Source organism: Luteibacter sp. PvP120 (genome assembly GCF_054055715.1).
In genome coordinates this window covers 460435-503973 of record NZ_JBSRXP010000003.1, presented here as the reverse complement: position 1 = coordinate 503973, position 43539 = coordinate 460435, and the positions used below count along the sequence as shown (strand labels likewise).

Sequence of the window (43539 nt, the reverse complement as noted above, 5' to 3'; positions counted from 1 at the left end):
GACGGCCGGCCGTTTCCGCTGAGCCATGGATGGCGAATCGGAAACCCCCGTTCGAAGCCCGACCCGCCCCGTAGGGGAATAGATACACGGCCGCGCACGCGGCCCTTCCTTGACGGGTCGCCGCAGGCGTGGCCCCGAGGGTGGCACCCGCCGGCTCTTGCTCCCAGACGCCAAGGCTCGAGGCCCAACGCGATGCCGCAGGCGAGCCCTCCACGGCAATCCGCGATGGCCCTTCCTACACAGCCAGCAGACCGCCATCCACGAAGAGTTCGGTACCGGCGATGTAGCTGCTCTCGTCCGACGCCAGGAACAGCACGGCGCGGGCCATTTCATCCGGCTGCCCCAGGCGGCCGAGGGGCACCACCTGGTTGAACATGTCTTCCACGCCCGGCCGCGTGTCCAGGTAGCCGCGCATCAGCTTCGTTTCGGTACCGCTGGGCGATACCACGTTGACGCGGATGCCGCGGTCTTTCAGATCGGACGTCCAACTGCGGGCGAACGAGCGCACGGCCGCCTTGCTTGCGTTATACAGCGACTGACCCGGGAAGCCCTTACTGCCGGCCACCGAACCGTTGAGCACCACGGCGCCGCCCTTGGCCATCAGCGGAAGCGCTTTTTGCACGGTGAAGATCAGGCCGCGCACGTTGAGGCCGAAGATGTGTTCGAAGGCGGCTTCATCGATCTCACCCAGGGGACGTGCGTCGGATTCAGCGATACCGGCATTGCCGAAGAGCACGTCCACCTTGCCGTGGTCGCGCTTGACGATGTCGTACAGGCGGTCCAGATCGTCCAGACGCGAGGCGTCGCCCTGGACGCCGATGGCGCCGGCGCCGATCTCGCGCACCGCTGCATCGAGCCGGTCCTGCCGGCGGCCGGTGATGTAGACCGTGGCTCCCTCGGCGACGAAGGCCTTGGCCGTCGCCAGCCCGATACCTTCGCTGCCGCCCGTGATGACGACTACCTTGTTCTCGAATCGCTGTGCCATACCAGAGTCCTTATGAAGTGGAGGGTTGCTCCACTTAGTATATGGAGGCATCATCCACTTATCAATGGAGGGAGTTCATGAACCGAAAGCTCGTCACTGACGAGACACCGCTTCGTGCGGATGCCGCGCGTAACCGCGAGCGGATTCTCGAGGCGGCGGAGGCGGTGTTCGTCGAGCGTGGGGCCGACGCCTCGCTCGAGGAGGTCGCCAAGCGCGCCGGGGTCGGCATCGGCACGCTTTATCGTCGTTTCGCTACACGGGACGAGCTGCTGGCGGCGCTGAGCGACACGCGCCTGCTCGAGCTTGCCGAGGCCAGCCGGACGCGCGATGCCCTTGGCGAGGAAGCGTCGGTGCGCAGCTTCGTCCGTGAGCTGGTCGGCCACACCACCCATTACCGCGGGCTGGCTGCGTCGCTGGGCGCCGTGCTCAAGAGCGGCGCTGCGGGGTGTCAGGCCAGCAGCCAAGAAGCGCAGCGTCTGCTCGAACGCGCACAGGCGGCGGGCGTGATCCGTGGCGACGTGACTGTGGGTGACCTGGTCTGCGTCGTGATGGCCATCTGCCTGTCGGTCGAACAGGATGTCACGACGACATCGCGCGTGGATCATCTGGTGGGCGTTTTCCTGGACGGCATCGGCACGCGCTGAGCGCGTCCATCCGTGACCGATACCCATGGCGGTGTAAACGTTTCGCTGGCAGTCTCGGCGGGTTATCGCGCCCTCGGAGCCGACCATGCCGCACCCCATCCGCCTTGGCTTTTGCATCGCGCTCGGCCTCGCCGCGGTGCCCGTCGCGGTCTGCCCCGCGCACGCCACCGACACGGCCGCCGCGCCTTCGAACGCGCAGATCGCGTCTCCCGACATCGAAAGGAAGGTCGATGCGCTGCTGGCGCGCATGACGTTGCAGGAGAAGGTTGGCCAGCTTTCGCAGTACGCCGCCCAGGGCGGATCGACGGCGACGGACACCGATGCGTTCGCGCCGAACCCGGAAACACGCACGAAGGTCGACACGATGGCGCTCGCCCGCAAGGGTGAATTGGGCTCCGTGCTCAACCTGGTCGGCGCGGCGAAGACGCGGCCCTTCCAGGAGGCCGCGCTGAAGAGTCGCCTCGGCATCCCCTTGCTGTTTGGCGCGGACATCATCCACGGCTATCGCACCATCTATCCGATTCCGCTGGCGCTTTCGGCGACGTGGGATCCGCAGCTCGTGCAGGACCTGTCACGCATGGCCGCGCTCGAAGCGACCCGCGGCGGCGTGAAATGGGTGTTCTCGCCGATGGTCGATGTCTCGCGCGACGCGCGCTGGGGTCGGTCGGCGGAGGGCGCCGGCGAGGATGCGTACCTGGGCGCGGCCATCGCCCGCGCGTATATCCGTGGCTACCAGGGCAACGACCTGGCCGACCCTGAAAGCGTGGCGGCGTCGGTCAAGCATTTCGCTGCGTACGGTGCCGCCGAAGCGGGCAGGGAATACAACACCACCGACATGTCCGACGTGCGTCTGCGTCAGGTCTACCTGCCGCCGTATCGCGCGGCGGTCGACGAGGGCGCGGCGACGATGATGAGCGCGTTCAACGCGCTCAACGGTGTACCGGCCACGGCCGATCCCTACCTCATGACCGACGTGCTGCGGAAGGAGTGGGGCTTCAACGGCTTCGTCGTCAGCGACTACACGGCGATCATGGAACTGACCCATCACGGCATCGCGCCGGATGCGGCCACCGCCACGCGCAAGGCGCTGCAGGCGGGCGTGGAAATGGACATGATGAGCCATTACTACGACACGCAGATTCCGGCGCTGCTGGACCAGGGCACGCTGTCGATGGCCACGGTGGACGAAGCCGTGCGCCGTGTCCTGCGGGTGAAATTCGCCCTCGGCCTCTTCGAGCACCCGTACGCGCGTGGCGTCGAGCCCACCGGGCCGTCGGCCGCGAACCGTGCGCTGGCCCGCCGCGCGGCGGAGGAGTCATTCGTGCTGTTGAAGAACGGCACGGTCGGGGCCAAGCCATTGCTGCCGCTCGACGCCCATGTACGACACGTTGCCTTGATCGGTCCGCTGGCGGATGCGGCGAAGGAGATGCAGGGCCCGTGGGGTGGCGCGCGCACGTTCGACGATTTCACCACGTTGCGCAAGGGACTTGGCGACCGCCTGAAAGCGAACGGCGGTGAGCTGATCTACGCGCAGGGCACGGCAATCGATGGCGCCTCGGAGGCCGGTTTCGCCGACGCGCTGAAGGCGGCCGCACGCGCGGACGTTGTCATCATGGCGCTGGGAGAGGCCGCGCACATGAGTGGCGAAGCGGGCGCCCGCGCCCACCTGGGGCTGCCGGGCAACCAGCAGACGCTGCTCGAACAGGTCGTGGCCAGCGGTAAGCCGGTGGTGCTGCTGGTGTTCTCCGGTCGTCCGCTCGTACTCGACTGGGCCGACCGGCACGTGCCGGCGATCATGTCCGTATGGTTCCCGGGTGTCGAGGCGGGCAACGCGGTGGCTGACGTGGTGTTCGGCGACGTGGCGCCCAGCGGCAAGCTGACCATGAGCTTCCCGTATACGGAAGGGCAGGAGCCGCTGTACTACAACGCGTTCCCGACGGGACGCCCTGCGGGTGACGCCGATACGCGGAAGCCTCCGTCGCACGACACGACCTTCGTGTCGCGTTATATCGACACGCCCAACGCAGCCCTCTATCCGTTCGGTCACGGCCTGTCGTACACCACGTTCGGCTATTCGGACGTACGGGTCTCGCGTGCAAGCCTGCCACTCGCGGAGGCGAACCGACCGGGTGCGAAGGATCTCGTCACGGTGTCCGCCACGGTGAAGAACACCGGCTCGCGCGCGGGCACGGAAGTGGTCCAGCTTTACGTGCGCAACCTCGGTGCCAGCCTCGAACAGCCGGTGCGTAGCCTCCAGGGCTTCCAGCGGGTAAGCCTGCAACCCGGCGAGTCGAAGCAGGTCACGTTCCCGCTCGGCTTTGCCGAGCTCTCGTTCTGGAACCGCCAAAGCGTCCAGGTGGTCGAGCCGACGCGCTACACGGTGTGGGTCGGCGGCCGTTCCACGGCCGACCGTGAAGCCGTATTCGAGGTGACGCCGTGAGTGCCGTACCATAGCGGCATGGCTGACAAACCCCACGATTTCATCGATCAGTACCAGGCCCTGGTCCGCGACGGGCTCGAGGCCTGGTCGCGCCAGTTCGACCCCAAGGCCGAGGCGGTGGGCGAGGTCGGTCCCGCCGACATCATGTCCCGCATGTTCACCGGCCTCGGTGGCTACGGCGACTGGATGCGCTCGTTTACCGCCGGCGAACCGCTGGCAGCGCCTTTCGCGATGGGTGGCACGCCGCCCTTCGGCGGGGCAGGTCCCGGCCCGATGCCGTTCGGACCAGGCGGCCCGGGCATGCCGCCGTTCATGGCGGGCGCCCCTGGCACGGGGCCGTTCGGCTATGGCGCGCCGCCCGGCGCCACGGCTCCGCCCGGCACGCAGCACTTCGACGACTGGGCCCGCGTGGCGCGCGAAGCGTTGTCGATGCCGGCGTTCGGCCTGACCCGCGAGCAGCAGGAAGAACAGCAGGCGCTGCTACGCGCGTGGATCGACTACGCCGAGCACTACCAGCGCTACCAGACGCTGCTGCAAGGGGTGCAGGATCGCGCGACGGCGGCGTTGCGCCAGCAGGCGCCGCCCACCGATACCGACTCGATGCGCTCGGTGTACGACCGTTGGGTCAACCTCGCTGAAGAGAGCTATGGCGAGGCTGCGCTGTCGGAAGAATTCAAGGACGTCTACGCGGCCCTGGTCAACGCGCAGATGCAGCTGAAGCGGCTGCAGCAGAAACAGGTCGAGCGTTTCGCCGTCCAGGCCGGCATGCCCACCCGGACCGAGGTCGACAGCCTCGGCGAGCGCCTGCAATCGATGCGCCGCGAGTTGCGCAAGTTGCAGGGTGTGGCCGCCGAGGTCGATGCGCTGAAGGCGGACATCGCCGCGCTGCGCGGTTCGGGCACGAGCCCCGGGCCTGCGGTGAAGCCGGCGTCGGCGAAGAGGGGCGGTACGACGAAGGCCCCTGTGAAGAAGGCTGCCGTGACGAAGGCCGCCGTGAAGAAGGCCGCGGTGAAGAAGACTCAACCGAAGAAGCCGGCTACCCGGGGCACTAAACGATGAGCGACCACCCGTTCGCGTTCGACCCCGCCCGTGCGCAGGCCGAAGTGGAAGCCTTCCGGCGCAAGCTCGAAGCCGGCATGGAAACGCTGAAACACGTCGGCCCGATCGAACTCGGCACGACGCCGCGCGAAGCCGTCTATACGGAAGACAAGCTCACCCTATGGCACTTCAAGGGCAGCAGGACGCCAACGGCGACGACCCCGTTGCTGATCTGCTACGCGCTGGTCAACACGCCGTGGATGGTCGACCTGCAGGAAGACCGCTCGATGGTGCGCAACCTGCTCGAGCAGGGTGAGGACGTCTACCTGATCGACTGGGGCTACCCCGACGGCGCCGACCGCTGGCTCACGCTGGAGGATTACATCGACGGCTATCTCGATCGGTGTGTCGACGCGGTGCGTGCACGCCACGACGGTGAAGCGCTCAACCTGCTCGGCATCTGCCAGGGCGGGGTGTTCTCGCTGTGCTACGCGGCGCTGCATCCGGAAAAGGTGCGCAACCTCGTCACCATGGTCACGCCGGTAGACTTCCATACGCCGGACAACATGCTGTCGCACTGGGCGCGTAACATCGACATCGACCTGTTCGTCGACACGATGGGCAACATCCCCGCCGACCTGATGAACTTCGCCTACCTCACGCTGAAACCGGTACGCCTCAACCAGCAGAAGTACGTCAGCCTGGTCGATATCCTGGACAACCCGAAGGAAGTGGAAAACTTCCTGCGCATGGAAAAGTGGATCTTCGATTCGCCGGACCAGGCGGGCGAGGCGTTCCGCGAGTTCGCGCGCGATTTCTTCCAGAAAAATCTGCTGATCAAGGGCGAGGCGATGATCGGCGCCCGCCGGGTCGACCTGAAGCGCATCACGCAGCCCGTGCTCAACGTCTACGCCGAACAGGATCACCTGGTCCCGCCCGCCGCGTCGACGCCCATGGGCGAGGCGATCGGCAGCGACGACTACACGGCCCTGGCCTTCCAGGGCGGCCACATCGGCATCTACGTCTCCGGCCGCGCGCAAAAGCAGGTTCCCCCCGCCATCCACGCGTGGCTGGCCGCCCGGTAGGAGCGCGCGATGCGCGCGAAACACCCCCGCGATACGCCACCCGACCGCGATGCGCCACCCCCATTGCCAATGCGATAATGCGCCGATGAACACCCACGCCTCCCACGATTCCATTCGTGCCGTGCAATGGCACGGCGACCGCCTGCGCCTGCTCGACCAGCGGCGGCTTCCCGCCGAGGAAGTCTGGTTCGATAGCACCACGGCCGACCAGGTCACCACCGCCATCCGTGACCTGGCCGTGCGCGGCGCGCCCGCGATCGGCATCGCCGCCGCGTGGGGCGTGGTGCTGGCGGCGCGGGCAGGGCAGGACCTGCCGGCCGCGATGGCCACGCTGCGTGCGGCGCGGCCCACGGCGGTCAACCTGATGTGGGCGCTGGATCGCATGAACCGCCGCATCGCCGAGGGCGCCGACACCGATGCGCTGACGCGCGAGGCCCAGGCCATCCAGGACGAGGACCTCGCTGCCAACCGCCACATGGGCGAACTGGGCGCGGCCCTGATCGAGCCGGGCTCGCACGTGCTCACCCATTGCAATACCGGCTCGCTGGCCACGGCCGGTTACGGCACCGCGCTCGGCGTCATCCGCGCGGGTGTCGCCTCCGGCCATATCGAGCAGGTCTACGCCGGCGAAACCCGCCCCTGGCAGCAGGGTGCGCGCCTGACCATGTGGGAACTCGTACGCGACGGTATCCCCGCGCGCCTGATCGCCGACTCCGCCGCGTCGCACCTGCTCAAGGACGGCAAGGTGACGTGGGTGATCGTGGGGGCGGACCGCATCGCCGCCAACGGCGACACCGCCAACAAGATCGGCACCTACCAGCTGGCCATCGCGGCGCGGCACCACGGGGTCAAATTCATGGTGGTGGCCCCGTCGACCACGGTGGACATGGCCACCGCCCACGGCGACGACATCGAGATCGAACTGCGCGACGCGGCGGAGCTCCTGTCGATGTCCGGAACGCGCACCGTGATCGAAGGCGCGGACGCATGGAACCCGGTGTTCGACGTAACCCCGGCCGGGTTGATCGACGCCATCGTCACCGAGCGCGGCGTGATCCTCAAGCCCGACGAGACACAGATGCGGACACTGTTCCCGTGAGCCATGTCCGCCGCGAACTGCTGTTGTTCGCGGTGGGTGGCGTGCTGGGCCTGCTGGTCGACGCCGGCATCGCCCAGTCGCTGGTCAGCTTCGCCGGCTGGAACATCTACACCGCGCGTATCGTGTCGTTCCTGTCGGCTGCCACGGCCACCTGGTGGTGGAACCGCCGGCACACCTTCGCGCACCGCCAGTCCGGGCGAAGCGCGCGCGCGGAATGGCTCCACTGGATGGGCCTGATGGCCGCCGGCGCGGTGGTCAACAACGGCGTCTACCTCGTCGTGCTCGAGGCGTTTCCCGCGCTGCGCCCCTGGCCCGCGGTGGCCGTGGCGGCGGGCTCCGCGGTCGGCGCCACGGCCAATTTCCTCTTCGCCAGGACCCTGCTTTTCCGCAGCCGGAAAACAGCCGCGTAAGTAATTGTTTTTACGCCGTTTTTAGCTGTCTTTTCGACACCCGTTGTGATACTATCGACAGGTTGGGTCGGCCGCGTCGCGATACCGCGACACATGCGGGCGACGGGGGCATTTTGATGGACATCCAGGAAGCCGTTTGATGGCAGAACTCGCCAAAGAAATCATTCGCGTCAACATCGAAGACGAGATGCGTCAGAGCTATCTCGACTACGCGATGAGCGTCATCGTCGGGCGCGCGTTGCCCGATGTGCGCGACGGCCTCAAGCCGGTACATCGACGCGTTCTGTTCGCCATGAACGAGCTGGGCAACGGCTGGAACCGTGCCTACAAGAAGTCGGCCCGCGTGGTCGGTGACGTCATCGGTAAATACCACCCGCACGGCGATTCGTCGGTCTACGACGCGATCGTCCGCATGGCCCAGCCGTTCTCGCTGCGCTACATGCTGGTCGACGGCCAGGGTAACTTCGGTTCGGTCGACGGCGACAACGCCGCCGCCATGCGATACACCGAGGTGCGCATGTCGCGCCTCACGCACGAACTGCTTGCCGACATCGACAAGGAAACCGTCGACTTCGGGCCGAACTACGACGAAAGCGAAAGCGAGCCGCTGGTCCTGCCGGCGCGCGTGCCCAACCTGCTGGTCAACGGTTCCGCAGGCATCGCCGTGGGTATGGCCACCAACATCCCGCCGCACAACATGACCGAGGTGATCAACGCCACGCTGGCGCTGATCGAGGAACCCTCGCTCGGCGTCGACGAACTGATGACGCACATCCCCGGTCCGGATTTCCCGACCGCCGGCATCATCAACGGCTCCTCCGGCATCGTCGAGGCCTATCGCACGGGCCGTGGCCGCATCCTGGTGCGCGCGCGCACCGAGATCGAAACCGAGGCCAACGGTCGCGAAACCATCCTCATCCACGAGCTTCCCTACCAGGTCAACAAGGCACGGCTGATCGAGAAGATCGCCGAGCTGGTCAAGGAAAAGAAGCTCGAGGGCATCAGCGAGCTGCGCGACGAGTCCGACAAGGACGGCATGCGCGTGGTCATCGAGATCCGCCGCGACGCCATGGGCGACGTGGTGCTGAACAACCTGTTCCAGCAGACGCAGCTGCAGGTCACCTTCGGCATCAACATGGTCGCGCTGCTCGACGGCCAGCCGAGGTTGATGAACCTCAAGGACATCCTCGAGGCGTTCATCCGCCATCGCCGCGAAGTCGTCACCCGTCGCACCATCTTCGACCTGCGCAAGGCACGCCAGCGCGCGCACATCCTCGAAGGCCTGACGGTCGCCCTGGCCAACATCGACGAGATGATCGAGCTGATCCGCACGTCGGCCTCCTCGCAGGAAGCCCGCGAGCGCATGGTCGCGCGTCGCTGGGAGCCGGGCCTGGTCAAGGCGCTGCTCGCCGCCACCGGCGCATCCTCCTCGCGTCCGGAAGACATGGACCCGCGCGACGGCCTGCGTGACGACGGCTACCAGCTGTCCGAAGCCCAGGCCACCGAGATCCTGCAGATGCGCCTGCATCGCCTCACCGGCCTGGAGCAGGAAAAACTCTCCGACGAGTACAAGGAAATCCTCGAGGCCATCCGTGGGCTCATCGATATCCTGGAAAACCCGGCGCGCCTGCTCGAAGTCATCCGCGAGGAACTGGAACAGATCCGCACGGACTACGGCGACGCCCGTCGCACCGAGATCCAGCATTCGCAGGAAGACCTCAACGTCCTCGACCTCATCGCGCCCGAGGATGTCGTGGTCACGCTGTCGCACACCGGCTACATCAAGCGGCAGCCGGCCAGCCTCTACCGTGCGCAGAAGCGCGGCGGCAAGGGCCGTTCGGCGTCGGCGCTGAAGAACGAAGACGTGGTGCAGCAGCTGTGGGTGGTGAACACGCACGACACGCTGCTCACCTTCACCAGCACCGGTCGCGTCTACTGGCTCAAGGTGTACCAGATGCCGGAAGCCGGCCCGGGTGCGCGCGGCAAGCCCATCGTCAACCTCCTGCCGCTGGGCGAGGGCGAGAAGGTGCAGGCCTTGCTGCCGGTGCGCGAGTACGATCCGACCTGCTTCGTCTTCTTCGCGACCCGACAGGGCACGGTGAAGAAAACACCGCTCACGGAATTCGCGTTCCAGCTGCAGAAGGGCAAGGCCGCCATCAACCTCGACGAGGGCGATGCGCTGGTCGATGTCGCCATGACCAACGGCGAAAGCGACGTGCTGCTATTCGCGTCCAACGGCAAGTCGGTACGCTTCGACGAAGGCACCGTCCGCTCGATGGGTCGTACGGCCACCGGTGTGCGCGGCATGCGCCTCGCCGACGGTTCCGAGGTGGTCTCGCTGATCGTGGCCAAGGGCGAGGGTGACATCCTCACCGCCACGGCGCGTGGTTACGGCAAGCGCACCGAGCTGCAGGAATTCCCGAAGAAGGGCCGCGGCACGCAGGGCGTCATCGCCATCCAGTGTTCGGATCGTAACGGCCAGCTCGTGGCCGCCACCCAGGTCACCGAGACGCAGCAGCTGATGCTTATCTCCGACCAGGGCACGCTGGTGCGCACGCGTGTGTCCGAAGTCTCGCAGCTCAGCCGCAATACGCAGGGCGTCACCCTGATCAAGCTGCCCAAGGACGAGACGCTGATCGGCATCGTGCGCCTGGAAGCGGAAGAGGAACTGGAGATCGACGGCGAACTTGCCGACGATGTCGCCATGATCGACGGCGAGGCGGCGGCGGACATGCCGCCGGTCGAAAGCGGTCCGGTGGACGACGACGGCACCGAACCGAGCGACGCATAAGCCGAACGACGCGTCACGAGAAACCCCCGCGGTATCCGCGGGGGTTTTTTTTCAGCCGTCGATCGCCTGCAACATCGTCTCCGCCGTCGACACGCGGAACTCGCCGGGCGCCTCGACGTTCAGCACCTTGACCACGCCATCTTCCGCGTAGAGGGCGAAACGCTTCGCGCGAATACCCATGCCATTCTTGGTGCCGTCCAGTTCCAGGCCCATGGCCTTGGCAAACGTGGCATTGCCGTCGCCGAGCATCAGCAGCCCGTCGGGCACCCCTTGCGATTCGCCCCAGGCGTGCATCACGAAGGCATCGTTGACGGACAGGCAGGCAACCGTGACCCCACGTGCCGTGAAATCCTCCAGGTGCTGGATGTAGCCGGGCAGGTGCCTGTTGGAGCAGGTCGGGGTGAAGGCACCGGGTACCGCGAACAGCACGACCTTGCCCTTACCGAGGACGTCGGTGCTGGAGACGGTCTGGATGCCGTCCTGGAAGACGGCGAGCGTGGCTTCGGGAATGCGGTCGCCGACGGCAATGGTCATGGCAAGGTCCTTGGGGTGATGGAAGTGCCGAGTGTACGGGAAGGCGCTTTTGCTGAAGCGACGGCAACCGTTGCCCGCGTGCTCTTGAATCGCGCCGCGGCGGTCATATGTTTCATCCCAGACGGCCAGCGGGCCGAAAAACCTCTTGGGAGTCAAACAGATGAACCAGCTTCGTCAGGTGTCGTTCCGTCGTGCGCCGGTGTTCGCCAGCGACGTCCGCAACGTGTTCGATCAGTTCTTCGGCGCCGAGATCCCGGCGAACGCAGCCACAGCCAGCGCTGAAAGCGCCTGGGCGCCGCGCGTGGATATCCGTGAAGAAGCCGGGCGATTCCTCATCCTGGCCGACGTGCCCGGGGTGGACCTGGCCGGTATCGAGATCCAGATGGAAAAGAACGTGCTGAGCATCTCGGGTGAGCGCAAGGCGTTCGCCAGCGAGGCCGAAGGCAGCTTCAGCCGCGTCGAGCGTGCGGCGGGTGCGTTCAAGCGCCGGTTCACGCTGCCGGAGAGCGCCGATGCCGAGGGCATCACGGCATCCGGCGCCAACGGCGTGCTCGAAATCGCCATTCCGAAGAAGGCCCAGAGTGCGCCACGTCGTATTGTAGTTAACGCCGCGGGCTGATTCGCTCTAAGCTTGGAAGCCTGGCCCGCGGTGGACACGTTCCGCCGCGGGCATTTCGTTTTTTGGTTGTCGACACAAGCCCGGGAGAGCCTGTGGAGTTCAAGGATTACTACGAAGCCTTAGGGGTCAAGCCCGATGCGACCGACGCCGAGATCAAGGCGGCGTACCGCAAGCTTGCCCGTAAATACCATCCCGACAAGAACAAGGAGCCGGGGGCCGAGGAAAAGTTCAAGGCGATCAACGAGGCCAACGAGGCCCTGAAAGATCCCGAGAAACGCCGCCAGTACGACCAGATCCGCGCCGGCGGTTATCGCCAGGGCGAGCAGTTCCGTCCGCCCCCGGGCTTCGGCCAGGGCGGTGGTGGCTTCGACTTCGGTGACATGGGTGGCCGCGGTGGCGGCGACTTCAGCGACTTCTTCGAAAGCCTGTTCGGCGGTGCCGGGCGGGGCAGGGGGCCGCAGCAGCAGGCCCAGGCGCGTCGCGGCCGGGATATCCAGGCCAGGATCGAGACCGACCTGCAGACCGCCTTCACCGGCGGCAAGACGCGCGTGGTGCTGAACGACTCGAACGGCGGCGAGCGAACGCTGGAAGTGAAGATCCCGGCGGGCATCGCGTCCGGGCAGACGATCCGTCTGGCCGGACAGGGCCACCCGGGCGCCGGTGGTGGCCCCTCGGGCGATCTGCTGCTGGAGATCGGCATCCGCGACGATGCGCGCTTCCGCCTCGACGGCCGTACCGTCACGCACACGCTGCCCATCACCCCGTGGGAAGCCGCGCTGGGTGCCACGGTGCCCGTGCCGACCCTTGGCGGCCACGTGGACCTGCGTATCCCCGCCGGCTCGCAGTCCGGTCGCAAGCTGCGCCTCAAGGGGCGTGGCCTGCCGGGCTCGGAGCCCGGCGACCAGATCGTGGTGCTGGAGATTCGCGTCCCCGTGCCGGAAACGCACGAAGAGCAAGCGGCCTACGCGGAGTTCAAGGACGCCTTCAGCGGCTTCGACCCCCGTCGCGCCTGATCCCCGCCCGCCCACGTGGCCCACCCGGCCCATCCGGCGGGCGGCGTAGGAGCGCACGATGTGCGCGAAAAGCCAACGAAGCGGCGATGAGGCAAGCCTGCAAAGGTGAGGCAAGCCCCATCGCGCACATCGTGCGCTCCTACAGGTATGGTCCGGACCGTCCGGACCATACAGACATCGTCCGGCCATGCGTTGTGCGGCCAGACGTTGTCCGGCCCGGCGTTCAGGCCGGCAGGTGTTCCTTCAGGGCGGCGATCAGTTCGTCTTCCTTGATGGGCTTGACCACGTAGGCCCTGGCGCCCTGGCGCAGGCCCCATACCTTGTCGGTGTCCTGGTCCTTGGTGGTGACCAGGATGATCGGGATGTGCTTGGTCGTCTCTTCCTTGCTGATGGTGCGCGTGGCCTGGAACCCGTTGAGGTTGGGCATGACGACGTCCATCAGGATGAGGTCGGGGATCTCGCGCTTGGCGACTTCGACGCCCTGGGCACCGTCCTCGGCGGTGATGGCCTCGTGGCCCAGCTTCTCGACGATGCGCTTGATTCCCAGCAGCTGCGACGGCGAATCGTCGACGATCAGGATGCGAGCCATTCACTTTCCCCCGGGCAAAGCCCGATGTGTTTCCTTGGTGACCCCCGCCATCCGGGCGGGCATCTTCGATAACCACGCGTGACGGTAATCCGTCACGCGTTGCGCCTCTGGCGATGGGCCATTCTACCGACCGATGCGCCCGTATCAATGGCCGGGCGGATTAAACCTGCCTCGACAGCGACTTAACACGGCCAATGCCGCCCTCAACCGCCCGTATCGACCGATGTGGCGGTGATCCATTTCGGCGTGTAGCTGGATTCGTAGTGCTGCATCCAGTTGAACAGGGCGTCGATGTCGTCGCCGAACCACACCTGGTCGCGCTGGGTCGACTTGACGAAGCCCTCGGCCACCATGTGGTCCATGCTCGCCGCAAGGCCCTGGTAAAACCCGCGCACGTCCAGGAAGGCGCAGGGGTAGCTGTGCAGGCCCAGCTGGGCCCAGGTCAGCATCTCGAACATCTCGTCCATGGTGCCGAAGCCGCCGGGCAGCGCGACGAAGGCGTCGGACAGCTCGTACATGCGCGTCTTGCGCTGGTGCATCGTCTCGACCACCTGAAGCTCGGACAGCCCGGTGTGGGCGACCTCCTTTTCCACCAGCTGGCGCGGAATGACCCCGATGACGCGGCCGCCCGCGGCGAGCACGGCGTCGGCCACGGTGCCCATGAGGCCGACCTTGCCCCCGCCGTAGACCAGGGCGATGCCCTCGCGGGCCATCCGCTGCCCGAAAGCCGTGGCCGCTTCGACATACGCCGGATGCGAGCCGCTGTTGGATCCGCAGTAGACGCAGAGGGATCTGATCTCACGCATGGTTGAAGTCTCCGATGTATTTGTAGGAGCGCACGCTTTGCGCGAACCGGTCTGGCGCGTAGGAGCGCACGATGTGCGCGAACCGGCCAGGCGTGTAGGAGCGCACGATGTGCGCGACATGTTTTGAGGCCGAACCGGTGAGCCTGTGCGCCGGGTTTGGGCGTGTCGCGGCGTGAATCGCGCACATCGTGCGCTCCTACGGTGTTCCGGCAACATTCCGGCAACGTGCGTACAAACAACGAAGCCCGCCCTTGCTTGGGGCAGGGGCGGGCTTCGGTGGCGCGGGCTAGGTCAGTTGCCCTTGTGGATGGCGCGCTTGTCGACCGAGAGGGCGGCTTCGTGCACGACTTCCGACAGGGCGGGGTGGGCGTGGACGATGCGGGCCAGGTCTTCCGACGAGCCCTTGAACTCCATCGCCACGACGCACTCGTGGATCAGTTCGGAGACCACCGGGCCGACCATGTGCACGCCGAGGATGCGATCGGTTTCGGCGTGGGCGATCATTTTGACCTGGCCGATGCCCTCGTTCATTGCTACGGCGCGACCGTTGGCGGCGAAGGGGAAGGCGCCCGTCTTGTAGGGGATGCCTTCTTCCTTGAGCTGCTCTTCGGTCTTGCCGACCCAGGCGATTTCCGGCTCGGTATAGATGACCCAGGGCACGGTGTCGAGGTTGATGTGGCCCGGCTTGCCGGCGATCAGCTCGGCCACCATGACGCCTTCCTCGGAACCCTTGTGCGCGAGCATCGGGCCGCGCACGGCATCGCCGATGGCCCAGACGCCATCGACGCCGGTGTGGTTGTGCTCGTCGACCACGATGCGGCCACGCTCGTCCAGCTTGACGCCGGTGTCGTCGGCCAGCAGGCCGGCGGTGTAGGCGCGACGGCCGACGGCGACCAGCAGCTTGTCGACGACCAGCGTCTGCGCGGCGCCGTCCTTGTCGGTGTAGCCCAGGTGCACTTCGTCACCCTTGACCTCGGCGGAGGTGACCTTCGCATTGACCTTGATGTCCAGGCCCTGCTTGGCGAACTCGCGGGCGGCCATCTTGGCAATGTCCTGGTCGGCCACGGCGAGGAACTTCGGCAGGGCTTCCAGCACCGTGACCTCGGCGCCGAGGCGTTTCCACACGCTGCCCAGCTCCAGGCCGATCACGCCGGCACCGATCACGCCCATGCGCTTGGGCACCTCGGTGAGGTCGAGCGCGCCGGCGTTGTCGATGATGTGCTTGCCGTCGAACTTGGCGAACGGCAGCTCGATGGGCACCGAGCCCGAGGCGAGGATGACGTTGGTGGCCGAGATGGTCGACACCGTGCCGTCGTTGCCGGTGACTTCCACTTCGTTGCCCTTCAGCAGCTTGCCCTTGCCGAAGAACGAGGTGACCTTGTTCGCCTTGAACAGCATGGTCACGCCGCCGGTGAACTGCTTGACGATCTTGTCCTTGCGGCCGATGAACGTGCCGATGTCGATCTTCGGGTTCTCGGCGGTGATGCCGTGATCCTTGAAGTTGTGCGTCAGGTTGTGGAACTGCTTGGACGAATCCAGCAGCGCCTTGGACGGGATGCAGCCCACGTTGAGGCAGGTGCCGCCCAGGGCCGCCTTGCCGTCCTTGCCGACGAACGCGTCGACCACGGCGGTCTTCAGGCCCAGCTGCGCGGCGCGGATCGCGGCCACGTAACCCGCGGGGCCCGCACCGATGACGATGACGTCGAACTTGTCGCTCATTGCTTTGCTCCGGATGAAACGGCGGAAGGGTGCTGCCGCCATATATGGGGTCGGAACGTGAAAACGGGAGTCTTTCGACTCCCGTTTTCACGTGACTGAATCAACCGACCATCAGAGGCCGAGCAGCATCCGCTGCGGGTTTTCCAGCTGGTTCTTGATGTCCACGAGGAACAGCACGGCATCGCGGCCGTCGATGATCCGGTGGTCGTACGACAGGGCGATGTACATCATCGGGGCGGCAACCACCTGGCCGTTCTCGACGATCGGGCGCTCCTTGATGGTGTGCATGCCCAGGATGGCGCTCTGCGGCGGGTTGACGATCGGGGTGGACAGCAGCGAACCGAAGGTGCCGCCGTTGGTGATCGTGAACGTGCCGCCCTGGAGGTCGTCCAGGCCCAGCTTGCCGTCACGCGCCTTCTTGGCGTAACCGATGATGCCCTTCTCGACGTCCGCGAAGGACATGTCCTGCACGTCGCGCAGCACCGGCGTGACCAGGCCCTTCTCGGTGGACACGGCGATCGAGATGTCCTGGTAGCCGTGGTAGATGATGTCCGAACCGTCCACCGAGGCGTTGATCACCGGGTAGCGCTTGAGGGCTTCCGTGGCGGCCTTGACGAAGAAGCTCATGAAGCCCAGCTTCACGCCGTTGGCCTTCTCGAACTGCTCGCCCAGGGCCTTGCGCAGCTTGACCACCTCGGCCAGGTTCACTTCGTTGAACGAGGTGAGCATGGCGATGGAGTTCTTCGACTGCATCAGGCGCTCGGCGATGCGCGTGCGGATGCGGGTCATGGCCACGCGCTCTTCCGGACGCGAACCCGGGGTGGGCTTGGCGGCGGGCGCGGCGGCAGCGGCCGGCGCGGTGGCGCCACCCTTGCCGGCGTTGACCAGGTCTTCCTTGGTCACGCGGCCGTCGCGGCCGGTGCCGGCGACCTTGGACGGATCGATGTTGTCTTCCACGGCGACGCGGCGGCCGGCGGGGGAGAGTTCGTCGACGCCCTTCGGGGCTTCCTTGGACTCGGCCTTCTCGGCCTTGGGCGCTTCAGCGGCGGCAGCGGCCGGCGCCGGGGCGGGCGCGGCAGCGGCGGCGCCTTCCTCGATCACGGCGATGACCTGGCTGCTGGTGACCGTCGAGCCTTCCTCGAACTTGATCTCCTTCAGCACGCCGTCGACGGGCGAGGGCACTTCGAGCACGACCTTGTCGGTTTCGAGATCCAGCAGGTTCTCGTCGCGCTTGACCGCGTCACCGGCCTTCTTGTGCCAGGTGGCGATGAGCGCGTCGGAGACCGATTCCGGCAGGACCGGGACTTTGACTTCGATGGACATGCTTGCCTTACTCCGCTGCGTGATCGGTGCCGACGGGCGCCACGAGCGCCTGCTCGACAAGCGCCGTCTGTTCGGCGATATGGGTATTGAGGTGGCCGGCGGCCGGCGAGGGCGAGCGCGAGCGTCCGGCGTAGGACAGGCTCTGCTTCGGCCCGATGCAGGCTTGCAGGTGGTGGCGGATCTGGAACCAGGCGCCCTGGTTCATCGGTTCTTCCTGGCACCACACCACTTCCTTCACGGAGGGGTATTTTTCCAGTTCGGCCGTGACTTCCGGGCGCGGGAACGGATAGAGCTGCTCGACGCGGACGATGGCCACGTCGGTCAGTTCACGCTTCTGGGCGTCCTCGAGCAGGTCGTAGTAGACCTTGCCCGAGCAAAGCACCATGCGCTGGACCTTCTTGGCCGGCAGTTCGCGGTGCTCGCCGATCACCAGCTGGAACTGGCCGCGGGCCAGTTCGTCCAGCGAGGACACGGCGAGCTTGTGGCGCAGCAGCGACTTGGGCGTCATCACGATCAGCGGCTTGCGCACCGGGCGCACCTGCTGGCGACGGATCATGTGGAACGCCTGCGCCGGCGTGGTCGGCACGCAGACCTGCATGTTGTCCAGGGCGCACAGCTGGAGGAAACGCTCCAGGCGCGCGGAGGAATGCTCCGGACCCTGGCCCTCGTAGCCGTGCGGCAGGAACAGCGACAGGCCGCAGAAGCGATCCCACTTGGCTTCGCCGGAGCTGATGAACTGGTCGATGACGACCTGGGCGCCGTTGGCGAAATCGCCGAACTGGCCTTCCCAGATGGTGAGCTGGTCGGGCGAGGTGGTGGCTTCGCCGTATTCGAAGGCCATGACGGCTTCTTCGGAGAGCAGCGAGTCGATGACGTCGACGCGGGCGTCGGCGCGGATCTTGGACAGCGGCAGGTAGACGTCGTCGCTCTTCTGGTCGTGCAGCACCGCGTGGCGGTGGAAGAACGTGCCGCGACCGGCGTCCTGGCCGACCACGCGCAGGTCGTTGCCTTCGGCGATCAGCGTGCCGTAGGCCAGGTTCTCGGCAAAGCCCCAGTCGCCCGGGATCTCGCCGGCGGCCATCTTGCGGCGGTCGTCGTAGATCTTGGCGACACGCGGGTGCAGCGTGACATCGGAGGGGATGTCCAGCAGCACGTCGAGCACCTTGCCCAGCTGCTCGCGCGGCACGCCGGTGTCCACGGACATCGACAGCTTGTTGTTCTGGAAACGGCTCCAGTCCACCGGGATGTCCCGGGTGGGGTTCGGATTGATCGCGATCAGCGGCTCGCCCTTTTCCAGGCGCGCGCGGTAATCGTCGAGCATCTTCTGGCCGTCGTCCGCGCCGATGGTGGAGGCGGCGACCAGCGACTGCGCGTAGAGGTCGCGCGTGGTCGGTCGCTTGCGGATGACCTGGTACATCAGCGGCTGGGTGGCCGCCGGCTCGTCGGCCTCGTTGTGGCCGTGACGGCGGTAGCAGACGAGGTCGATCACCACGTCCTTCTTGAACTGCTTGCGGAACTGGTAGGCCAGCCGGGTGACCTGGATCACGGCTTCCGGGTCGTCGCCGTTCACGTGGAACACCGGCGCGTTGACCATCTTGGCCAGGTCGGTGCAGTACAGCGTGGAGCGGGCGTCTTCGCGCTTGGACGTGGTGAAGCCCACCTGGTTGTTGACCACCATGTGCAGCGTGCCGCCGATGGCGAAGCCACGGGCCTGCGACATCTGCAGGAGTTCCATGTTGACGCCCTGGCCGGCAAAGGCGGCGTCGCCGTGGATCAGCACGGCCAGCGACTTGTCGCGCGCGGTGTCGCGACGGCGCGACTGGCGCGCGTGCACGGAGCCGGCAACCACCGGGTTGACGATTTCCAGGTGCGACGGGTTGAACGCCAGGGCGACGTGGACGCCGCCGTTGGGTGTCTTGACGTCGGTGGAGAAGCCCATGTGGTACTTCACGTCACCCGTGTGGATGGCGCTGTCGTCGTGCTCGAACTTGCCTTCGAACTCGTTGAAGAGCTGCGAGGGCGCCTTGCCGAGGATGTTGACCAGGACGTTCAGGCGGCCACGGTGGGCCATGCCGATGATGACTTCCTTGACCCCGTTGTCGCCGGCGGCACGGACCACGTCGTCGACCATCGGGATCAGGCTGTCGCCACCTTCCAGCGAGAAGCGCTTCTGGCCGACGTACTTGGTGTGCAGGTAGCGCTCCAGGCCCTCGGCGGCGGTGAGCGCCTCCAGGACACGGACCTTCTCGGCCTTTTCCAGGCCCGGAGAACCGGCGGCTTTCTCCAGCCGCGAGTAGATCCACGAGCGCTGCTCGTAATCGGAGATGTACATGAACTCGGCGCCGACGGTGCCGGTATAGATGTGCTTGAGCTTCGCCAGCAGGTCGCGCAGCTTCATGCGCTGGCCGCCACCGGCGAAGGTGCCCGCGTCGAACTCGGTATCCAGGTCGGCGTCGGACAGGCCGTGGAAGGCCAGGCCGAGGTCCGGGGTGTCGATATCCGGGACGGTGAGGCCGAGCGGGTCGAGCTGGGCGGCGATATGGCCGCGCGAACGGTAGGCCGTCAGCAGGCGCAGGACGCCGGCCTGTTTCTGGGCATACGCGTTGTCGGCCGAGCCGGCGGCGGGCGCCGCGACCGCGCCACGGCGCTGTTTCTGCGCGGCCTCGATGCGGGCGATGACGGCGGAGTGGGGGACATCGCCAGCCTCGCGGCCCTTCAACGCCTTGAAGTAGCCATCCCACTCGGACGACACGGAACCGGCATCGGCCAGCCAGGCCTCGTAGATCTGCTCTACGTAGTCGGCGTTGCCGCCGGCGAGCTGGGAGGATTCGGAAAACTCGCGGATCAGGTTTGCGCTCACGTCACCACCGGCACACACGAAAAAGACGGGTTGCCGCTGGGCGCAAGGGGGCGCGCCGCGGCATAAGAATCCGTTAAGTATAGCCCCGTGGCGCTACACGGCGCCAACCCGAATTCACGTAGGGGATGCCTTTCAGATCCCGAGTGGTCTTATCTGCCAGGCGGGCTCGGCCCGCTCCCAGACCTCGTCGAAATAGGCCATGAGACGAGAGGTCTCACCGGGTGCGTCGAGGTCGCCACGGGCTTCGAAGCGCCCGGCCACCGGCCGGAACAGGTAGCCACTTTTCGTATCGCAGATGAACGCCGATGCGTAGGCGAGGTGCACCTCGTCGAGCGGGACGCGGATCGACACCGCCGTAGGCAGGCGCTGGGCGAGGGCGACCAGCCGGTGACCGTCGCGGTGGGCCTGCTCCGCATCGTGGGTGAGGATGCGGACCTGGGCCTGTCGGCCACTGGTGGCGAGTCGGCGCAGTTCGGTGAGAATCGCCTCACTGTCCAGCTCGCCCACGGCCATCCTCGGCAGGTACAGCGCGGCACGGTAGCGCGCCTGGCTGAGCAGGCGTATCTGGGCGAGCTCGAGGCTGGTGCGATCGTCCGCGGCCAGCACCGTGTCCGCCGGCCCGTTCACCGACGGCGGCCCTTGCGGACGGCGAGGGCGCCCTCGTTGACCAGGGCCAGCAGCAGCTCGCGTTCGGCCGGCGAGGGCGCGCGGTCGAGCCGAACGTCGCGCTCGGCGGCCAGCCGCTCGGCCAGATCGGCCGGGCACGCATAGGCGTTACCACTGACGAACAGCGTGGCGGCCTTCTTGCCGCCGACCCAGGCCAGCCGGGCGTACGGATGGCGAACCAGGCCGGCGCCTGCGGCCAGTGCCTTATCCAGCGCCGCGGCGGTGGTCGCCTTGGGCGGGGCGGCAGGCGACTGGGCGTTGCGGTAGCGGGTGATGAAGCGCCCGAACCAGTCGGCCAGCAGGTCGCGGTCCAGCGCGCCGGCGAAGGGCAGCGCCTGGCGCAGCCGGTTGAGCGCGGCTGTGTCGATCTCGCCGATGCGCTTGACCGGGGCGAGGTCGGCATCGGTGTAGCGCAGCTCGTCGGGCATGCGCTCGGCGAGGAAATCGGCAAGATCGCCGGTGAGCTCCGCCTGCGAGGGCGCGCGCATGCCGACCGAGAGGGTCATGCAGTCGCCGAGGGCCACGCCGTCGTGCGGCACGCCGGGCGGCAGGTAGAGCATGTCGCCGGGCTCGAGCAGCCACTCGTGGGTGGGCAGGAAGTCCTTCAGCTGCTTCAGCTCCACATCAGTGCGGAAGTCCAATGGGGCGTCCGGGTCGTCGCTGATGGCCCAGTGACGCTGGCCGATGCCCTGGATCAGGAACACGTCGTACTGGTCCACGTGCGCACCGACGCCGCCACCGTCCTCGGCGTAGGAGACCATCACGTCGTCCACGCGCCAGTTGGGCAGGAAGGCAAAGTGCTCGAGCAGCGCGGCGACATCGGCGTCCCACTTGTCGACGTCCTGGACGAGGAGCGTCCAGTCGCGCTTGGGCGTCTTGCTGAATTCGGCTTCTTCGAAGGGGCCGGTTTTCACCGTCCAGCGGTCACGCTTCTCGTCGTGGACGATGAGGCGAGCCAGCACCCCTTCTTCGCAGGCCAGGCCGGCGAGGTCGTTGGGCTCGATGGGCGGCTGGAAGTTCTCGAAGGCGTTGCGGATGAGCAACGGGCGCTTCTGCCAGTAGTCGCGGAGGAAGTGCGCGGGGGTCATGCCCAGGGGATGGGTGGACGTGCCGCGGACTTCGATGGGGAGGGCTTTGCGGGTGGGGGTTTGGATGGCCATGGGGCGGGATTGTAGCGTGGCGTGCAACGGGGGCGTGCGGCGGGGCGCGGCCGGCCCGCGGCGGAGGGCGCGGCCGGGTCGGACCTTGGGGCCTTCGACGCTGCCCTTCGGGGCGGGCCGTAGCTGCGCTTTTGCTCGAATCAGGGTGCGCGGCCCTCAGCTCAGGCGGCCCCAAGATCCGACCCGGCCGCGCCTGCATACGGTGTCGGTGCTCGGGGGAAGAGCTTGGGGCGTCGCTGCGTTTAAGAGGTCTTGGGTTGGGTGCTTTTTGGCGTGCCGAGCGTGGACTGGATCTGGTCGAGTTCGCGCATGTAGGATGCGCTTTCGCCGGCGCTCAGGAAGCCTTGGGTTTGGTGGTCGGCACGGGCCTTTTTTACGACCTGAGTGATTTTGGTCGACAGGGCGCTGCTCTCGGGTCGGGAGAGATGACCCGATTTTTCCGCAGTGGTGATTTGCGCGGAGAGAGATTCGGCTCTTGCGGTGAGTCGTTGGAGAAGGGCGTCTTTGGACGGTGCTTGTGCGAAGGCCTGCGCCGTTGCATCCGACGTTGCTGGCGAGGTTTGCGCCAGGACGGCGGCGGGGGCGGCCACCGCAAGCAGGGAAGCAATTGCGAGGGAGATGTGGCGTTTGGCGGTCATCGGCGGGCTCGCAGTGGTTGAGTGCGAGCATTGTTCGGCGTGATCGATGAACTGTCGATGTGGGCCATATCGCAAAATGATTCGACATGCTGCGACAGCGGGTGTCAGGTTGTGAACTCTTCTTCCCGCTGCTTGGTCGCTTCTTCATCCGTTCCTGGCGGCGGGAAGTGGTACCAGGCTTCATGCGGCGATGCGCGCTTGCATGACAGGCAAGTGGTCATGGACCAGAAGTGACCGCAGCCCGGACAGCAGCCAGCCGTCCAGAATGTGTTCCACCATGTGCGGCAACCCGAGCCGGGTTCACCGGATGCGCAAACCCATCGGCTATCTGGCTTGGGTTCCCAGCTGCAAAGTGGGCAGTAAATGTGGGGCTCGTTACTCATCGAGAAATCACTCACGAGGGCGACCGGTCGCGAGAATAGGCGCGATGTTAGAGCTTGTCTGTAAGGGAACCCCTACAGGCATAGACGCGTCGAGAATCTTTCGCCGCAGTGAAACAACGCCTGTGATGCATCAGCGCATGACACGGACGATTCTGCCTGCATGCTGTACGCGGCAGGCTGGAGGAATACATGGCGGAATCGTTCTCAAGACAACCCCCCAACCTTTTTGCTAGGTTGTCTCCGTTGCCTGCGGACCCACTATCCACCCCGCAGGCAACCATCGCTCGAAAGCGGTGAGAAGCGCGGACCAGGGGTGTGACAGCACCACAAGGTCCGCTGACCCTAATCAACGAGAAAGGTTGACCATGGCTACGCCAAAGCTTAAGGCATTCTCACGCGCGCCGCTTCCCGGTGGCGCTTCCCTCAACGGTTACCGGGCTGTCTGCCGCATCCGCAGACACGGTTGAAGAACCGCGGCGCCTGCCGTTGTCCTGAGACGTTTCGAGCCGAGCACACACGGCGCGTTGCCGCGTGTCCGACGGTCGACGGCTGACGCTGCATCCACTTCTGCAATCACGCCGCCCGGCGCCCGGTCACGGGCAGGCCGATGAGACTCATCGTGCGAGCGATGGTGGCACGTGCTTACCCATGGCGTGCCACGACTCGGCAACACGGCGGCATCACGGAGAACACCATGGACGAGAACGGACAAACGGGTGAGGGCAGCATGGCGATCGCTGCCGACGCCAGCGTCAACACGCTGCTCAATGACGCGCATGCATGGCTGCGTTATGCGGGCGGAATCACCGGCTTGCTGGTCGAGTCGCTGGAAGACGACGACATCCTTCACCGCCAACGCACGATGCTGGCACTGGATGCAGTAGGGACGCTCGTTTCAATGGGTGTGCAATGCGTGGCGCACGCACAGAAGAAGATGGAGTGGGACAAGCTATAACATGCTTCTCCACCCCTTTTGCCTCTGTATTCGTAGAGGTGCTGGGTGGTTACGCTCTGAGCGAGTTCGGCCACTTGTGGCCGCTGCTCGAGCGCAGAGTGTGACCACCCAGCGCCTCGTCGCCGCACCGTGCGAGCAACCGCGGCTCCGGTATGGCGGCTTCGAGACAAGCCCGGGCCATGCAAGAAGACCCTACAAAAAAACCCGACTCACCCGAGCCGGGTTTTCATGACCACGTAACCCACAGAAACTTCAGATCGCGCGAGCCAGCTTGTCCGCCAAGCCGATATACGAAGCAGGCGTCAGTTCCGCCAGCGCACGCTTCGCATCGGCCGGCAGGTCCAGCCCGTCGATGAAGGCGCGCATCGAGTCCTTCGTGATGCCCTGGCCGCGGGTCAACGCCTTGAGCTGTTCGTACGGTTCCGGCAGGCCGAAGCGACGCATCACCGTCTGCACGGCTTCGGCCAGCACTTCCCAGCTGGCGTCGAGGTCGGCGGCGACGCGCTCGGCGTTGACGTTGAGCTTGCCCAGGCCCTTGAGCAGCGACTCGATCGCGACCAGCGAATGGCCGTACGCGGTGCCGAGGGCGCGCAGCACGGTGGAGTCGGTGAGGTCGCGCTGCCAGCGGCTGATCGGCAGCTTCTCGGCGAAGTGGCCGAGCAGGGCGTTGGCCAGGCCGAAGTTGCCTTCGGCGTTCTCGAAGTCGATCGGGTTGACCTTGTGCGGCATGGTCGAGGAACCCACTTCGCCGGCCTTCAACGCCTGGCGGAAGTAGCCCAGCGAGATGTAGCCCCACACGTCGCGCGCCAGGTCGATCAGGATGATGTTGATCCGGCGCAGCACATCGGCGAACTCGGCGATGCCGTCGTGCGGTTCGATCTGCGTGGTGTACGGGTTGAAGGTGAGGCCCAGGCCGTCGACGAACTGCGCGGCGAGTGACGGCCAGTCCACGTCGGGATAGGCGATGACGTGGGCGTTGTAGTTGCCCACGGCGCCGTTGATCTTGCCGGGGATCTCGATGGCGACCAGCTGCTTGCGCTGGCGCTCCAGGCGCGCCACGACGTTGGCGATCTCCTTGCCCATGGTGCTGGGCGAGGCGGTCTGGCCGTGCGTGCGCGACAGCAGCGACAGGCCGGCGTGCTCGTGGGCGAGGGCGCGCAGGCGGGCGATCACCTGGTCCAGGGCGGGCAGCAGCACGGACTCGCGGGCGTCGCGCAGCATCAACGAGTAGGCGAGGTTGTTGATGTCTTCGCTGGTGCAGGCGAAATGGACGAATTCCTTGGCCTGGGCCAGGGCGGGATCGTTGCCGATCTTTTCCTTGATGAGGTATTCCACCGCCTTCACGTCGTGGTTGGTGGTGGCCTCGATCGCCTTGATCCGCTCGCCGTCTTCGATAGAGAAGCCGTCGGTGATGGCCAGCAGGCGGGTCACGGCCTCGGCGGGGAAGGCCGGCAGCTCGACGATACCCGGGTGGGCGGCCAGGGCCAGCAGCCAGTGGATCTCCACGTGCACACGCCGGTGCATCAGGCCGAATTCGCTGAAAATGGGGCGCAGCGGCTCCACCTTGGCGGCGTAACGGCCGTCCAGCGGCGAAAGGGCGGTGAGCGTGGCGTGGGACATGGAGGCGTTCCTGGGGCGTTTCGGTCAGTTCTTTAGTATACCGTTCGGGTAAAGCATTCGCGCACAGCGTGCGCTCCTACATGGTTTTATTGGAGGTTTCTTATGGCCCGGTTCCGTATCGAACGCGACAGCATGGGCGAGCTGAAGGTGCCCGCCAAGGCCCTTTATGGCGCCCAGACCCAGCGCGCCGTGGACAATTTCCCCATTTCGGGCCTGACCCTGCCGCGCGAGTTCATCCGTGCGCTGGGGCTGATCAAGTCGGCGGCCGCGGAGGCCAACGTCAAGCTGGGCCACCTGGACAAGGCGTCGGCCAAGGCCATCCGCGCGGCGGCGGAGCGGGTGGCGGCGGGCGAGGTGGACGCGCATTTCCCCATCGATGTCTTCCAGACCGGCTCGGGCACCAGTTCCAACATGAATGCCAACGAGGTGATCGCGCACCTGGCCGAGGCGGCGGGTAGCACGGTGCATCCCAACGACCACGTCAACGCGGGCCAGAGCTCCAACGACGTCATTCCCACCGCGATCCTGGTCAGCGCCACGCTGGCCACCACCGAAACGCTGCTGCCTGCCCTGAAGCACCTGCGCAAGACGATCGACGGCCGGGCAAAGGAGCTGAAGAAGGTGGTGAAGACGGGGCGCACCCACCTGATGGACGCCATGCCGATCACCTTCGGCCAGGAGCTGTCCGGCTGGTCGGCGCAGATCGACGACGCGATCGAGCGGATCGGCGACACGCTGAAACGCACCCGGCGCCTGCCGCAGGGCGGCAGCGCGGTGGGCACGGGCATCAATGCCGATCCGAAGTTCGGCCCGGCGGTGGCGGCGGAGCTGTCGAAGCTGACCGGCGTGAAGTTCGAGTCCGCGGCCAACTACTTTGCCGGCATGGCGGCGCAGGATGCACCGGTGGAATTGTCCGGCCAGTTGCGCACGCTGGCCGTGGCGGTGATGAAGATCGCCAACGACCTGCGCTGGATGAACTCCGGGCCGCTGGCCGGCCTGGGCGAGATCGAACTGCCGGCGTTGCAGCCGGGGTCGTCGATCATGCCGGGCAAGGTCAATCCGGTGATTCCCGAGGCCGCGGCCATGGTGGCGGCCCAGGTGATCGGCAACGACGCGACCATCGCCATCGCGGGGCAGTCGGGCAATTTCCAGCTCAACGTGATGCTGCCGGTGATCGCATACAACCTGCTGCAGTCGATCGAGATCCTGGCGAATGTCACCGTGCTGCTGGCGGACAAAGCCATCGCGGGCTTCAAGGTCAACGAGGAACACATCCGCGAAGCGTTGGACAAAAACCCGATCCTGGTTACCGCGCTCAATCCCGTCATCGGTTACGAGAAGGGCGCCGCGACCGCCAAGCAGGCGTACAAGGAAAAGCGCCCGATCATGGACGTGGCCCTGGAAACCACGGGCCTGTCGAAGGCGGAGCTTGCCAAACTGCTCGATCCCGCTGCACTTACCAAGGGCGGCATTCATGGCGGTGGTGGCGGTGGTGGCGGCTGATTCGCAAGTTTTTGTAAGCGGAGTGTGATCGGTTAGGCTTGTTATTGAGAACTATTCGCATTATCGTTCGCGTCGATCCTTTCCCGGCTCGACAGGACGTTATGCAACGCCAGATCGGCATTCTCAATTCGCTCCACTCACCGTTGCTCTGCGAGATGATCGGCAGGGCCGGTTACGACTTCGTCGTGCTGGACCTCGAGCATCAGCTTGTCTCACCCGATCAGCTGATGCACGCCATCCGCGCCTGCGAGGTGGTGGGTTGTGAGCCGTGGGTCCGCGTACCCGAAGTCGATGCGAAGCTGATTGGACGCGTGCTGGATGCCGGTGCGCGGGCCGTGGTGATACCTCGCCTGGAAACCGCCGCACAGGCACGCGATGCCGTGGCGGCGGCACGTTTTCCGCCGCTGGGGCGTCGCGGCATCACCGGCGGCCGCGTCACCGGCTTCGGCCGGGAACCGCTCGATACCTATATCGAGCGCGCCAACCGCGATATCCGCATCGTGCCCATGATCGAGAGCAGGGCGGGCGTGGAGGCCATCGACGAGATCCTTGCCGTGCCCGGCGTATCGCTGGTCATGGAAGGCGCGCTCGACCTGTCGCTGGATATGGGCCTGGGTCCCCAGCCGTTGCACGCTGACGTATGGGACGCCCTGTTGCACCTGGCGGCGCGTTGCGCTGCGCACGACATCCCTTTCTGCGCCAACCCCCGCACGGCCGAGCAGCGTGCCTACTGGCTCGCGCACGGCGGAGCGTGGCTGCTTGCCGGTGAAGACCGTGGCCTGTTGCAGGGCGCGTTGCGCGCACGGGCCAGCGAACTGCGTGAACCGTAATCCCTCTTAATTCATGCCAAGGAAACGTTCCATGAAGCACCGCCTCCGCCAGCGGCACATCGTTATCGCGCTGGGCCTTGCCGTGCTCGCGCAAGCCGTGTCGGCACAGGACGCCACGACCGCCTCCACCATGGCCACGCCGCCGGACAAGGCGCGCAAGCTCGATGCCGTGACGGTCACCGGCAGCGTGCTGGGCGCATCGCGGGCGGAGGACGTGAAGACGTATGCGGGCAGCCGTCAGGTGATCGATCGCGAGGCGCTGGCCACCGGTGCCAATCGCTCGCTGGACGATGCCTTGCAGCGCGTGCCGGGCGTGAAGGTCTTCGACGAGACGGGCACCGGCGTGCTGCCGCAGATCGCGTTGCGCGGGCTGTATGAAAGCCGCAGCGGACGCGTGCAGGCGCTGCTGGACGGCATCCCGCTGTCGCTGGCGCCGTATGGGCAGACCAGCCTGTCGCTGTTCCCGGTGACGCTGAACCAGATCGATCGCATCGACATCGTGCGCGGCGGCGCGGCCGTGCAGTACGGTCCGAACAACGTGGGCGGCGTCATCAACTTCGTCAGCAAGCCCATTCCCGATACGTGGCGCACCACGGTCGGCGAGCGCATCACCGCGTATGGCCGCGGCCAGATGCTGCGCGACACCTCGGTGTCCACCGGCGGCTACCTCACGCCGAACTTCGGCATGCAGCTGGATGCCGATTACCTCAAGGGCGAATACTTCCGCAGACACAGCGGCACGAACGTCAAGAACGTCCGCCTGCGTACCGAGTGGTGGATCAGCGACGACAAGCTGCTCAAGGCGGATGTGCAGCGCTACGTCGCGCGCATGGACATGGCGGGTGCCTTGTCGGTCGCCGATTACGAGGACGACCCGCGGCGGGCCACGCGGCCGCTGGATCGCTTCCACGGCACCACCACCCGCGCATCGCTGACCTACGAGCAGGACCTGGGCGCCTGGTGGCTGTTCGACTCGTCCAAGTTCAGCTGGAGCAACTTCAGCTCCAACAGCGAGCGAAACTTCATCGTTGGCATGCGCCGTTCGTCCGCACAGACCTGGCGTTCCGACCTGCCGCCGCAGCTGCTGCAGAGCGCACCTCGCGGCTTCAAGGTGTACGGCACGCAACCGCAGTTCAGCCTGCATATCGACGGGCCGGTGACCCAGCAATGGACGGTGGGCGCGCGTGCGGTGCACGAGGACATCGATTTCCTGGTCGGCAACACCGGTCTCGACAACGGCGTGTACACGCTGGTGCGTGACTGGCAGTTCCGCGATCGTGCCTGGGCGGCCTACGTCAGCGATGCGATCGGCTTTGCCGACGACCGGCTGACCGTGACCCCCGGCGTGCGCTACGAGCACCTGGATGCCACCTACCGCAACCTCGCCAACGGCGTGAGCTTCGAGAACAACGTGCGTAACGCGCTGCCGGGCCTGACCGTCGGCTTCAAGGCGTCGGACGCGTGGTACGTGTATGCGGATGCGCAGCGTTCGCTGCGCGCGCCGCAGGTCACGCAGATCGTGTTCGGCGACAACCTGGATTCGGAGCTGGCCTGGAACTACGAGCTGGGCGCGCGTTTCCAGCCCACCGCGCGGACGGCCATCCATGCCGACCTGTATCGCATCGACTTCGACAAGCAGATCCAGCTCGACAACACCACGCGCACCTACGGCAACATCGGCAAGACCATCCACCAGGGCCTGGAGGCCGATGTGGCGTGGTCGCCTGAAGCGCTGGATGGGCTGAAGCTGACCGCCGGCTACGCGTACCTCGACGCCGAGCAGCGCTCGGGCGCCTTCGAAGGCCTGCGCGTGCCGTACACCTCGCGCAACCAGGTGAACGTGGGCGCATCGTACACGCGCGGTCATACCACCGTCGCGTTATCGGGTTACTACTTCAGCAGCGCCTTCACGGACACCGCCAACACGCGGGCCGAGAACGCCATCGCCTCGGTGGGCCGCTTGCCCGCGTACGCGGTGTGGAACGCGCAGTGGACGCAGACCCTGCTCACGCAGGGCACGTCGGTGCTCACCGGGTCGCTGGCGCTGAACAATCTTTTCGACAGGCAGTACTGGTACAGGGGAATCGATACCAGTCCGTGGGGTCGCCAGCCGGCCCCGGGTCGCAGTGTGACCCTCGGACTGGAGCTGGCTTTCTAACGCTCCACGTTACAAGGAACTTCCCCCATGGTGTCCTCCCCCCTCGTCATCCTCGCGCACATCGCGCATCCCGCCGTCCTCGACGGCTTCCTCCCCGCCGCGCATCGCCTCGGGCTGCGCGTGGTCATCGCCACGGACCGGCGGCTCGACCATCTCGAGCGCCTGAGCGCGACCGACACACCCGTGGAGGTCGTCGCCTGCGACGTCTTCAATCCGCTGGCCGTGATCGACGCCTTGCGCAATGAAGGCATCCGGCCGGCGGCGGTGTTCTCCAACAGCGACCACCTGCAGACCGCCACCGCGCTGGTGGCGGCGGAGTTCGGCGTGCCGTGCAAGGACTGGCGCGTGTGCTACGCGGCGAAGAACAAGGCCGCCATGCGCGAGCGGTTGCGCGAGCGCGGCCTGCCGTGTCCCTGGTTCCACATGCTGGCGCCGGGCGAACAGCCACCGGCGGACACCCCGTATCCGGTGATCGCGAAGCCGCGCGAAGGTGTCGCCAGCCTGGATGTCCGTCTGTGTGCCACGGCCGACGACCTGCTGACGTACCTGGAGGCTTTCCGCCGCCATGGGCCGGAGCGTGCGGTATTGCTGGAAGCCTTCATCGAGGGCCCGCTGTTCACGCTGGAGACCTTGGGTGACGGGCATCGCGTGCAGGCCATCGGTGGCTTCGACGTCACGTTGTCGCCGCCGCCTGATTTCATCGAGCGCGAGGCGCACTGGAACGGGCCGCATGGCGTGGCCTGCCGCGAGCAGGCGCTGGCCCAGGTGATCGCCTTCGGCGTCGGCTTCGGGGTGTGCCACAGCGAGTTCGTCGCCACGCCGGACGGTCCCGTACTGATCGAGATCAACTACCGCAGCATCGGTGACGGCCGGGAATTCATGCTCGATGCGTTGCAGCCGGGCGGCTGGTTCGAGCGGATACTGCGGCTTCACCTGGGTCATCCGCTGGAAGATGCCGTGCCCAGCGAGCGCCGCGCGATGGTGCGCTATTACGTGGCCACGGAGGAGGGCACGCTGTCCGCCTCGCCGACCGATCGGGAGGAAGCCGGTGACGGTGCGCACGGGGTGTTCCGCGCCCTGCGCAAGACCGGCGACGAGATCCGCCTCACCCGTTCCAACAAGGATTACCTGGGCGCGCTGAGCCTGGTGGCCGATAACGACGACGATCTGGCCCGCGCCTTGTCGCGTATCGAGTCCGGCCTGCGCTGGCACATCGCTCCGATGGAGTCGCACGGATGAGCGGCCGTGCGGACATGACGGACGAGGCGTACATCGTGCGCCGGATCATCGATACCTGCCTGCGCGAGGACGTGCGTGGTATCGCCAGTCGGGGCGCGTTCGCGCAACCGTCCGCAGCCATCCGCTCGCACTGGAGCGGCACGCCGCCCCAGGGTTGGTGGCGGATCGATCACCTGCCGGCTGGCGTGATCTGGTTGCCGGCGGCACCGTGCGACGCGATGCAGGCTGTGCGCGCCGATGCGTCGCGCTGGTTGCGCAACGACGGTACGTGCGTGGTGGAAGAGGGTGGGGCGGCCTGCTGGCTGGCGCACCTGTCGGACGGGCTGGACGAGGAAACCGTGGCCCTGCACCGTGCGTATGCCGACGAGGCGGCCTGTGCCATCGCCCATCGTGGCCTGGCGCGCGAGGCGTTCGAGCGCGATGCCGCGGTGCTGGCCCACGCACTGGACCACCCGACGTGGGACCAGCGCCTGCTGGCCTGCGATCGCCTGGCCAGCTTCCGCGATCATCCCTTCTATCCAACCGCCCGGGCCAAGTCCGGCTTCGACGGTGACGACCTGCGCCGTTATGCGCCGGAATACGATCCGTCGTTCGCCTTGCGCTGGCTGGCCGTGCCGGCGGCGCTCGTGACCATGACCACGCCGCCGCCGGGCTTCTGGCCGTCGATGGCGGACGTGGGCCTGCCGTCCGCGCTGCATGCCACGCACGCGCTGCTGCCGGTCCATCCGCTCACGTGGTCGCGCCTGGGCGAGGGCGGCGAGGCCGAGGGACTGGCGTTGCCGCACGGGTCTCACCGCGCGCCGCACGCGTGGTTGACCGTGCGGCCGACGCTGTCCGTCCGCACCGTGGTGCCGGTCGATCATGCGCGCGAGCACCTCAAGCTGCCCCTTCTGATGCGGACGCTGGGGGCGCTCAACCTGCGTCTCATCAAGCCGTCCACGTTGTACGACGGGCACTGGTTCGAGCGGGTGCTGCGCCGCGTGGCCGAGCTGGATGGCGCGCTGCGCGACCGCTACGTGCACGTGGACGAATCGCACGGCGGCCATGTGGACGAAGCGCGCCATCTGTCCTGGCTGGTGCGCCGTTACCCCAGCCTGGACGACGCCACCCTCGTTCCCGTCGCGGCGCTGTGCGCCACGCTGCCCGACGGTCGCGCCATGGCGATGCACCTGGCGGATCGCTGGTATGGCGGTGATGTCCTTGCCTGGTGGACGGCGTATGCCGGGCTGCTATGCGACGTGCACCTGCGCCTGTGGCTCGTGCACGGCATCGCGCTGGAATCCAACCAGCAAAACGCCGTGCTGATCCATGAAGCGGGCCATCCGCTGCGTCTGCTGATGAAGGACAACGATGCCGCGCGCGTCCTGTTGCCGCGCCTGCGCGGCACGCTGGGCGATCTGGAGACGTACGGGCCGCTGCGCGATGCGCGCATCGCCGTGGACGACGATGCGGCGCTCGCACGGATGTTCTGCACGATTACGCTGCAACTGTGCCTGGTCGCGGTGATCGAAGGGCTGGCGGAACAGCGCGCCGATCTTCGCGATGCGATGTATGTGGTGTTGCGCGACGCGCTGGAACACACGCTGCGTGTGCTGTCGGGCGAGGGCGTCGATATCGCGCCGGCACGCCGCCTGCTCGATGCGCCACGCCTGCCGGTGAAGTACCTGCTCAGCGCGGGCAGCCTGCTCAGCAAGGCGGCCAGCGGCGCGGCGGACATCAACAAGTTCTACGGCGAGAGCGGGCCCAACTTCATGCGGGATACGCGTGACGACAGGCTTGCCGGTGCGTTCGTCGCGCAGGGTGCGGGTTGATGCGCATCCTCGGCCCGGTGCTGTTCGCGCACTATCTCGCGGCATTCACGGCACTGGGCATGCCGTTGTTCATGCCGCGGGTACTGGGTGTGCTGGCTCCCGGCGCACCGACCTGGCTGGTGGGCACACTGTACGTCCTGCCCACGGTCTGCACCGCGCTGACCGCCACGGCGTGGGGGCGCTGGGCGGACCGGCATGGACGCCGGCTGTCCTTGCTGCGCGCGCAGGCGGGGCTGGCCGTCGGTTTCCTCATCGCCGGCTTTGCGCCCAACCTTCCGGTGTTTGTCGCGGCGCTGGTCATCCAGGGCACGTTCGGGGGCTCGCTGGCTGCAGCCAATGCGTATCTGGCGACGCAGTCGAAGGCCGGCACGCTGTCGCGCGCGCTGGACTGGACGCAGTATTCCGCACGGCTGGCCATGGTGACCGCACCGATCCTGCTCGGCCTGGCCACGCGCACGGGGCTGACCCACGAGCTGTACGGTTACCTGGCCGTGCTGCCGTGCCTCGCGCTGCTGGTCACCTCGCGCCTGCCGCGCGATGTGCCACGCGTTGTGGCGCCCACGACAGCCGCTGCATCTACGCCGCCGGTGCCAGCCATCACCGGCATGCCTCATGCCGGGGACATCTCGCCCACATCGGTACTCGCGGGCCTGCTCGCCATCCAGTTCCTGTTCTGCTTCGCGATGGTGGTCACGTTCCCGTATTTCCTGCCGTACAGCGAGCACCTCGGCGTACGCGACGATGGCGTGGCGGGCTGGTTCTACAGCCTGCCGCACCTGGTCTACCTGGTCGCCATGCCCTGGCTGCGGCGGATGGGCACCTCGCCGTTGACCCTGCTGGCGGGGCTGGCCGTGCTCGCGCTCGCGTGCGTGGGGCATGCCGTGCTTACCGTAGATACTTGGTTGCCGGTCATGCGCGTGATCTACGGCGCCGGCATGCTGCTTTCCTTCGTCGGGCTGAACCGCGCCATGGCGGCGCAGTCGCACGAGCGCGGCGCGGGCACGTTGTTCGGCCGTTTCGACGCCACCGGCAAGTGGGCCGGTGCGCTGGGTGGCGTGGTCGCCGGTTCGCTGGTGGCGCGCTACGGCCTGGCGATGCCCTTCGTGGCTGCCGCGATCACCGCCGGCGTGGCCTGGTTGCTCGCCGTCGCCGTCTATCTTCCCGCCACACGGAGAAACGTCCATGTCCCCCCACGTCATGCGTGACCAGTGGTACGACGCGCTGGCCCAGTCCCAGGCCATCGCGTGCTGGCTCAACTGCTACCTGCGTGAGTTCGCCTTGCCCGCGGGCGAGGTGGATATCGATACGTCCCATGCAGACGATCCCGTGGCGCTCGGCCACGCCGGTGGCACAGGCCTGCGCATCCGCTTTCCCGAAGCCGGTTACGCCATCGCCGTGCGTACGGGTCGCATGAGCCGGCTCGGTCGTTGCGACTACGTGTCGGCGCCGTATCTCAAGCGTCCCGGTGAGCCCTGGCGCTGCGCGGATGCCACCAGCCTGGTGCACTTCCTGCTCGAGCGCGTGGCGCCCGCGGTCGGCTTCAACGCCGATCTGCTGGCGCAGAGCGTCAACAGCGTTGACATCACGCGGCGCCTGCTGGCCCGCGGGCTGGACAAGGTGGCCAGCGGCGACAGCCTGCTGGATGCGGAGCAGGCCATGATCTGGGGCCATGCCATGCACCCGACCCCGAAAAGCCGCGAAGGCGTACCCGTCGAGGACGTGCTGGCCTGTTCACCCGAGGCAGGCACGCGGTTTCCGTTGTACTGGTTCCGTGTCGATGCGGGCCTGCGCAAGCGCTACGGGATCGACGTGGATGCGACGCTGCTGCGCGCCGCGGGCGGCGAGGCGCTGTATCCCTGCCATCCCTGGGAGGTGGAACGGGTGCTCGCCAACCCGGCGTTCCAGGCCGCACGCGCGCAGGGGCTGATCGAGCCGGTGGGCGAGCGTGGTTTGGCGTTGGGTCCCACCTCGTCGGTGCGCACCATGTACCACGCGGACCTCGACTACTTCCTCAAGCTGTCCATCCATGTCCGCCTGACCAACTGCGTGCGCAAGAACGCGTGGTACGAACTGGAGAGTGCGGTGGCGCTGACCCGGCTGCTGGCGCCGGTATGGGCCGACGTGCGCCGGCGCGTGCGCGGTTTCGATGTCCTCACCGAACCCGCCGCCACGACGCTGGATTTCGGTGCGGCCAGCGAGGATGCCGACGCCGTGCGTGAACTCACCGAGAGCTTCGGCATGCTCTACCGCGACACGCTGGACGGCGCCACGCGCACGCGGTATCGCCCGGCCGTGGCGGGTGCGCTGTTCGCCACCGACCGTCACGGAGAACGGCCGTGCGAAGCCATGGTGCGCGAGCATGCCGAACGCGCCGGCCTGCACTACACCGCGGCCGCCGAGCGCTGGTTCGACAGCTATGCCGCGCTGCTGCTGGATGGTGTGTGGCTGGCGTTCTTCGACCACGGCGTGGTGCTCGAACCCCACCTGCAGAACACGGTGCTCGGTTTCGAGAATGGCCTGCCCACGCGCGTCTGGGTGCGTGACCTGGAAGGCACCAAGCTCAGCGACGATGCCTGGGCCGGGCCGCGCCTGGCGGACATGTCGCCGCGTGCCCGCGATTCGCTGCTCTATCCGCGTGACCTGGGTTGGAAGCGCGTGGCCTATTGCGCGCTCATCAACAACCTCGGCGAGGCTATCTTCCATATCGCGTCCGGCGCGGGTGCCGGTGCCGCGTTCGATCAACTGGAGCAACGCCTGTGGCAGGTGGTCGGCGGTATCGCCCGACGCTGGGGGCAGCGTTTCGGCGCGGAGTCGTTGCTGGACGCGCTGGTCGACGGTGCCGATCTGCCGAGCAAGAACAACCTGCGTACCCGCCTGTTTCGCCGCGCGGATCGCGAGTCGGATTACACCGCGCTGCCCAGCCCGCTCATCGACCGGGCTATCCCGCGGGCTGCGGCATGAGCCTGGCGCCCGATCCGACCGGGGCCGTCGAGGCCCTGCATCGCTGGCGTGCGGACACGGACCAGCCGGTGTGTGCCTATGTGTACGACCTGGAGGCGTTGCGTCGTCATGCCGAGTGGATGATGTCGCTGTTGCCGGCGCGTTGCGAGGTGTTCTACGCCGCGAAGGCCAACGCCGAGCCGCCCGTATTGCGGACGCTGCGCCCCATCGTCCATGGCTTCGAGGCGGCCTCCGGCGGCGAACTGCGCTGGCTGCACGAGCACGAGCCCGGCAGCCGCTTGCTGTTCGGCGGCCCGGGCAAGCTGGACGAGGAACTGGCACTGGCCGTGTCGCTGCCCGACTGCGCCATCCATGTGGAAAGCGTCGGTGAACTGACCCGGCTTGCGGCGATCGCCGAGCGGGCGGAGCGCCGCGTGCCGGTCTTCCTGCGGATGAATATCGCCTTGCCCGCGCTGGGCAGCACGCGGCTGATGATGGGCGGCCAGCCTTCGCCGTTCGGGCTGGACGAGGACGCGTTGCCTGATGCGCTGGCGTGCCTGCGGGCATCTCCGTGGCTGGCGTTGCAAGGGTTCCATTTCCACCTGATGTCGCACCAGCCCGATGTCGGGACGCATCTGGCCCTTGTGGATGCCTGCCTGGCTGCGGTGGCACGTTGGAGGCAGGCCTACGGCGTGGAAACGACGGTGGTCAACGTCGGCGGTGGCTTCGGTGTGGACTATGCGGAACCATCACGTTCGTTCGATTGGGCCCGCTTCTGCGCCGGCCTGGACGAACATCTTGCGCGGTATCCGGCGATGACACTGCGGTTCGAGCCGGGGCGCTATGTCAGCGTCGCATGTGGGTTCTACGCGATGGAGGTGCTGGATATCAAGCGCAACCATGGCCGCTGGTTCGCCATCGCACGCGGCGGCACGCATCACTTCCGCACGCCCGCGGCGCAGGGACACGACCATCCGTTCGTGACGGTGCGACGCGGCGGTGCGCCCGTGGTCGTCAACGAGGAGGTCACCCTCGTCGGCCAGCTGTGCACGCCCAAGGACGTGCTGGCCCGCGACCAGCGCCTCGCGTCGCTGGCCCCCGGCGACTGGCTGGTGTTTACACTCGCCGGCGCGTACGCGTGGAACATCTCGCACCAGCATTTCCTGATGCATCCCCCGCCGACGATGCTCTTCGTGTAACCGCCCATGGATCGGGCGCATCCGACCATGGCCTTCGTGCACCCACCCATGCTCTTCCTGCACCCACGCATGGTCTTCGTGCACCGACCCATGGTCTTCGTGCACGCATGGTCTTTGTGTAGGAGCCCACGATGTGGGCGAACCCCCAGCCTACGTGCAGCGAATGAAGCCATGCGCCGCATCCGTGCCAGCGTTTCCATGTGTTGAACGAAGCGGCTTTTAAAGCGCCTTAAAGCCGCGTTAGGGGAGTCTAAAGACGCTCGCTTGTGCATGCGGGCGGCGTCTTTCGCTGTAGCTACGTTGAGGGTTCGCCCACATCGTGGGCTCCTACACCATACAAAAACGGCCCTTGCGGGCCGTTGTCGTTCTGCAATGAACGGCCCCCGTGGGGGCCGTTGTCGTTCGTGCTCAGCTGTCGTCGCGCCAGCGGCGGAACCAGATGGCGCCGGCGATCATGACTACACCGGCGATCGCACCGATCCAGGCAGACGGATTGGCCAGGGCGCTGTAGTGGTAGGCCAGGTCCATGCTGTTGAGCAGGGCCGCCGGGTTGTCGTGGCCGGTGACCACCAGCGTGGAGGACTTGGTGACCCAGCCACCCGGGGCCAGGCTGCCCAGCAGGCGTCCCACGATGTTCTTCCAGAACCAGCCGCTTTCCATGCCAGCGGCACCCATCAGGTTGAACCAGGACACGATGACGCCGGCGCCGAGGGGCAGGGCGATCGCCCAGAGGAACGGTTTGCTGCGGGCCCAGGCGGAGCAGAGCAGCAGCCAGCCGATGGTCGGCAGGGCCCAGATGGCGTAGAGCGGGATGAGCAGCACCATCTTCAGCACCACGCCCACCGGATGCGCTTCCATCAGCAGCCGCCAGACGCTCAGGCCGTGGACCTGACCGACGATGGCCACCACCAGGGCGAGGCATAAGCCGACGATGACACCGACCACGATCGCGATCACCGGGGCGAGCACCGCGGCACTGGCTACCTTGGACAGCACGGTGGAGGTGTCCGACACCGGCAGCGACTTCCAGAACAGGATGCTGCGATCGCGACGATCGTCATACAGCGCACCCAGGCAGTAGAAGAAGATCACGATGGCGGCCACCGCCAGGATGATGCCGGCCACGGCGTAGAGCATGATGTCGATGGCGGCGCCGGCGTTGCGCAGATCCTCGAGGCTCATGCCGCCCTGCAGGTGCATGTCGTCGAAGTGGAAGCCACCCATGCGGCCGTTGTTGCCGAACATCTCGCCAACGGCGATGCCCATGAGGTTGATCGCGAGGAAGACGATGCCGGAGATCACGGGGGCCCAGAAGAACCCGCCCTTGTGTTCCCAGAACTCGCGCTTGACCAGCCAGTAGAAGGTTTTCATACGTAGGTGCCCTTCATGGTGGCGACGAAAAGGTCGCCGATCGACGGACGTCGTACCTCACCCAGCTGTTCCAGCCGCGCTCGATCCACGTTGTCGAAGAGGAAGATGCTCTTGCCGAACACCTGGCGCTCGTCCAGCGGCCCCAGTTCCCGGGCGGCCTGCGCGTGCTCCGCGCCGACCAGCACCTCGGCGAAGCGCTCGCCCAGGCTGTCCATGTCGGTGTCCAGCACGATCTTGCCGTCGCGGATGAACATCAGGTCGGTGAGGATGTGTTCGATCTCCTCCACCTGGTGGGTGGTCACCACGATGGTTTTCTGCTCGTCGAAATAGTCTTCCAGCAGGGTCTGGTAGAACTGCTTGCGGTAGAGGATGTCCAGGCCCAGCGTGGGCTCGTCCAGGATCAGCAGCTTCGCGTCGATCGACATGACCAGGGCGAGGTGCAGCTGCACGATCATGCCCTTGGACATCTGCTTGACCTTCTGTCCCGGCTGCAGCTTGGTGCGGGCGAGGAAGGCGTCGCATTTGGCGCGATCGAAGCGGGGGTGCGTGTTGGCCACGAAGTCGATGGCGTCGCGCACCTTCAGCCAGCGTGGCAGCACCGCCACATCCGCGATGAAGCACACCTGTTCCATCAGTTTGCCGCGCTCGCGGCGGGGATCCATGCCCAGGACGTCCAGCTGCCCTTCGAAGGTGGTGAGGCCGAGGATGGCTTTCAGCGCGGTGGTCTTGCCGGCGCCGTTGGGACCGATGAGGCCGACGATGCGGCCCGGACCGATCTGGAACGAGGCGCCGTCCAGGGCCAGCGACGACTTGAAGCGCTTGGTGAGGCCGGTGGCGGTAACGACCGCGGTCATGATGGATCCTCCGTGGAGCCGTGGGCTTCACGCATCAGGGTTTTAATGTCGAGCCCCATGCGCTGGAGGCGGGCGAACAAGGCCGGCCATTCCTCGCGCAGGAAGCGCTCCCTTTCACTTTTCAGCAGCGCGTCGCGCGCCCCATCGATCACGAACATGCCAAGACCCCTCCGTTTCTCAACCAGTTGTTCGTCGACCAGCTCCTGGTACGCCTTGGACACGGTCAGCGGGTTGATCTGAAAATCCCCCGCGACCTGGCGTACCGACGGCAGCGGATCGCCCTCGTTCAAGGCGCCATCCAGGATCATCGCCACCACGCGTTCGCGGAGCTGGCGGTAGATCGGGATGCTGTCGTTCCAGGTGATGGACATGTAATTCATTCCTTCGCCGTGCGGCGCAATGCATTTCCAAACGAATAGTAGGGCATGGCCATCTGTGCGCCGATCAGTGCGGCGGCACGATCCTCCGCGCTGCGACGAAGGGTGGCAGCTGCCGAGTCCAGGTTGGCTTCGCTGCCCAGGGCCGCCTCGCGCACATCGGCGGCGGTGGGGCGGACGTTCAGGGCAGGCAGGTCGACGACGCGGACGCCGTTGACGAAGGCGGGCACGCTGGCCAGGGCGGCAACACGGTCGTCGAAGGAGCGCAGGGCGAACACGCTGGTTCCGGCGATGAGGACAGAGACGGTCAGTGCGATGAGGTTCGGCGCTTTCATGGGACGACTCCGAGGACGTGCTGCCGGCGTGGCGCCGTGCAGGTGTAGTTGTGGTTGTGGTTAGAGGGAAGCGACGACGGGGGCGGCGTCGGCGTAGACGACGATCGGGGCCAGGTTGGTGACTTTGCTGCCGTTGATGACCGAGACCGGGGCGGCGGAGGTGGAGGTGCTGCTGAAGACGGCCAGGCTGGCGACGGCGAGGGCGACGGATGCGGCGACAGCGACGAGGTTCGGGGTTTTCATGGTGTTGCTCCTGCGGTGATGTGGGTGACCGGTGTTGTAGTGAACTATAACACCAGATTTTTAGTCGTCAAGCGGAATCGTTCGGGATTCTTCTATGACTTGTGGCCTAGGCCGTGCCGCGCTGTGCTGGTGAGGTGGGCGGCGGGCACACGGTCTGATGCGGGTTCGGGGGATAGGGTTTAAGGCGGGGCTGTGTGAGTGCGATCGGGCAGGGTGTCGCGGGGGGATTTCGCGCACGTGCGTGCGCTCCTACGCGGCGGTGGAGCGGCCAGGTGAGCGCGGCGGTGGAGAGGCCGGGCGAGGCGGGGATGCGGGGAGGCGAGAAGGCGAGAAGGCGAGAAGGCGAGAAGGCGGGACGAGGCGGCTGGATGTGGAAGCGGCCGGCCCTGGGAGGGGCCGGCCGCGAGGGCGATCGGTGTGCGGGGCGCCCTGCGGGGGCGCGGGGGTGGCTTAGAGTTCGGCGCGGAACTCGATGCCGACGACGCGCGGATCGTTGACGAAGGCGGTGCGGTTGTTGAAGTCGATGCCGCCGGTGATCACCTTCTTGTTGGTGATGTTGCGGCCGTAGAGCGCGACCTCGCGCTTGCCGAAGTCCCAGTTGTAGCCGACGCGGATGCCGCCTTCGAGGAAGGGCTTGCTCTTGAACTCCGCCGAGTCGTACAGGAAGAAGTTCACCTCGCTGCGGTAGTTCCAGTCGGTGTAGACGAAGAACTCGCCGCTTTCGCCATAGGGGATGCCGTAACGCGCGGTCCAGGTGCCGATCCACTTCGGCGCGTTGGGCAGCGTGTTGCCGTCGATAAGCGCGTTGCCGGCGAGGTTCAGCGGATCGAGCACGGTGCAGCCGCCGCCGCACGGGGCGATGGCCAGGTTGCGGTCCTTCAGCTCGGTGTGGTTATAGCTGCCGCCGGCGGTCATGTAGAACTGCGGGGTGAGGTAGGCCTCCAGGTCGAACTCGGCGCCGTAGCCTTCGGTCTTCTTCGCGTTGATCAGCTGCGTGACGTTGGTGGCACCCCCCACGGCGGTCAGCTGCTGGTTGTGCATGTTGTACTTGTAGATGTCCGCGTTGAAACGCAGCTTCTGGTCGTCCGTGGTCGACTTGAAGCCCACTTCGTACGAGGTGATCGTCTCCGGCTTCGCGGTGGAGATGCTGTTGGCGAAGTTGATCCGACCCTGCACGCTGGGCGCGCGGAAACCGTTGGCCACGCGTGCATAGACGTTGGCGTTCTTGGTCAGCTGCCAGGTGCCGGTCAGGTCGCCGCTCCAGCGCGAGTCGGTGGGGTCGGAGGTGAGCGGACCGACCGGGCCGGTGAAGCCCAGGAAACGCTCGGCACTGAACTCGCGCTTGTCGTGCGACCAGCGCGCGCCGGCACGCACGTCGAAGCTGTCGGTCACGTTGTAATCGGCCGAGCCGAACACCGCCCATGCCTTCGTGCGCTGGCTCTGGTCCACCCAACCGTTGAGCACGTGATTGTTCAGCGTGTCGTAGGAGAAATTGCTGATCGCGATGTCTTCGTCGAAGTAATAGGTGCCCACCTGCCACTTCAGCCGGTCCGACGTGTCGTTGGACAGGCGGAATTCCTGGGTGATCTGGCGATCCTTCGGCAGTGCGTCGGCGGTCTCGGAGGGGAACGGCGTGACGCGGTTGGTGGCGCTGGCGCGTGCCGGCGTGCCGGACGCGTCGTAACCGCCGTCGACATCGCCCAGGCTGTAGGTCGTGGCGCGCTCAAGGCCCGTGATCGAGGCGAAGTTGAGGTCGCCGAAGTGCCAGTTCAGGTGCAGGTTGCTGCCCCAGGTGAACAGGTGCTGCTTGTTGTCGCCATCCTGCGACACCGAATCGCGATCGAAGCCCGGCACGAACTGATTGCTGCCCAGGGTGATGGCGTTGGCGCGGTTGACCATCGCGCTGCCGTCCAGCCAGCGGCCGTGCACGTTGATGAGGGCGTCGAAGTCCTCCGTGGCCTTGTACAGGGCCTGCAGGCGGATGGCGCGGTCGTTGTAGCCGCCCAGGTCGTCCTTCTTGCCGGTGTAGTCGTTGTCGATCCAGCCGTCGCGGTGCTGGGCCACGGCGGACACGCGGCCGGACCAGCTGGAGCTCAGCTTGCCGCCCAGCGCGGCCTCGGCGTTGGCGGTGCCGTAGGAGCCGTATGAGACGCGCGCATAGCCCTCGGTTTCCTGCGTCGGCTTGCGCGATTCGAACTTGATCACGCCGGCCGGCGAGTTGCGGCCGAACAGCGTGCCCTGCGGACCGCGCAGCACTTCCACCTGCTCCAGGTCGAACAGCGGGAAGCCTTTCAGGATGGGGTTTTCCTGCACGATGTCGTCGTAGACCATCGACACGGGCTGCGAGGCGTTGAGGTCGAAATCGCTGTTGCCCAGGCCGCGGATGTAGAAGCGCGGGAACTCGCGGCCGTAGGACGTCTCGGCATACACGCTGGGCGCACGCGAGGCGAGTTGCAGCACGCCGTCGCCGGCCTGGCCGAAGGCCTCCAGCTTCTCGGCGGTCACAACCGTCATCGAGATCGGCACCTTCTGCAGGTCTTCCGTGCGCTTTTCGGCGGTGACGCTGATCGTCTGCAGCGTGGCGGTCTTGCCCGGCGAACCTGCCGGCGGTGCCGTCGGTGCCGTGTCCTGGGCGAAGGCCGGAACGGCGCCGAGGGAGGCGGCGATGGACAGGGCAATGACGAGACGTCGCGGCGTGCGCGTGCTTGCGAAGGACATGGTTTGGGTTCCGCCTGGGTGTACCTGGGATGGAAGTGCCTCGCCGAATCCGTCGAGCCGATCCCCTGGCGAGGGCGCGTCGCCGCGAATTATCCCTTGTTACGTCCGCATGACGAAAGTGTTGCAGTGCAGAAATCCATCCATTCGCAAGAAATCGCGTCGTGTCACGGAAGTGAAACCTGCCACCGATACCTTGCCGCCCGTCGAGCGTGAAAACGACGTTGGCAGCATAAAGCGTCTTTATCGGCGACGTTTGAGCATTTTCTCAAGACTTTCGGAGCGGTGGCATGAAGAGACTTCCCCTGGCAGCGGCTTTCTGGACCCTGTGCGGTACCGCGGCTGCCGAAGGTGTGCCCGAGGCCGCCATCGAGTTGTACGTCGACACCGCAACGCGGCAGATTTTTGCCGAACCGGGTCCCGGGCGGACGCGACTGGGCAAGTTCGCCCAGGTGCAGGAGGGTACGTCCACGGCCCCGGGCGGGACGACGGCCGGCGCCGTCGCGGCTTCGGGCGCCGGCGTGCCGTCGACGTCGACATCGACGCAAGTGGCGTCGGCAGGCGGCCCGACCGGAGCGGCATCGGCC

37 protein-coding genes (1 of these 37 only partly in view) are annotated in these 43539 nt (G+C 66.6%); 19 read left to right on the top strand and 18 right to left on the bottom strand.

The features are described 5' to 3' along the window. Positions 1-235: 235 nt before the first annotated feature. Positions 236-985, bottom strand: coding sequence for an SDR family NAD(P)-dependent oxidoreductase (locus ACVKN3_RS09480; RefSeq protein ID WP_285402567.1), 750 nt, complete (start codon positions 983-985; stop codon positions 236-238). A 77-nt stretch (positions 986-1062) separates the two neighbouring features. On the opposite strand from ACVKN3_RS09480, the gene ACVKN3_RS09475 reads away from it, so the two are divergent. From ACVKN3_RS09475 to gyrA, 7 genes are all read left to right on the top strand, one after another. Beyond that, on the top strand, positions 1063-1629 hold the full coding sequence (locus tag ACVKN3_RS09475; protein WP_354514028.1) for a TetR/AcrR family transcriptional regulator: 567 nt from the start codon (positions 1063-1065) through the stop codon (positions 1627-1629). Between the two features lie 85 nt (positions 1630-1714). After that, entirely contained in the window at positions 1715-4069 is a 2355-nt protein-coding gene (locus ACVKN3_RS09470) for a glycoside hydrolase family 3 N-terminal domain-containing protein (protein WP_354514030.1), read from the top strand. An 18-nt stretch (positions 4070-4087) separates the two neighbouring features. Next, on the top strand, positions 4088-5128 hold the full coding sequence (locus tag ACVKN3_RS09465) for a poly(R)-hydroxyalkanoic acid synthase subunit PhaE (protein WP_354514032.1): 1041 nt from the start codon (positions 4088-4090) through the stop codon (positions 5126-5128). Further along, positions 5125-6192, top strand: coding sequence for a class III poly(R)-hydroxyalkanoic acid synthase subunit PhaC (locus ACVKN3_RS09460; protein ID WP_354514034.1), 1068 nt, complete (start codon positions 5125-5127; stop codon positions 6190-6192). Before ACVKN3_RS09465 ends, ACVKN3_RS09460 begins: the two co-directional genes overlap by 4 nt. Before the next feature lie 85 nt (positions 6193-6277). Continuing rightward, positions 6278-7291, top strand: coding sequence for an S-methyl-5-thioribose-1-phosphate isomerase (mtnA, locus tag ACVKN3_RS09455; protein ID WP_456991619.1), 1014 nt, complete (start codon positions 6278-6280; stop codon positions 7289-7291). Further along, the gene (locus tag ACVKN3_RS09450) at positions 7288-7701 is read left to right on the top strand and encodes a GtrA family protein (protein WP_354514038.1); all 414 of its coding nucleotides are present in this window, start codon (positions 7288-7290) and stop codon (positions 7699-7701) included. The genes mtnA and ACVKN3_RS09450 overlap by 4 nt, the downstream gene beginning before the upstream one ends. Before the next feature lie 139 nt (positions 7702-7840). Further along, entirely contained in the window at positions 7841-10492 is a 2652-nt protein-coding gene (gyrA, locus tag ACVKN3_RS09445) for a DNA gyrase subunit A (RefSeq protein ID WP_354514040.1), read from the top strand. 51 nt (positions 10493-10543) lie between these two features. Here gyrA and ACVKN3_RS09440 read toward each other — a convergent pair whose 3' ends face one another. After that, positions 10544-11026 carry a peroxiredoxin gene (locus ACVKN3_RS09440; RefSeq protein WP_285402551.1) on the bottom strand — a complete coding sequence of 161 codons (483 nt, stop codon included), beginning with the start codon at positions 11024-11026 and terminating at the stop codon, positions 10544-10546. Between the two features lie 160 nt (positions 11027-11186). On the opposite strand from ACVKN3_RS09440, the gene ACVKN3_RS09435 reads away from it, so the two are divergent. Together ACVKN3_RS09435 and ACVKN3_RS09430 are read left to right on the top strand one after the other, a co-directional pair. Further along, positions 11187-11645: an Hsp20/alpha crystallin family protein gene (locus tag ACVKN3_RS09435; RefSeq protein WP_354514042.1), complete on the top strand. Its 459-nt coding sequence runs from the start codon at positions 11187-11189 to the stop codon at positions 11643-11645. A 92-nt stretch (positions 11646-11737) separates the two neighbouring features. Next, positions 11738-12658: a DnaJ C-terminal domain-containing protein gene (locus ACVKN3_RS09430; RefSeq protein ID WP_354514044.1), complete on the top strand. Its 921-nt coding sequence runs from the start codon at positions 11738-11740 to the stop codon at positions 12656-12658. Between the two features lie 223 nt (positions 12659-12881). Here ACVKN3_RS09430 and pilH read toward each other — a convergent pair whose 3' ends face one another. The 9 genes from pilH to ACVKN3_RS09385 all read right to left on the bottom strand — a co-directional run bounded on the left by pilH (position 12882) and on the right by ACVKN3_RS09385 (position 22419). Further along, complete coding sequence (gene pilH, locus ACVKN3_RS09425; RefSeq protein ID WP_354514046.1) at positions 12882-13247, bottom strand: twitching motility response regulator PilH; 366 nt, start codon at positions 13245-13247, stop codon at positions 12882-12884. A gap of 203 nt (positions 13248-13450) precedes the next feature. Next, complete coding sequence (locus ACVKN3_RS09420; protein ID WP_285402546.1) at positions 13451-14053, bottom strand: LOG family protein; 603 nt, start codon at positions 14051-14053, stop codon at positions 13451-13453. Continuing rightward, positions 14046-14240: a hypothetical protein gene (locus tag ACVKN3_RS09415; RefSeq protein ID WP_285402544.1), complete on the bottom strand. Its 195-nt coding sequence runs from the start codon at positions 14238-14240 to the stop codon at positions 14046-14048. The genes ACVKN3_RS09420 and ACVKN3_RS09415 overlap by 8 nt, the downstream gene beginning before the upstream one ends. A gap of 104 nt (positions 14241-14344) precedes the next feature. Continuing rightward, positions 14345-15772: a dihydrolipoyl dehydrogenase gene (gene lpdA, locus ACVKN3_RS09410; RefSeq protein ID WP_354514048.1), complete on the bottom strand. Its 1428-nt coding sequence runs from the start codon at positions 15770-15772 to the stop codon at positions 14345-14347. A gap of 111 nt (positions 15773-15883) precedes the next feature. Next, on the bottom strand, positions 15884-17095 hold the full coding sequence (gene odhB, locus ACVKN3_RS09405; RefSeq protein ID WP_354514050.1) for a 2-oxoglutarate dehydrogenase complex dihydrolipoyllysine-residue succinyltransferase: 1212 nt from the start codon (positions 17093-17095) through the stop codon (positions 15884-15886). A gap of 7 nt (positions 17096-17102) precedes the next feature. Beyond that, positions 17103-19955: a 2-oxoglutarate dehydrogenase E1 component gene (locus tag ACVKN3_RS09400; protein WP_354514052.1), complete on the bottom strand. Its 2853-nt coding sequence runs from the start codon at positions 19953-19955 to the stop codon at positions 17103-17105. Between the two features lie 132 nt (positions 19956-20087). Further along, positions 20088-20582 (bottom strand): DUF7931 domain-containing protein, encoded by a 495-nt coding sequence (locus tag ACVKN3_RS09395; RefSeq protein ID WP_354514054.1) that lies wholly within the window; start codon positions 20580-20582, stop codon positions 20088-20090. Then, on the bottom strand, positions 20579-21781 hold the full coding sequence (locus ACVKN3_RS09390) for a cupin domain-containing protein (protein ID WP_354514056.1): 1203 nt from the start codon (positions 21779-21781) through the stop codon (positions 20579-20581). Before ACVKN3_RS09390 ends, ACVKN3_RS09395 begins: the two co-directional genes overlap by 4 nt. A gap of 242 nt (positions 21782-22023) precedes the next feature. Beyond that, positions 22024-22419 (bottom strand): hypothetical protein, encoded by a 396-nt coding sequence (locus ACVKN3_RS09385; RefSeq protein ID WP_354514058.1) that lies wholly within the window; start codon positions 22417-22419, stop codon positions 22024-22026. Positions 22420-23496: 1077 nt separating this feature from the next. Here ACVKN3_RS09385 and ACVKN3_RS09380 point away from each other — a divergent pair. Further along, positions 23497-23757, top strand: a complete 261-nt coding sequence (locus ACVKN3_RS09380; RefSeq protein ID WP_354514060.1) for a hypothetical protein — start codon at positions 23497-23499, stop codon at positions 23755-23757. Positions 23758-24009: 252 nt separating this feature from the next. Here the strand turns inward: ACVKN3_RS09380 and purB are convergent, their stop codons facing one another. Then, positions 24010-25377 carry an adenylosuccinate lyase gene (gene purB, locus ACVKN3_RS09375; RefSeq protein WP_354514062.1) on the bottom strand — a complete coding sequence of 456 codons (1368 nt, stop codon included), beginning with the start codon at positions 25375-25377 and terminating at the stop codon, positions 24010-24012. Positions 25378-25479: 102 nt separating this feature from the next. On the opposite strand from purB, the gene ACVKN3_RS09370 reads away from it, so the two are divergent. The 8 genes from ACVKN3_RS09370 to ACVKN3_RS09335 all read left to right on the top strand — a co-directional run bounded on the left by ACVKN3_RS09370 (position 25480) and on the right by ACVKN3_RS09335 (position 37057). Next, entirely contained in the window at positions 25480-26880 is a 1401-nt protein-coding gene (locus ACVKN3_RS09370) for a class II fumarate hydratase (protein WP_354514064.1), read from the top strand. A gap of 101 nt (positions 26881-26981) precedes the next feature. Further along, a complete protein-coding gene (locus ACVKN3_RS09365) occupies positions 26982-27710 on the top strand; it encodes an HpcH/HpaI aldolase family protein (protein WP_354514066.1) in 729 nt (242 codons plus the stop codon). A gap of 31 nt (positions 27711-27741) precedes the next feature. Then, positions 27742-29868 (top strand): TonB-dependent receptor family protein, encoded by a 2127-nt coding sequence (locus tag ACVKN3_RS09360; protein ID WP_456991611.1) that lies wholly within the window; start codon positions 27742-27744, stop codon positions 29866-29868. 27 nt (positions 29869-29895) lie between these two features. Continuing rightward, positions 29896-31107, top strand: a complete 1212-nt coding sequence (locus ACVKN3_RS09355) for an ATP-grasp domain-containing protein (protein ID WP_354514069.1) — start codon at positions 29896-29898, stop codon at positions 31105-31107. Next, positions 31104-32918 (top strand): IucA/IucC family protein, encoded by a 1815-nt coding sequence (locus tag ACVKN3_RS09350; RefSeq protein WP_354514071.1) that lies wholly within the window; start codon positions 31104-31106, stop codon positions 32916-32918. Before ACVKN3_RS09355 ends, ACVKN3_RS09350 begins: the two co-directional genes overlap by 4 nt. Beyond that, positions 32915-34123 (top strand): MFS transporter, encoded by a 1209-nt coding sequence (locus ACVKN3_RS09345; protein ID WP_354514073.1) that lies wholly within the window; start codon positions 32915-32917, stop codon positions 34121-34123. The genes ACVKN3_RS09350 and ACVKN3_RS09345 overlap by 4 nt, the downstream gene beginning before the upstream one ends. Next, positions 34101-35879 carry an IucA/IucC family protein gene (locus tag ACVKN3_RS09340; protein WP_354514075.1) on the top strand — a complete coding sequence of 593 codons (1779 nt, stop codon included), beginning with the start codon at positions 34101-34103 and terminating at the stop codon, positions 35877-35879. Before ACVKN3_RS09345 ends, ACVKN3_RS09340 begins: the two co-directional genes overlap by 23 nt. Next, a complete protein-coding gene (locus tag ACVKN3_RS09335; RefSeq protein ID WP_354514077.1) occupies positions 35876-37057 on the top strand; it encodes a type III PLP-dependent enzyme in 1182 nt (393 codons plus the stop codon). Before ACVKN3_RS09340 ends, ACVKN3_RS09335 begins: the two co-directional genes overlap by 4 nt. 408 nt (positions 37058-37465) lie before the next feature. Here ACVKN3_RS09335 and ACVKN3_RS09330 read toward each other — a convergent pair whose 3' ends face one another. The 6 genes from ACVKN3_RS09330 to ACVKN3_RS09305 form a co-directional block, all read right to left on the bottom strand. Beyond that, positions 37466-38428 carry an ABC-2 transporter permease gene (locus ACVKN3_RS09330; RefSeq protein ID WP_285402501.1) on the bottom strand — a complete coding sequence of 321 codons (963 nt, stop codon included), beginning with the start codon at positions 38426-38428 and terminating at the stop codon, positions 37466-37468. After that, the gene (locus ACVKN3_RS09325; protein WP_036142350.1) at positions 38425-39282 is read right to left on the bottom strand and encodes an ABC transporter ATP-binding protein; all 858 of its coding nucleotides are present in this window, start codon (positions 39280-39282) and stop codon (positions 38425-38427) included. The genes ACVKN3_RS09330 and ACVKN3_RS09325 overlap by 4 nt, the downstream gene beginning before the upstream one ends. Continuing rightward, positions 39279-39653: a GntR family transcriptional regulator gene (locus ACVKN3_RS09320; protein WP_036142347.1), complete on the bottom strand. Its 375-nt coding sequence runs from the start codon at positions 39651-39653 to the stop codon at positions 39279-39281. Before ACVKN3_RS09320 ends, ACVKN3_RS09325 begins: the two co-directional genes overlap by 4 nt. 5 nt (positions 39654-39658) lie before the next feature. Beyond that, positions 39659-39994: a hypothetical protein gene (locus ACVKN3_RS09315; protein WP_285402498.1), complete on the bottom strand. Its 336-nt coding sequence runs from the start codon at positions 39992-39994 to the stop codon at positions 39659-39661. A 60-nt stretch (positions 39995-40054) separates the two neighbouring features. Next, positions 40055-40237, bottom strand: a complete 183-nt coding sequence (locus ACVKN3_RS09310; RefSeq protein ID WP_285402496.1) for a hypothetical protein — start codon at positions 40235-40237, stop codon at positions 40055-40057. A 450-nt stretch (positions 40238-40687) separates the two neighbouring features. After that, complete coding sequence (locus ACVKN3_RS09305) at positions 40688-42955, bottom strand: TonB-dependent receptor (protein ID WP_285402494.1); 2268 nt, start codon at positions 42953-42955, stop codon at positions 40688-40690. A 287-nt stretch (positions 42956-43242) separates the two neighbouring features. Here ACVKN3_RS09305 and ACVKN3_RS09300 point away from each other — a divergent pair, with 287 nt between their 5' ends. Next, positions 43243-43539, top strand: partial view of a porin gene (locus tag ACVKN3_RS09300; protein WP_354514081.1) — the 5' portion only. The gene runs 1167 nt beyond the window's last position; 297 of the gene's 1464 nt are visible here — the first part of the coding sequence; its start codon is at positions 43243-43245; the stop codon falls past the right edge of the window.

Excerpts from the sequence above, each read along its gene's own strand:
- ACVKN3_RS09380 (WP_354514060.1), top strand. The coding sequence starts at position 23,497 with ATGGACGAGAACGGACAAACGGGTGAGGGCAGCATGGCGATCGCTGCC.
- lpdA (WP_354514048.1), bottom strand. The coding sequence starts at position 15,772 with ATGAGCGACAAGTTCGACGTCATCGTCATCGGTGCGGGCCCCGCGGGT.
- ACVKN3_RS09460 (WP_354514034.1), top strand. The coding sequence starts at position 5,125 with ATGAGCGACCACCCGTTCGCGTTCGACCCCGCCCGTGCGCAGGCCGAA.
- ACVKN3_RS09325 (WP_036142350.1), bottom strand. The coding sequence starts at position 39,282 with ATGACCGCGGTCGTTACCGCCACCGGCCTCACCAAGCGCTTCAAGTCG.
- ACVKN3_RS09420 (WP_285402546.1), bottom strand. The coding sequence starts at position 14,053 with ATGCGTGAGATCAGATCCCTCTGCGTCTACTGCGGATCCAACAGCGGC.
- ACVKN3_RS09350 (WP_354514071.1), top strand. The coding sequence starts at position 31,104 with ATGAGCGGCCGTGCGGACATGACGGACGAGGCGTACATCGTGCGCCGG.
- ACVKN3_RS09370 (WP_354514064.1), top strand. The coding sequence starts at position 25,480 with ATGGCCCGGTTCCGTATCGAACGCGACAGCATGGGCGAGCTGAAGGTG.
- ACVKN3_RS09465 (WP_354514032.1), top strand. The coding sequence starts at position 4,088 with ATGGCTGACAAACCCCACGATTTCATCGATCAGTACCAGGCCCTGGTC.
- ACVKN3_RS09315 (WP_285402498.1), bottom strand. The coding sequence starts at position 39,994 with ATGAAAGCGCCGAACCTCATCGCACTGACCGTCTCTGTCCTCATCGCC.
- ACVKN3_RS09475 (WP_354514028.1), top strand. The coding sequence starts at position 1,063 with ATGAACCGAAAGCTCGTCACTGACGAGACACCGCTTCGTGCGGATGCC.
- ACVKN3_RS09435 (WP_354514042.1), top strand. The coding sequence starts at position 11,187 with ATGAACCAGCTTCGTCAGGTGTCGTTCCGTCGTGCGCCGGTGTTCGCC.
- ACVKN3_RS09390 (WP_354514056.1), bottom strand. The coding sequence starts at position 21,781 with ATGGCCATCCAAACCCCCACCCGCAAAGCCCTCCCCATCGAAGTCCGC.
- ACVKN3_RS09480 (WP_285402567.1), bottom strand. The coding sequence starts at position 985 with ATGGCACAGCGATTCGAGAACAAGGTAGTCGTCATCACGGGCGGCAGC.
- pilH (WP_354514046.1), bottom strand. The coding sequence starts at position 13,247 with ATGGCTCGCATCCTGATCGTCGACGATTCGCCGTCGCAGCTGCTGGGA.
- ACVKN3_RS09365 (WP_354514066.1), top strand. The coding sequence starts at position 26,982 with ATGCAACGCCAGATCGGCATTCTCAATTCGCTCCACTCACCGTTGCTC.
- purB (WP_354514062.1), bottom strand. The coding sequence starts at position 25,377 with ATGTCCCACGCCACGCTCACCGCCCTTTCGCCGCTGGACGGCCGTTAC.
- ACVKN3_RS09310 (WP_285402496.1), bottom strand. The coding sequence starts at position 40,237 with ATGAAAACCCCGAACCTCGTCGCTGTCGCCGCATCCGTCGCCCTCGCC.
- ACVKN3_RS09440 (WP_285402551.1), bottom strand. The coding sequence starts at position 11,026 with ATGACCATTGCCGTCGGCGACCGCATTCCCGAAGCCACGCTCGCCGTC.
- mtnA (WP_456991619.1), top strand. The coding sequence starts at position 6,278 with ATGAACACCCACGCCTCCCACGATTCCATTCGTGCCGTGCAATGGCAC.
- ACVKN3_RS09355 (WP_354514069.1), top strand. The coding sequence starts at position 29,896 with ATGGTGTCCTCCCCCCTCGTCATCCTCGCGCACATCGCGCATCCCGCC.
- ACVKN3_RS09385 (WP_354514058.1), bottom strand. The coding sequence starts at position 22,419 with ATGACCGCCAAACGCCACATCTCCCTCGCAATTGCTTCCCTGCTTGCG.
- ACVKN3_RS09340 (WP_354514075.1), top strand. The coding sequence starts at position 34,101 with ATGTCCCCCCACGTCATGCGTGACCAGTGGTACGACGCGCTGGCCCAG.
- ACVKN3_RS09470 (WP_354514030.1), top strand. The coding sequence starts at position 1,715 with ATGCCGCACCCCATCCGCCTTGGCTTTTGCATCGCGCTCGGCCTCGCC.
- ACVKN3_RS09330 (WP_285402501.1), bottom strand. The coding sequence starts at position 38,428 with ATGAAAACCTTCTACTGGCTGGTCAAGCGCGAGTTCTGGGAACACAAG.
- odhB (WP_354514050.1), bottom strand. The coding sequence starts at position 17,095 with ATGTCCATCGAAGTCAAAGTCCCGGTCCTGCCGGAATCGGTCTCCGAC.
- ACVKN3_RS09320 (WP_036142347.1), bottom strand. The coding sequence starts at position 39,653 with ATGTCCATCACCTGGAACGACAGCATCCCGATCTACCGCCAGCTCCGC.
- gyrA (WP_354514040.1), top strand. The coding sequence starts at position 7,841 with ATGGCAGAACTCGCCAAAGAAATCATTCGCGTCAACATCGAAGACGAG.
- ACVKN3_RS09305 (WP_285402494.1), bottom strand. The coding sequence starts at position 42,955 with ATGTCCTTCGCAAGCACGCGCACGCCGCGACGTCTCGTCATTGCCCTG.
- ACVKN3_RS09415 (WP_285402544.1), bottom strand. The coding sequence starts at position 14,240 with ATGTGCGCGATTCACGCCGCGACACGCCCAAACCCGGCGCACAGGCTC.
- ACVKN3_RS09360 (WP_456991611.1), top strand. The coding sequence starts at position 27,742 with ATGAAGCACCGCCTCCGCCAGCGGCACATCGTTATCGCGCTGGGCCTT.
- ACVKN3_RS09335 (WP_354514077.1), top strand. The coding sequence starts at position 35,876 with ATGAGCCTGGCGCCCGATCCGACCGGGGCCGTCGAGGCCCTGCATCGC.